Here is a 50129-nt window from a genome sequence, read left to right on the forward strand (position 1 = left end):
TGGAGCCGATGACGGGAATCGAACCCGCGTATTCAGCTTGGGAAGCTGTATATAGGGATATGCTTACGGCAGGTGTCCGCGTCAAACATGCTGGTAGACAAACATTTATGATGCTCTGCTGTAGCGTGGCTGACGCACACATAGGAGTAAGCATAGGAGTAAGTGACATACATGGCCGCGAAGAAGCGCAGCAGCCGCCGGCCGAAAGGCACCGGAGGACTTCACCAACGCGCCGACGGCATGTGGATCGCCCAAGTGTGGCTACCCGACGGCACCCGCTACCAACGCGGCCGACGACGCTACGACGACGCCCGCGCCACCCTCAAAGAGATGCAAGACCAACTCGCCGACGGCATCCTCCCCAACGCCGGCACCATCACAGTCGCCCAGTGGCTCGACCACTGGGTCGACACCATCGCCCGCCCGCGCGTACGGCCCCGCACCCTCGCGTCCTACCGCTCGAGCATCAAGCACCAGATCGTGCCGCACGTCGGCACACGGCAGCTCGGGAAGCTCACCCCCGCCGACGTCCGCCGCATGGTCACCGCAGTGTCCGACGACCACACCACCCGCACCGCACAAGCCGCGTTCGCCGTCCTCGCCAAAGCACTCGGCGACGCCGTGAAGGACGGGAAGATCGGCCACAACCCGTGCGACCGCATGGACCGACCCCAAGCGCGATCCGAGGAACGCCGCCCACTCTCGGTCGACCAGGCCCGCACACTGCTACTGCACGTCGCCCGACAGGACGCGGCGACCGCCTCGCGCTGGTCCCTCGCCCTCCTCACCGGAGCGCGCCAAGCCGAAGTCCTCGGACTCACCTGGGATCGCGTCGACCTCGACGCCGCGGTCATCGACATCGCGTGGCAGCTCGCCAGGCTCAAGCTGAAGACCCGCACCCGGCCCGTCGGTGGCGATCCCGTCTACCCGCGCGACGCTTTCGACGTCCCCGCCACCCTCGACTTCATCCCCATACACTGGACCGCCTGCCTCGTGCCGACGAAGACAGTCGGCTCCCGACGACTCGTCCCCTTGCTCCCGCCGGTAGTGGCTGCACTCCGGGCGCTGCACACCGAGCGCGGCCACCCGACGACGGGGCTGGTGTTCCGCCGCGGCGACGGGGCAGCGATCCAGCCACGCGACGACGGTGCCGCGTGGAAAGCCGTGTGCGTGAAGTCGGGGATCGTCGCCACCGAGGATGACGCACCCGACCAGCACACCGCACGCCACACCGTCGCGACACTGCTACAGGCCGCCGGCGTCGAAGAAGCGACCCGGATGGCGATCGTCGGCCATTCCACGACGACGGCTCACCGCGGGTACGCCCACACATCCACCGACCTCACCAGGGCTGCACTCGGCGAGCTGGAGAAGCTACTCGCCTTGTCCGAATTAGTCCGTTCGGACGGTACTGGCGAGTAGCTTTCCTGTGCCCGTAACGGCATGTCCGGGTGGCCCGATATGTTGCACGTCACAACTGTTGGTCGGGGAAACCCCAGAGTGTTGCGTGGTGTGTGCTGTGAGCGTTGCTGCTATGTCCGATTCATTCGCTGATCTGCTGGGTATCGCGTCCCGGACTGGGGTGTCAGTCGGTCGCTTGCTGCTGGTCACGTGTGCGCGTGACTGCCCGCTCGAACTCTGCGAAATCGACGGCGAACGCGGTCAGTAGCCGCCACAGCACAGGGACGGGGATGGCGCGAGATCCGTCCTCGTAGCGTTGCAATGTCCGTACGGGGACGCCGGCGCGTTCGGCCGTTTCGTCGCGTGACCAGCCGATCCGTGCACGTTCGGCGCGTAACTCTGCGCCTACCGCTTGGTTGAGCGCGTCTTCTGACGTGTCCATGCGGTCCATTATTCGGCCCATTCTGGCATTCGGCAAGTGTGTCATCCAAACAGATGATTGCAATGGACATTGGCACGATCATGCCTTGTAATCGGCCCAAACGGGCCGTAATGTAGCCCGCATGGGCCACCTAGACGCAGTGAACTCCGCGGTCGCGGCACGCGTCATGCAAGTCGCGGCCGAGCGAGGTGTCAGTCACACCACGCTCGCCGACGCCGCTGGCATGACGGAACGCACGCTTCATCGCAGGTTCCTCTCCATCACATCGTTCAAGCTACCCGAGTTGGTCGCCATCGCGGGCGCACTTGGCGTCGGATGGTCCGACCTTATGCCTGACGAGGTGGCGGCATGACCACCACCGAGACCCCCGTCATGCACAAGCTGAGGCGGGCTGCCGAGCTGGTGGACGTGTCCGTCGACACCCTCATCCGCGCAGAGTCTCGCGGCGAGATCGCGTTCAAGTCGTTGGGCGGCTACCGGATGGTGCTGCATTCCGAGCTGGTGCGGTGGGCCGAAGGGTTGCCGTCGACAAGGGATGTCGCATGACCCGCCACCCGGTCGACTCCGGCACCCGCTCCTGCTGTGGCGGTATCGGTGGCCACACGCAGGACTGCAACCCCGTCGCCCGCATGACGCCGGGTGGGCAGGCCACCTACCGCAGGCTGACCCGCCACTACGGGCGCGACGGCATCGTCGCGGCACTCGTCTCGTACGGGCCGCAAGACCCGATCGGCGACTTCACTCGCGCGGTCGGATCACTCACCGATCACTCCCGTCCGGGCTGCTGCCCGGTCGAGAGCGCGCACGCAGGGGATTCTGGGAAGCCTGAGATCGCGGCCGCGCAAACCTACTTCGTCATCAAGACCCGCGAAGCCGAGACCCGCCCCGCGATCAACGGCGGCGACATCACCCGCATGGAACTCATCCAGCTCGCGATGAACGCCGAAACCGAACGACTCGCGCTCGAGGCCAAGAACGCCGAGCTGGAACCGAAAGCCGAGGCGTACGACAACTTCCTCGACGCCACCGGGAAGTACAGCGTCGGCGCGGTCGCGAAGATGCTCGGCACCTCGCAGAACAAGCTGTTCCGTGACCTCCGAAACGCCGGCGTCTTCATCCCGAAGGGATCGATGCGGAACACGCCGTATCAGCAGTACATGCACCATTTCGAGGTGAAAGCGCATGAGTACGAGCGTAACTCGGGGGAGTGGGGCTGCTCGTACACCACCTACGTGCAGCCGTCCGGCATCGACTTCATCCGCCGCAAACTCGGCCTCCCGACGATCGACCCCATCCCCGCACTCGCGACCAACCAGGAGACCGACCGATGAACCGTATCCTTGCCCGCGTCCTCGCGCTCGTGATCGCATCCACCGCGATCGCCGCCGCAGCCGGAACAGCCGACGCCACACCCGGCCACTACACCCGCCATGGTGACGTCCTCGTGACCGTCGCCGCCGTCGGAGGATGCGCCACAGTCACATGGCCCAAGGGCTACACCGAGGAACTGTGCGACGACGTCGACCAGGTGACCCACGAAGACATTGTCCCCGGTGACCGGTTCGGCGCGAAGATCACATCGTGGGGAAACGCCGGCGTCTCATGCCGCGTGCTCGACGTCGAGACGGGCGACCTCGTCCACTCCGCGTCGGGTCTCACCACCGCCGACTGCATCCGAAACGCGGTGTGACATGGGTATCGACTCCGACAACCTCACCGACCGCTACCTGATCCACCTGGAAACCCGGTTGCGTGACGCCGTACACGGCACCGCAACCCAGTTCCGGGAGCTGGCAGACCGACTGGACCGTGAAGCGGACCTGGCACCCCTCGACCGGCTGCCGGTGATCGTCGCCCACGAAGTGGCGTGGGGTGTCGCCAACGCGCGCCTCGACCTACCCGCCCAAGCCTACGCAGACCTCGTGGAAGCACAGAAAGCGGTGGACCAATGACGCATGTCGATATCACGGAGTCGCCGTGGATCCCGGTCGACACCAGCCACGGACCCCACTACCTCCACGTCGGAACCCACACCCGGACAGGCGAACCCGTCTACATCCTCGACGGCAACGGCGACGACACCACCGACCTCCACTTCACCCGGCAGCAACTCGAAACCCTCATCGACGCCGCCATCAACCTACTCGCCCACACACCACGGAGAACACCATGAGAGGCACCATCAACGCACTCATCCTCGCCGCCTGGGTGTGGGCCACCGCCATCATCCTCATCCGGTGGACACCACCAACAGCATCCGACGCACTCGTGTTCATCATCATGGACGCCTTCGCCCTCTGCACCCTCCTCGCGTTGATGCTCCCCCAAACCCGCCACGAAGACACCGAACCCGTTCTGCCACACGCACTCCGCGTGCTCGAACCCATCGACGACACCGACCACTACGACAGCGAGCACTAACCAATGACCCTCGCCGCGCTCTACCAGCACCCGACCGCCCCCACCACCGAAACATCCAGCGTCCGTGAGTGCCCCGTCTGCCGCCGCATGATCGCAGTCTCCGCGACATTCTTCACCCACAAAGACAAGGCCCGCCAACGCTGCCCGATGTCCGGTCAGCCCGCACCCACCAAGTGGCGCAACCGGATGCCCGACTACGGGAGGCGACCATGAGCGGATCGTTTGTCGCCGCGTACGCCGGCCGATGCAAGCACCCCGACTGCGGGCGCTGGTTCGCACAAGGCGAGCTGGTCGCGTACCGGCGTCTCGACCCGCGCGATGAGACGCAAGCCATCATGCACGACGACTGCGCCCAGCAGTGGGACGACGCCAAGAACGGGCTGCACGGTTTGAAGGCTGACGACATTCGACTCCGGCGCGGTGAAACTGTGTGCGGTGACTGTCATCTCGTGCATCGGGGTGAGTGCGCATGAGCAACCATCTGCGGGTCGTGACCGAGACGGAAGCGCTCGGTGTTGCGTGGGCCAGGTTGCAGTCCGAGGTCGACAAGCGTGGCGGAATGACCTCCACCGCGTCATGGATCAAACCGGATGGTGTCGCCCACCACCAGGTGACCGTCCACGGCTTCAACGGCCACGACATGAACACCGGCATTCGCGTGGAGGCCGATGATCTCGCCGAAGCGCTCACCGAAGTCCACAACCGACTCACCCACGACGACTGGGACACCTGATGAGACGGTACCGCCAACCGATCCTCACGTGCGTGAAGTGCGGCGAACGTGTGCACCCGTACCCGCCGCACCACTGCGACAAACCCGACACCAGACCCGACCCATGGGCCGAACCGAACACCGAGGACAACGAATGACACTCACCATCCTGCCCGACGTCATCCAAGGATCAGACGAGTGGCACGACCAGAGACGCGGCATAGTCACCGCGTCAGTCGTCGGCAAACTCGTCACCGCCAAGACACTCAAGCCCGCGAGCAACCCCGAATCACGCGGACTCACAGCGCTACTCGTCGCCGAACGCATCACCGGCTGGACCGAAGCGACCTACATATCCGACGACATGCTGAGAGGCATCGAAGACGAACCCCGAGCCCGCGCCAAGTACGCCGAACACCACGCGCCGGTCGAAGAGGTCGGCTTCATGGTCGAAGACCGGTTCGGCTTCAAGATCGGATACAGCCCTGACGGTTTGGTCGGGGATCACGGCCTCATCGAATGCAAGTCCCGCCGACCCAAGAAGCAGCTCGAGACCATCCTCGCCGGCCACCCACCGATCGAGAACATGGCGCAAATGCAGTGCGGCCTACTGGTATCCGGCCGCGAATGGTGCGACTTCGTGTCGTACTGCGGAGGGATGCCGCTGTGGGTCAAGCGCGTTCACCCCGACCCGAAATGGCAAGAGGCGATCGTTGAGGCCGTCCGCGCATTCGAGGCCAACGCCGCCGAGATGACACGCATCTACGGCGAATCCGTGACCGGACTCCCCAGCACCGAACGAATCATCGAACAGGAAATGGTGATCTGACATGGAGAGATGGAAGGCTGTACCGGGATACGAAGGCAGCTATGAGGTTTCCGACGAGGGCCGAGTTCGGTCGCTGACTCGACGGAAGTTTCACGGTCACCGACACAAGGGGCGGATGCTGCGGCAACCAACGATGCCGCGTGGTTACAAGGTTGTCACCCTATGGCGTGACGCGACTCAGAAGACCGCGCTAGTGCATCGGCTTGTACTCCTAGCGTTCGTGGGTGAAGCGCCCACGGGAGCTGAGGCATTGCACGCAGACGGTGACCCGGCGAACAACTCGCTTGAGAACCTTTCGTGGGGAACGCACTCAGACAACCAGTTCGACCAGGTTGCTCACGGAACGCACCACCATTCATCGAAGACCCATTGTGTCCGTGGCCACGAGTTCACCCCGGAGAACACCTACAACTACCCAGGCCGAAACCATCGCGCGTGCCGAAAGTGCCGGAAGGTCTGGTCGGAGAATCACCAGAAGAGGACGGCCGCCGCATGAGCACAGAGGGATTCGACATCACGCAAACAATCGAGGCCGACTCAACTCAGGTCAACGCGGATGAACTCACCGAGACGCCGCGCGTTGTCACTATCACTGGAGTGGGTAAGGGTACCGCAGACCAGCCGGTGAATATCGAGCTGGCAGAGTTTCCTGGCAAGGCATACCGGCCGTGCAAGTCGATGCGCCGGGTGCTCGTGAATGCTTGGGGTGCAGATGCATCCGCTTATGTCGGCCGGCGCATGGCGATCTTCAACGATCGTTCGGTTCGCTGGGGTGGTCAGGCTGTGGGTGGTGTGCGGATCAAGGCGTTGTCGCACATCGACCAGCCGATCACTCTGGCGCTCACGGTGACTCGCGGGAAGCGTGCGCCGTACAGGGTCGAGCCGCTTCCCGATGAGCCTGCTGTGTCGAAGATTCCGGCGTCGTTCGATGCGAAGATCGCGGCGTCGTCGGCTGAGCAGTGTGTCCAGGCGCGCGAGTATCTGGCGAAGTTCGAGTCGTCGGAGCCGGAGCGTGTGGCCGAGTTGTTGAAGCTGGTGGCTGAGCGTGAGGCTGTCCTGTCGGGTGGTGAGACCGCATGAGCAACCCCCATTTTCGGTTGTATTCAGCCCAGGAGGTCGCTGAGTGGCTTCTCGCTGAGCAGGCTCACCGCTACCGGCAGGATCTCGATCGTCTGGGTGATGAGCGTGATGCGCTTGTGGCGCAGCATGATCGGGACGCGGAAACGATCGGGACGTTGAACGGCCAGATCCTCGAAGCGGCAGACGCTCTGACGAAGGCAATCTCGTTCGAGCACCCAACATTGGTGGGCGGCAAGGGGCTGGTGTCGGCGATCTGCGCGCTTGCTTCCGAGCGTGACGGGTATGTCCACACGGTGCAACGCTATGTCCACACGGTGCAACGCCTCGTCGCTGAGCGTGACGAGGCCCGCTCGATGCTCGCGTTGGCTGAGGGTGTGGCGTCGGCACTGCCCGACCCGGACGCACAGAACGCGGAGCACTGTGAGTTCGCGTCGGAACTGTCCGCGCAACTCCCCCCAACCGGGCCGAATGAAGGGTGGGAGTGGACTGTGGCTCACCGTGGTTTGACAGCGCGGCAATGGGCCGAGCGGGCCAGCCAACTCGAAGCTACCCAGTCTGCCGAGGCGCAACGTGACCGCGAGATCGAAGCGGTGGCAAAGGCGTTCGACCAGGCCGTCGAGTCGGACGTCACTGACCGAGACGCCGCAATTGCGGCCATCGACGCCCTCGATGCTGCACGAGCGGAGGCCGGACAATGAGCGCACGAGAAGAGTTACAGCAGTGGGTGGATCGGCACGCACCGCACGAGATCGAGGGCATGGAGATGTCAGCAACAATGCCCGTCCCCCTCGCACGCCGCGTGCTCGCAGAGGTTGACCGTCTGACCGGGATTGCTGATCAGATCGCTGGTGCCAGAGACGAACTCGTCAGGTTGAAATCGGAGCGAGATGCACGGCTCCAGGGCCTTGTTGCCTCACTGCCTCCGGCGAGCGTGACGATCGAATCCGTGGTCGACAGCCTCACTCGCATCATCGGAGATGGAAATGTCTGATCTGACTGACCGCGCCGAACAGTTGCTCGCGGGGATCACGATTGCCGAGTACCCGAACTACAGGGTCTACACAGACGGCACGGTGTGGAGCGTGGGCACCGATTGGCGTGGCTACGGAATGCGGGAAATGAAACAGATTCCCGATATGTACGGGTACCTGAAGGTGCGTCTAACGAACACCGCAGGCCGGAGGAAAATATCAGTCCACCAAATTGTCGCCGAATCGTTTCTCGGGCCAAGACCAACTCCGGGGCATCAGGTTAGGCACCTGAATGGATGTCGATCGGATAACCGTGCGATCAACTTGGCGTGGGGTACCGCAGCAGACAATGCGCGGGATAGGGATCGGCACGGCATGACTGTTCACGGGGTCGCTCACGTAAACGCGAAACTTTCGCCAATGATCGTCCGCGAATCCAGGGCACGTTTTCGTAGCGGCGAATCCATCAAGGCCATCGCCCGTTCATTTGGGGTTTGCGACAAGACGATGGCCGACGCTATTTCCGGAAGGACTTGGGCTCATGTCTGATAGCGCCGTTCAGAAGGCTAGGGAACTTCTTTCAGAAATCACGCCGGGACCATGGTCCACGGTCCATGGTGCGTGGGGCAACGTCTGGCGTTTCGATGACGACGACTACCCGCAAGGTCCGACTGTCGTTGTCCGGCAGGGACAAATGACCGAGGTTAACGCCCGATTCATCGCCGCCGCACCACAACTGGTCGCGGACCTTATCGCCGAGGTGAAGCGGCTGACACCCCGCGAGATACAACACCAGGAGGTGTCTGTCTACGCCGCGCTCCCCATCGGATCGGTAGTGATGGACGCTCGTCGCGATGTCTACGAACGGTGGACCGATGGCTGGGTTGTCACCGATCTCGCCGAGACCGAATACCAGGACGATGGCGACATGGATTTCCCTCTGGCCGTCCTCTACGTCCCCGAGGTGCAGTCATGAGCGCGGAAGACGTGATCGCCAGGTTGCAGCGAGAGCACTGCGCCACAGTCGACCACTACGGCAGGCGGTGTGCGTGCGGCAACATTCCACGAGGCGACTGCCCGTTTGATTCACCAGAGGCAGAGGGCGAGTGGTATGAAATGCACGCTGACCACGTCGCCGCTGTTGTCCTAGATGCTTTGCGCTCCAACGGATTCGAGGTGGTCGAGTTGCCCGAGCCGATCCACCGCTGCCCACGCGACGCCGCATGGATGACCAAGGACGAAGCGTTGCAGGTGGATTCCGATCGCCGCAGCGGAATCGCGTTGAGCTACCTCGATGTCGACATCCCCGTGTATGGGCCGTGGTCTGCGGTCGAAGCACGCGATCTCGCAGCCGCGCTCCTCGCTGCTGCCCGCCACGCAGAGGAAGGGACACCATGACACTCACACTGACCCGTGAGGTCTCCCGTAGCGACGCAGAAATCGAACCACGGCGTCGGTCACGGTCTCGCCACGTTCGGCCGCTTCCCGTTTCGCCGCTTCCCACACGTCAAACGGCCTGCGCTACCTGGCCGCGTACGTCGCCGCCACCGTCGGCATCCCCCTCGAAAAAGTAACCGAGATAGGCGAATCCGCCGTCAACGCCTGCGACTGGGACGACACCGACCGCTACCTCGCGGCGGCAGGACAGATCGGGAGACAACAGTGACCGACTACAGCAACTTCCTCGCAGCGAAGGTCGACTTCGACTCACGCACCGGATTCGACATCGACCTCGACGACATACACCCGGCACTGTTCGAGCATCAACGCCTGATCGTGCAGTGGGCCGTCCGTGGCGGTCGTCGCGCCATCTTCGCCGCGTTCGGACTCGGCAAGTCGCTGATCCAGCTCGAAACGCTGCGGCAGGTCATGGCGCGCGAGGGCGGGAAGGCCCTGGTTGTGTGCCCACTCGGCGTACGTGGCGAGTTCGCTCGTGACGCCCGAATCCTTGGGCTCGACACCAGGTTCATCCGCCGCGACAGCGAGGTCGACGGGCCTGGCCTGTACATCACCAACTACGAGAGCGTCCGCGACGGAAAACTCAACCCGTCACAGTTTGTGGCCGTGTCCCTCGATGAGGCCGCGATCCTCCGCTCGTACGGATCGAAGACCTACCAGACGTTCCTGCCGATGTTCGCTGACGTCCAGTACCGGTACGTCGCCACCGCCACACCCTCGCCGAATCGGTACAAGGAACTCATCCACTACGCCGGCTACCTCGGCATCATGGACACCGGCTCGGCGCTCACCCGATTCTTCAAGCGGGACAGCACCAAAGCGAACAACCTCACCCTGCACCCGCACCACGAGAAGACGTTCTGGCTGTGGTTGAACTCGTGGTCGATCTTCCTGCAATCCCCGGCCGACATCGGGTGTGATGCCACCGGCTACGACCTGCCCGAGCTTGATGTCATCTGGGATGAGGTGGAAGCCGACCACGCGGCGGTGACGTTCGACCGTGATGGCTCGGCGCCACTCTTCAAGGGCACAGCACTGTCGATGGTTGACGCTGCGAGGGAGAAGCGAGACACCCTCGACGCACGTGTGGCGAAAATGGCCAGGCTCGTTGCCCAACACGATGCTGTCACCGATGGCGACCAGATCATCCTGTGGTGCGACCTCAACGCCGAACAGGACGCCATCGAGGCTGCCATGCGCAATCTCGGATTCAGCTACTCATCCATCTACGGCGCCCTCGACCCCGACGAATCGGAGCGACGCCTACAAGAGTGGCGGGACCGAAAAACCAAGGTGCTCATCGGCAAGCCGATCATGCTCGGCGTCGGCGTCAACCTCCAGCAATGCAACACCGCCATCTACGTCGGCATCACCCACAAGTTCCACGACTTCATCCAATCCGTGCATCGGGTGCAGCGATTCGGGCAGACCCGACGCTGCCGCATCACCATCATCTACGCCGACAGCGAGCGCGAAGTGAAGGCTTCCCTGCTCGAAAAGTGGTCACAGCACAAGGAATTGACAACCAACATGACCCGAGTCATCAACGAACACGGCCTATCCAACACGTCGATCGCCGACGCCCTGAAGCGGTCCATTGGGGTCACCAGATCGGAAGTATCCGGTGAGGGCTGGCTACTGGCGAACAACGACTGCATCCCGGAAACCCGGTCTATGGAAACGGGTTCGGTTGACCTGATCGTCACCTCCATCCCGTTCGGAAACCACTACAGCTACAGCAACACAGTCGAAGACCTCGGATACACCGACGACAACCAGCACTTCTGGCAGCAGATGGACTACCTCACACCGGAGCTGCTGCGCATCCTCGCACCCGGCCGCGTCTACGCCTGCCACGTCAAAGACCGCATCCTGTTCGGCAACGTCACCGGCGCTGGAATCCCTACCGTCGCACCGTTTCACGCAGAGGCGATCTTCCACGCACAAAAGCACGGCTTCGACTACATGGGCATGATCACCGTCGTCACCGACGTCGTGCGAGAGAACAACCAGACGTATCGGCTGGGCTGGTCTGAGCAATGCAAAGACGCCACCAAAATGGGCGTCGGGTCACCGGAATATGTTCTGCTGTTCCACAAGCCGCAGACGAACCGCGAGAAAGGCTACGCCGACACCCCGGTCACAAAAACGAAGGACCTGTACACCCGCGCCCGCTGGCAGGTCGACGCACACGCATTCTGGCGCTCGTCGGGCGACCGGCTGCTGACCACAGACGAGTTGGCCGAACTGGGCCCAGAGAAGCTGTCCAAGCTGTTTACCGAACAGACGCTACGGAAGGTATACGACTACGAATCGCACGTGCGCATCGGGGAAGAGCTCGACGGCCGCGGCTCCCTGCCCGCCACGTTCATGTCACTGGCGCCGGCGTCATGGCGTGACGACGTGTGGCACGACGTCAACCGAATGCTCACCCTCAACGGCGAGCAGTCGAAACGCAATGTGGAACAACACATCTGCCCGTTGCAGTACGACATCGTTGACAGACTGATCACCAGGTTCTCCAACCCTGATGAGTTGGTGTTCGACCCGTTCTGCGGACTCGGCACCGTCCCACTCCGAGCGCTCAAGGCCGGTCGCCGCGGCCGGGGCGTCGAGCTGAACGCAGCCTACTGGCTCGACTCGGTGAAGTACCTCGAAGCAGAGGAACGCAGACACGATCTGCCGACACTGTTCGACCTGAGCGACGAGGCCTCATGACCGCCCTCGCTGAGGTTGTGGGCCGGATCGAACCCGAATGCTCCTGCTCCTGCCACGACATCCAGGACGGCTGGTGGTGCGGGCACTGCTGCAACCCCGACCACGGTTGCCCGTGCGTGCGTGGCGGCGAATGCGCGTGGGAATGGAACGGCACCTGATGGCCCTCGGCGACTACCCCTGCACACGATGCGGCCGGCGACTACCCGCCACCACATGGCGGCCCAGACAGTGCATCGACTGCCAGATGAAGGAGAAGTGATGGGCAGCAAACTTGCACTTGCACCCTGCGGCACAGTGAGCGCATACAACCGCCACCTCCGACACAGCGAAACACCATGCGAGCCATGCTTCGCCGCCAACCGCGAATACCAACAGCAACGCCGCGACCGCACCCGACCAACACGGCAGCCGCGCGAAACCGGCACCCACAGCGACGAACACGCGAAACGGGAAATCCGCGTCGGACAGATGGCAGCCGCAGGAATCCCCGCACGCCACATCGCCACCGAACTCGGATGCACCACACGCCAAGTCATCGCCGACCTCGAAGCCATGGGCGTCCGAATCATCCGCCACCGGCAGCCCAAACCACCCAACGGCGCGCTCGGCATCGGCGAACACTGCGGCAAAGAACGCGGCTACCAAGCACACCGACACCGCAAAGAACCCGCCTGCGAACCATGTATGGCCGCACACCGCAAGGTTGAATCCGATCGCGCCTGGATCAAACGTAACAACTGTCCACCATGCGCCGGCAGCGGACACCCACCCGAACGACCGTCTGATCCCGGACCCAAACGCGGCCCCACCGGCATCTGCGTCGAGTGCGGGTCCATCCAACAAGTCCGGCGCGACGGCACCATCCGACGACACATACCAGCGCGAGCACAACAGGAGGGCGCACCGTGGTGAACAAATGGAAGTACTTCTGCGGATGCTGTTGGACACGCATTCGCCAATCCCAGGAACACGCACAGCGGATCGTCTCCAGGTGGGAGGCAGAGGCGTAGTGGCCGCAACCGGGAAAGATCACGCCAGGGTCAACCTCACGATCTGGGGCGACGACGACTGGCTCGACCTCACGCCGCCAGCTCAGCATCTGTACCTCGTTCTCTGGTCGTCCCCAGGATTGTCGTACTGCGGTGCGGGAGAGTGGAAGCCAGCGAGGATCGCTCAGCGCGCGAATGGCTGGGGTCTCGCTGCGATCGAGAGGGCCGCCGCTGAACTGTCCAGCCGGCTGTTTCTGCTCATCGACACAGACACCGAAGAGTTCCTACTCAGGTCGTGGATCAAGCACGACGGCCTGTGGAAGCAGCCGAACATGTCGGTGTCGATGGCGAACGCCCGTGCCGACCTTGCCTCCCGCGTATTGCGTGGGGCGGTCGTGTGGGAGGTGAAGAAGCTACACCGGGAGTGCCCTGACATGTCCGGCTGGAAGCGGGATGCATTGGTGGATCTGCTCGCGCAGAAGGCGGTCGACCCGGCCACCATCCCCACCTTTAACCCCACGACTAACCCCTCGCCTGACCCTCCTGTTAACCCCACGCCTAACCCCTACGGGCAGGTCGACGTTGACCCCCCGGTTAACCCCGGCCCTACTCCAGCTCCTTCTCCTTTCTCCTCTCTCCTTCTCCATGGGGGTTACGTAAGTACGGAAGGTAACGACGCGCGATCCGCCGCCCCCCCACCCCCAAATTGCCCGAATCACCCCGAAGGCACCGACCGTCCATGCGGTGCGTGCAAGACCGCACGACTCGCCCGCGAGAACTGGGACGCCGACCAGACACGCACCGAAGCTGATCACCGCAAAGCCATCCGACAAGCGATCAACGACTGCCCCCTGTGCGACGACATCGGATGGGTCAACGGCGTCGAACCGGTCCGCAAGTGCACCCACCAGGAGACCGCATGAACTACACCATCACCCTCCCCATCCCGAGACCACTACTCACCACCAACCAGGCCCGATCCCAGCACTGGCGCAAAGCCCACCGCGCAAAAGCCGAAACCGAAATGCTCGTCCGCGCTGCTCTCGTCAAAGCATCTGTGAACCCCATTGACCACCCGATCACCGTCACCGTCACCTGGTACGCGCCGGACCTGAAACGCCGCGACAGCGACGCGCTTGATTTCACGAAGAAAGCAATCCTCGACGCGATGGTGAAGGCGGGGACGATCCGCGACGACAACTGGCGGTGGGTTCGATCCTCGACCACTGCGGTGGAACTCGACCGCGACCACCCGCGCATCGAAATACAGATCACGGAGGCCACCCGATGACATCCATGCACGCCCGACCGCAAGGTGCCACACGCGAAGGCATCCTCTGGTGGTACCGCCAGTTCGCGCGTGTCACCGCACGACTACGGCACCAGCCCACCGTGTGCGGTGACGTCACGCGCTGTGACTGTGGCTGGTACACCCACGGCCGGCCCGCCGTTCGGGCACGACGATTCCGGGCACACCTGAAGCGAGTTGGTGCAGCGTGAGCCACTACCCCGGGGTTGCGCAAGGCCTGCCTGACGTCATCACGACGAGCATCTTCCGGTGGATGACCACCAGCCCACGACACCCCGACCTCGGACACCACATCGCACTCGACCTGTGCGACCACTACCGAATCACGTTGAGACACAAGAGCAGGAGAAACGCAGCATGAGCACGACGTACGAAGCGAGACTTGACTATCGGCTCCCTGGCGGCCCATTCGACCTCTGCGGCTGCCACTTCTGCGCCAACGAGTGGCTACGCGCAATGGACGCCATCGACCCCGACGGCTGGCGGTCGCGGATCAACAGCTACGCGATGATTCTGTGCCGCCAGTGTGGGTGCAAGCGCTGCCCGAAGGCGAGCTACCACGGCCACGACTGCACGGCCAGTAACGAGTCGGGACAGCACGGTTCGGTGTATGGCGACTTCGAGATCGACGAGTCCTGGCGCGACGACGATGGGGACGACGAGTGAACCCGTTCCGAATCCTCCACTGGCTCATCGCCCCCGCCATCACCCAAGCCTGGAACAACGGCTACAGCGCCGGCTGGACCGACGCCCACGACCACATGGCCCATCAACTACACGAGACACCCGAGGAGCAGCAGTGAAAACACAACCCATGCCCGTCACCATCATCCACACCACCAACACGAGCACGCCTGAACCTCCACTCGATCAGGCATGGACACCACTGGACAAACTGCGCTGGCACGCCGGAGTCGTCGAAGCCCGGGTCGGCTGTGACCTCGGCATACGCATCACCGAAAACCCCACCGGCACATTCGGCATTTCGGTCGGCAACCTCAACGGCTGTTGGAACAGTGGCATCAACCCACTCACATACGACGAAGCCTGGACGCATCTGATCGCGGTGCAAGACGGCGCCGGAGCCGCCTTCCTCGCAGTTCAACCCGCCATAGTCTCACTGAGGGATGTCCTCGCCTTCTCTGGCCGCGACTGGGGCAATGGACGTGACCTTGCCTGGCTGTGGGGAATCATCCACGGCTGGGACGACGACTCCCCTGAATACTCAGCCATGGACGAGCAAGCCCGCACCCACGGATGGGACGACAGCGAGGTCGCACGACTCCGACACCTACACGGCCTGTTCCGCCAGATTGGGTAGCTCCACTGATGGCAACCCCTCCACCCGCGCCCCATCTCCTCGCCCGCGCAAAACGGCTCCTCGACGACGGATGCTCCTACGCCGAAGCCGAACGCACAGTGGGTGTATCGCGCAAGACGCTCGCCCGTCGCTTCCCCGGAATGGGAATGCCCAAAGGCACCTGGTGGCCCAACCAACTAAGGACGATCCGATGATCCCCACTCAATCCGAACTCGACGACCGATATGACAACGAGGAGGACCAGTGACCGACTACCCGCCCGACAGCGTTCAAAACCACCCCGACGACTGGGCCGAAGACGACGGCACAATGCCCGCCAACGTCGCCGACCTCGCCGCCCATGTGGTCGGCAGACGCATCGTCAAGGCCGAGAAGTGTGATATCCGATCCGACGACTTCACCGCCACCGAGGGCACCTACTACTTCTCCACCTCAACAGCGTTTGTCCTGACCCTCGACGATGGTCGCCGGGTGGCACTCGCTGACACATACGACTGCTGCGCCCACACCACACTCGAGAAGTTCCTACTCCACCCCGAGCGCGTCGACCATGCCATCACCGGGGTCGCCACCACGGACGGATATACCAGGTGGCACATCTTCGCCGACCTGGGGGACATCCTCGAACTCGAAGTCGAATGGTCGCCGGGCAACCCGTTCTACTACGGGTACGGATTCGACATCGCCGTGTCGAGCACGATCGAGGGCACTGTCGTGCCGCGTGAGATCGAACGCGGGAGCAACCAGTGACCACCGCACCCATCGCGTTCATCGACACCGAAACCACTGGCCTCACACCCGACGACGAAATATGGGAATTCGCGTGCATCCGCCGCGACCCCGATGGCACCGAGCAGCGAACCATCCTGCACATCGAGCACGACCAATACTTGATGGTCGACCTGCCCGAACGGTTTGTGGTCGACCACGACAGGCGTTTCGGCGCCGACCACGAAGTGCACAGCCGGGTCGATGCAGCGAAGATCATCCACCGAATCCTCGACGGCACACACCTCGTCGGCGCGAACCCCGCATTCGACGCCGGGATGCTCACACGGCTCCTACGTGTGGCGAACCTCGATCCGTCGTGGCACTACCACCTCATCGACCTCGAAGCCGTGACGCTCGGCTACCTGATCGCGCGAGGTGAAACCGTCAAGCTGCCATGGCGATCCGACAATCTCGCCGCCCGCGTCGGCGCACCCACCGTCGACCCCGAAACCGGACCACTCTACGACCGGCACACCGCAATGGGTGATGTCCTGTGGTGCCGCGACTGGTGGGACGCGATCACGACGGCAGCAGCAGGGGAAGTCGCATGACCCGCCGCATCGTCAACCGCGTCCCCACACTGCGACCGCCATCCCGAATGCGCCACGACATCCGCATCATGGGTGGCATCGACCGCTGGTTCAACGCGCTCGTCACCCTGTACGGCGACTACACCCAAGCCGCCATGGCCATCGCATACGGGCCAGGAGGCAACGGCATCTTCCACGACCGCACCTTGCAAATCCCCGACTGGGAGCAACTCACACTCACCGCCATTGGCGACCCAAACGCTGACATATTCGCCGGCCAGCGCACCGACTGGAGTCTGGCATGAGGATCGTGAACCGCGTCCCCGCACTGCGGAAACCCCGACCACGGTACGCCACTGGCGGCATCATCCCGCGCGGCACAGGACCGCACCCCGACCCCACACTCCACATCACCGAATGCATCATCACCGCAGACGGAAAATGCTGCCGACGAGACGCACCACACCTCATCGAAGTCCGCCGCCACGCATCGTTCGTCGGCGGCGAATCACTCATCCAACGCATCAACAACGAGACGGAGACCCGACGATGACCAGCCCCACACCACTCGACGGCGACCTCCCCACCGCACGCAAACACCTCGGCGACGCCATCCACGCACTCGCCGGCCGAACCCGCACCACCATCAACCGCGACCCCAACCCCGACATCCGCGAAGAACTCGACCACCAACACGCCGCCAACATCGACAGAATCAACAACCACGCAGACACCGCCATCGAACGCCTCAACCGCATCAACGCCGACCCCAACGGCACCATCACCCAAACCATCAACGACGAACGCACCCACAAACTCCACAACGCCCAACAACGCCACGAAGAACAAGTCGTCGCCCTCACCACCCACATCGACTGGAACGACAGCCTCTACACCCAACTCCACACCATGCTCGGCGGCGCCCAAGGCACACAACTCGGCAACACCGCCCGATCCATGCCACCACTCTGGATCGACGCCACCGACCTCCTCAACACCATCGACCGAGGCATCGCCACCATCGACAACGGACCAGGCGACACCACCACCCGACTCCACCGCATCGCCGACCGCACCTGGCGACCCCAAGACGTCACCACCATCGAAACCCTCACAGCACAACTCTGGCGCTGGACCCACGCCATCCAAGAACTCCTCAACCCCACCCCCCGCAAAGCCCTACCCAACCCATGCCCAAACTGCTCCACCAGCGTCGTCTACCGCAAAGACTCAGCAGGCGACACCATCCGCCAACCCGCACTCCAAATCGGCACCCACGGCTGCGAATGCCAGCACTGCCACACCATCTGGGCGCCCGAATACTTCCGCCACCTCGCCAACGTCCTCGGCTACGCACTCCCCGAAGGCGTCCTCGAATGACACGCCAGACCTGCACAGTCGGCGACAACACAGAAAACGCTGGTATCGTCAACCCCACGGGTGACGTGTCTCCAAAACCATCCCCGAACTACTCACCCAGTCCTCTCGCAAGGGCTGGGTCTTTTTTATGCCTCAGCACCGAATGCGAGGACGCGATGGAACGCTGGATGACAGCCAAGGTCGGATGGGTCTGGTTCCTCGGAACCGCCGCCATCATCGACGCACTCTGGCCCAGCGACCAGCTCCTGTCGAAAGGGTTCGACCGGTTCAGGGAACGCCACCCGATCCTCGCCTGGTGGTTTATCCTCGCGACCGCGGCGCATTTTCTTCGCGTTGTTCCGCCCCGCGTGGATGTCTACGGCCTGGTCTACCTACTTCGCCCAGCGCGGCACTGGATCAAACGCCACACCCAAGACCCCGATGACTGGTTCGCCGTCGACCTCGACGAATGCTGACGATGACCACGCCGCGTGAGAACACCGGCGACCTCTGGGCCGACTACGACAGCACGAGCGCCGAAGGCATCGAACCATCAGCCGTGTGGCGCCTCAACTGCAACGGATGGCCAGACCCAGCCATCTGCACCCTGCTCCACTACACACCCAACCAGCTGCGATCCGAGATCCACATCCAAGCCACCGCACTCCGAGACGTCGACCAACGACACTGGGCCGACCCCAAACTCCGATGAGCACCGGACGCAACACCACCATCCGCGACCGCCACCGCAAGCGAATCGCACGAGACCAACCACCCTGCGGCATCTGCGGCAACGACATCGACTACACCATCACCGACCACCTCAACCCAATGGCCTACGTCGTCGACCACATCGTGCCCATCGACCGCGGCGGACCCGACACCATCGACAACAAGCAGGCTGCACACAGATCCTGCAACCGCACGAAGAGCGACACAATGCCCGACGAGGCACCCGCCGCCGCCATCCGCGTGCACGAAACCGCACGCACCTGGTGACCCCCTGGGAGGGTGCCCCCACCCCCCGGCAGGACCCGCCCCCCAAGGCATTGGCGGTATCTCTCTCCGAGGTTTTCCGCCCCACCCTCCGGGGGTAGGATGAATGAACTGAACAGCCCCAGGTCGGTGCTACCAACACCAACCCGGGGCCTAACCCACTCGCTTGCATCACCAAGGAGGGGCTGCTGTGAAGGCTACCCGCGATATTGAGCACGGAACCCGCAAGGGGTATCGGGAACTCGCATGCCGTTGCGATGAATGTCGACAGTGGAACCGCGACACACAGCGTGCGTATGTTGCCAACGTTCTCGATCGCGACGGAGTCACGCCGACGCAGAAATATCGTCCCGGGCAGAATCGACGAGCTCGAGGGGTGTGCTCTGACTGCGGCAAGGTCTTGAGTGGCACAACATCTGAGCGTCCGTTGTGCAAGTCCTGTCGATACCGCACGAAGCGCGGAATATACCTCGCCAAGCCGGATCGGCTGGCGATCTACCAGCGCGACAACTGGGTGTGTGGCATTTGCCAGGAGCGCGTCGACCCCTCCGCAAAAGGGGCTTGGTCCGCGACGATTGACCACATCGTTCCTCGAATCGCGGGCGGGACTGATGAGCACAGCAACCTAAGACTCGCGCACCATTGGTGCAACTCCGCACGCGGAGATGGAACTAACTACTCAGACGACGACTTCAGGGGGTGAGTCCGACATGGCCGCTCGGAAGACCTCCTTGCGGACGGTGAAGCCCGGCGAGACCGCGCCCGCGAAGCCTGTGCAGCCGAAGTCGGTGGCGCAGGCGGCGAAGGCCGGCACTCACCGCGAGTTACTGGTGGCGATGCGTGATCGCGTGGCGGTCGCGGTGACCTCTCCTGATTGCCCTGCGCGCGAGTTGGCGTCGTTGACGAAGCGGTTGGCTGACATCGCGAAGGAGATCGACTCGATCGACGCCCGTGAGGCCGATGATCCGACGGCGCGACTCCGCGAGGTCGAGGCGGCGCTACGCGAGGTTGCACCAGACCATGAGCTTCTGACGGGTGTGCATGTCGTTGACGACCGTTTCGACGCCTCGGCTCTCTGAGGTTGCGCGGCATCTGATCATCCCCGAGGGGATCGTCACGTCGGCGTTCCCGCGGGTGTATCGGCGCCTGACGGACGTCGGGGTGTCGTTCGATCTCTGGCAGCAGGGTTTCGGTCAGGTCGCGCTCGGCTGTCGAGCTGACGGTAAGTATGCGGCGACGATTGGCGGCGTGGTCGCGCCGTGGCCGCGTCAGGTCGGCAAGACGTACACGGTTGGCAATCTGGTGATCGGCGCGTGCCTCGAGTTCCCTGGGTTGCGGGCGATCTGGACGTCGCATCACAATCGGACGACGACGAATACGTTCCGGTCGATGCAGGCGATGGTGCGCCGCAGGCGGGTTGCGCCGCATATCGCCTACAACGGTATTCGGACGGCCAACGGCGAGCAGGAGATCCGGTTCGCGAACGGGTCGATCATCATGTTCGGCGCTCGCGAACAGGGTTTCGGTCGCGGTATGGATGCGATCGACTGGGAGATCTTCGATGAGGCGCAGATCCTTGGGCTGAAGGCGCTCGAGGATATGGTGCCGGCGACGAACGCCGCGAAGCATCAGCACGGCGGCCTCGTGTTCTTTCTCGGGACGCCGCCGCGGCCGGGTGATGACGGCGAGGCGTTCACCACGAAGCGGGCGAAGGCGCTCGCGGGCAAGACGGCCGATCAGGTGTACTGCGAGATTTCGGCGGACCCGAGCACTGACCCCGACGACCAGTCGATGTACCACACGTTCAATCCGTCGTATCCGCACAGGACTCCGCTCGAGTCGATGCTGCGGATGCGCGAGAACATCCCGGACGCCGAGTCGTGGCGCCGCGAAGCGATGGGTATCTGGCCGGCTGATGGTGTCGCGGTCGTCTCCGCTCAGCGTTGGCGTGAGCTCGCCGACCCCGGTCCCTCCGACGGTACTGCGCCGGATTCGTTCGGTGTCGCGGCGCATGACGGTCAGTTCTCGGTGATTGCTTGCTGGGCCGACGACGAGGATCGGTTCGTCGAGGAAGTCTTCGCTCACGCCCGACTCGATCTGGTCGCCGAGTGGATTGTGCCGCGATCTCGACGGCGGATGCCGGTCCTGGTGCCGAATTACGGTGCAGCTGCGCCGCTCCTGCCGATGCTGCAGGCGAAGCGCCGCAACGCCAAGGCGGCGTCTTCCGTTGATGTCGGCCGTGGCTGCGAACTCATCGTTGCCGGGACGGACGCCGGATGGTTAACACACGCCGACCAGAAGCAGCTTGCTGATTCGTTGGCCGGATCACGCAAGAAGTTCGGCCGCGACGGGGCGGCGTGGACCTTCGACCTGAAGACCTCTACCCACAATGCGCCAGCAATGGCTATGGCGCTCTCTCTCGCTGGTGCGGCAGGAGTCCGGAACGCTGGGGCGACGACGAAGACAAAGCGGAAGGCGGTGTTGGCGTGACGATTGCACTGGCATTGCCGACACTGGAGCTCTCCGACGAAGAGCGGAGCCTGCTGGGTCAACTGCGGAACCAGCTTGGGCTGGCCCGCCACGGCAACAAGGAGAAGTTCGCCCGGTACGACGGACTGTATGTCGCGAAGAACCTCGACATCGCGGTGCCGCCGAACCTCGCAGAGATTGGTGTCCGCGTCGACTTCGGCGAGACGGTCGTCAATGTGCTTGCCGAACGAATCGGCTGGGACGGATGGCTATTCACTGGCTCCGGTGGCATCGGTGACGAGCTCGCCCGGGTTTTCACAGACAACGCGCTCGATGTCGAGCAATCGGCGGTCACGCTCGACGCGCTGATTGCTGGCATGGGGTTCGTTGCTGTCGGCACCGGTACTGACGGCGAACCTGACGTGCTAGTGACGGGCGAGTCGCCAGATTCGTGCACTGGTCTGTGGGACCCGCGGGCACGTCGCGATAGGGCGGCGCTTGCTCAAACCTACGACGGCCGTGTGCTGACCGGGGAGTCGCTGTACTTGCCGAACCAGACCATTGTGCTTGAGTACACCTCCGACGGCCGCGCCACGATCGTTGATCGCGATGTCCACAACCTTGGCCGTGTGCCGGTGGTGCGGTTCGCGAACCAAGAACGCACGTCAAAGAAGCGCGGTCGGTCAGAGATTACTCCACCGATTCGTTACTACTGTGATGCCACGGCTCGCACACTGTTGGGCATGGAGATCAACCGCGAGTTCTACACCGCGCCACAGCGGTACGGGCTCGGTGTGGACCCGGAGCAGTTCGGTATCACGCAGGATATGCCGAAGTCGGAGCGGGTCCGTAAAGGCTGGGAAGCGTCGATGGTGCGGATGAACTTTATCCCCTACGACGACGAAAACGATGTGATGCCGCAAGTTGGTCAGTTCACACCGGCACCACCGACTCCATATCTCGAGCAGATCAAGGGGTATGCGCAGCGGATCGCATCGGCTGCGGGTATCCCTCACACCTACATGGGTTTCACCACCGACAACCCACCATCGGGAGACTCGATCCGCATGCTGGAGTCGCGGTTGACGAGGCGTGCCGCGTTCCGCCAGAGGATGTTTGGGCGGTCGTGGCGTGAGGTCGCTCGACTTGTGCTGATGATGCAGTCTGCCGACGGGTCAATCGACGAAGATGCGTTCGCGCGAATCGCGGTGAACTGGCAGGACCCATCGACACCGACGCCGGCAGCCGACGCAGACCGCACAGTGAAACTCGTTGGTGCGAAAGTGCTACCGGCGAACTCCGACGTCACCTACCGTGAGGCCGGTTTCAGCGAGGTCGACATCAAACAACTCGAGCAGGACCGACGGAGCGCCACAGTGCGATCGGTGGTCAGCAACTTGGCCGCCGCAGCGCAGGCAGCGACACAACCAAGCCCGCAGAGCACGGATACTGTCGATGGCCGTCAGCCCTGACGAGCGGAAACTCATCCTCGGCCAGCTGTCCACGGTCGCTGACGTGGATTTGCATCGCCTGTGGAAGGTCGCTGAACAGCTCCCCAGCGGCGAGTTCGCAGCGTTCGTCGTGCAAGGGTTCGGAGAGGTGGTGACGCCGTACTCTGCTGCGGCGAGCATGCTTTCGGCTGACTGGTATGCCGAGTCGGCACCGGGATCGCAGTACGCGGTTGTCGAGGCGCCGCTCACACCGACTCAGGCGTTGCAGTCGTCGGCGCAGTGGGCGCTGCACACGACGGCCGGACCCGATGCGCTCGCGCTGCTCGCGGGCACGTTGCAGCGGGCGGTTTTCAACGGCGCCCGCGACACCACAGCACTCAACGTGGAACGCGAACAGGGTGCACGGTGGGCGCGGCACGCATCGGCGAATGCGTGCGAGTTCTGCAAGATGCTCGCCACCAGGGGAGCGGTGTACGCGTCGGAATCGTCAGCGAGTCGTGTCGGTGGTCGTGGTGTCGAGATGTCGGCAGCCGATCGACGTGACCGGGCCGCTGGTCGTAGCCGCCGATCGGGATCCGGGAAAGGCCAGTTCCTCGCCGGCGGCACGAAAACCCGTGGGACACGCAAGATCGGCGACAAGTACCACGACAACTGCGTGCCCGCTGGAACGCTAGTCTCCGGGCCGCGTACCGAGGCCGCGTATCGAAGGCTGTACGAGGGCGAAGCTATCGTCCTCAACACGGCCTCCGGCCAACAGCTCACCATTACCCCGAATCACCCGGTACTCACCGATGAGGGCTGGGTCCCGGCGGGATTGATCAACGAGGGAGGCAATGTAGTCCGCTCCCTCGGGGGTAATTCGGGAGCCACGGCAGTCCCACATGAACACCAACGTCCAGCCCTCATTGAGGATGTATGGCGTGCGCTCGCGGTGAATGGGTTTGCTGGCATGCCAGGTGCCGCCGAGGACTTCCACGGCGACGGTTCCGATCGCGAAGTCGAGATTGTATGGGCCGACGGCAACCTGAACACGCGGAGTGATAGCGCGATCGCGGAGGAGATTGAGCAGCGTCTCTTCGCCGGACCCCTGGGGCGCACTCCATGGCCGGAGCTGGCGATCGAGGGCGAGCTTGCAGCGCTGATCCCAGGTTCGGGCGGTTCCGCGAACGGCATCATGCGCGGCTTTGGTAAGTCGTTGTCGCTCATCGGGGGATGTCTTGGACATTCTGATGATGCCGGCGGCCTTCGGATCTCGTGGCTCGATGCCCATCTCGGTCAATCGTCGCCGAATTACCGTCCGGGTTGTTCCGAAGTGTTTGGCGCACTGGAGTTCGGAGATCTGGTCATCGACGTAGAGTCGTCGAAGCTCTTCGGTGTTGATCTCGATGCGGTTGGTGCGAGGTTTGATCCCGCGGGATTTGAGTTCCACGAGAAGGGGGTTGGCGGTTATGCCGACCTCGGTCGCCGCCTCATGGCACGACTTTCCGGTCATGTAGAGGTCGACCGCGTGGTCGAGAAGCGCCGGATCGATTTTTCGGGTCACGTGTACAACCTCCAGACGGAAAACGGCTGGTACTCAGCCGATTCCATCATTGTATCGAACTGCCACTGCGTCGCAATCGAGGTCCGTCCGGGCGGACGGTCGTACCAGCCGGCGCCCTACGCGGAGCGGTGGGAGCAGGAATACCAGGACGCACGCCGCGCCGCCGTGAAAGGCGAATTCGGGGCGGTATCAACGAAGAATCTGCTGGCCGCGTGGCGGCAGCTCGAGACTTCCCAGAGCTGATCTGGGTGGCGCGACGGTCTGCGCTCAAGTGACCGGATGCCGACGGGCTTACGGAGGAAACACCATGGCAGAAATGCCGATTCATCCCATGACGGGACTGTCCGCGATCGGGTTCACACGCCGAGGACCGATCTGGCCAGTGATGGGAGGAGCTCCCGACGACGGGGGCAACGACGGCGGAAACGGCGGCTCCGACAACGGAGGAGCTGGCGGAAACGGTGGCGACGGCGGGGACGACAAGAAGTTCACGCAGGCCGACATCGACAGGATCGTGCAGTCCCGGCTCGGTCAGGAGCGCAATCAGGTCGCCCAGAAGTACGGCAACCTCGACGAACTCCTCACCGCGAAGGGCGAACTCGATCAGATCAAGAACAAGGACAAGCCGGAAGTCGACCAGCTTCGCTCGCAACTGACCGCGGTCACCACCCGGGCCGAGCAGGCCGAATCGCGAGCCACAAGCTCCGATGTCGAGCTGCTGAAGTTTCGAGTCGCGGCCGGCGTCGAGGGATTCCCGATCGGCGCGGTGTCGCGGCTGCAGGGCACTACCGAGGACGAGATCAAGGCCGACGCCGAGAAGTTCCTAGCCGACTTCGGGGGAGTGAACAACCAGCAGCAAGGTCCACGTCCGCCGAAACCGAATCTGCAGCAGGGTAATTCGTCCGGCAACGGTGACGGCGACAAGTCGGTGTCTGCGGGTGCCGATCTGTACTCCCGGATGCATCCGAAGAAGTCCACCACAACCCAGTAACAACGTGCAGGTGTTCACCTGCCGAGTCTCAGAAGGGAGACACCCATGGACCTCAGTCTGAGGACCGAAACCATCGGGGCAGGTGACCAGTCCTGGCTCGGATCGTCCCACGGCACCGATGCGTGCCGCACCGTGACGATCAACCGATCGGCGCTCACCAAGGGCACCCACTACCCGGACAACCGGCTCAAGTCGGGTATGCCGCTGGCGCTCGTGTCGGGCAAGTATGTCCCGTACAACGCGGGCGGTTCCGGCGGCACGGAGATCCTCGCAGGGTTCCTGTTCACCGACCAGTCGGTGCGCGACACCGGCGGCGACATCGTCGCCCCGCTGCTCGACCACGGCCGCGTCAAGCTGGCCAAGCTCCCGTTCACGGTCACCGCCTCGGCGACGACCACCGGCCAGTTCATCTGGGTCTGAGAGGAGATCGACCATGGCACTGTGGACAGATGTCATCGACCCCGCCACCCTCACCGGGTATGTGCGCCAGTCGATGGCCGACTACGAAGCATCCAAGGGATCGCTGTCGGTGTTCCTCCCGAACCGGACCGTCCCGGACATCGTCGCGCGGTTCGTCGCCGGCCAGTCGGGACTCCTCGACGCCGCGGAGTACCGGGCCTACGACACCGAGGTGTCGATCGGCGGGCCGCCTGACGCCAAGCGCATCACGCTCGAGTTGCCGCCCCTGGGTCGCAAGATCCGGGTGTCGGAGTACGACCAGCTGCGTTCACGCAACGTCGATTCCGATGAGCTTGTACTCAACTCGATCCTGCGGGTCGCCGCGACCGTCGGCCGGGCGATCTCCGACCGCATCGAGGTCGCTCGCGGCGGTGTCATCGACACCGGTATCGCGACGATCAATGAGAACGGGTTCATCGCTTCGTCGGACTTCTCCCGCGATGCGTCGCTGACGGTCACCGCCGGCACGCTGTGGTCGGTGTCGGCGACGGCGACGCCGCTCACCAACTTCCGCACCTGGTCGGACGTGATGGTGAACCTCAACGGCGAAAAGCCCGGGGCGGCGCTGATGTCGACCCGCGCCTTCAACGCGATGTGCACGTGTGCGGAGTTCCGGGCGCTTGCGGCGACCACCGCCGGCACCCCGAACATCGTGACCCGCGAGTACGTCCAACAGGTGCTGACGTCGTTCGGGCTACCTCCGGTGATCGTGTTCGACCGCAAGGTGAAGGTGGCCGGCACCGTCCAGCGAGTCATCCCCGACAACAAGGTGTACCTGCTGCCGGCGCCCGTCGACCCGAACGACGCCGAAGGTACCGACCTCGGCGGCACCTGGTGGGGCCAGACACTCGAGTCGATGGAACCCGACTATGGTGTCGCCGCGGCGGACCAGCCGGGGGTCGTCGTCGGCGCGTTCAAGACCCAGGATCCGATCGGTGTGTGGGTGCACGGCGCCGCGATCGGCCTGCCCGTCCTCGCCAACGCGAACCTGTCGCTCGCCGCGACGATTCTCTGAACAGGAGGAGTGACATGGCGAAGATTCGCGACGACCTCGAAGGCGTCGTCTGGGTCGATGTCGACGGCACACCAGTCAAACTGGTTGCCGGCGATACCGTCCCGGACGGTGTCGCCGTCGGAGTGCACGTTCTGGCCGACGTCGACACCGCCGACGAGCACGCAGTTGAGGTGCCGGAGGGCGACCCCAACGAGTCGTGGAAGGTCGACGAGCTCAAGGCGTACGCCGCTGAGCACACCATCGACCTTGGCGACGCCACGAAGAAGGCCGACATCCTCGCGGCCATCGAGTTGGCAGGCGAGAACTGATGGCCGAGCCGCTCGCAACAGTCCCCGACCTGACGGAATCCGGAATTGACGCCGGAGACCAAGCGGAGTGGCTGTTGCGGGCGGCATCGGTCGTCGTCCGAGCCGAATACCCCGACATCGACGCACGGCTGGCTGACACATCCGACCCACTCGACAACGACCTCGTCGTGTTCGTGATCGTGTCGATGATCGCGCGGCGACTCCGATCACCCGCCGACGAAAAGTCACAGATGTCCCGCACCGCAGGGCCGTACATGGACACCGCCACTTTTCAGACGACCGGTGGCATGTACCTGACGAAGCGGGAACGTCGTTGGCTGCGGCCCGGCGGTGCGATCCGTGGCGCGTTCTCGGTAGCACTCGATGTCTGAGTTCCCGCTGGCACACACCGTCGGCCACCGCGTGTGGTCTGAAGGTGTCGAAGACGACTGGGGCAACACGACATCAGGGTGGGCCGACCCCGTGGACAAGCTGGTCTATGGGTGGGGTGCTCCGCAGTCGTCGGAGCCGAAGTTGGCCGGCCATGATCGTGATGTGGTCGAGGTCGAACTACTGGTACCGCCAGGATTCGATTGTTCTCCGCGGGATCGGATCGTGCTCGACGGGATCGAGTACGAGGTGATCGGCCAGCCAGAAATGTACTCACACAATCCGTTCGGCTGGAATCCAGGAGGCGTTGTGAACCTGAAGGCTGTGTCGGGATGATCGAGATCGTCACCGGAGTCAACGATGATGGCGCCGTCCTCGACACGTTCGACGGCCCGCAGGTGTCGTTCATGACCGAGCCGTCCGGAGCGCTGGTTGTATTTCGGTCTCCAGGCCGGGTGTGGTCAGCGTATGCGCCAGGTCACTGGCGCAAGGTTCGGGAGGTGTCCGATGCGGATCGTGTGGAATAACGGTGCTCTGCGTGAGATCCGTTCCGACCCGGCGGTTGTCGGGATGGAAGAGGCCGAAGCGCAACGCAGGTGCGACGAACTGAACGCCCGCGGTAAGGGCACCTACATCACCGGGTCGCGACAGGGCGCGTCGAGACCGCAAGGCCGTTGGCGCACCACTGTGGCGACCGGGGATGCCCGCGCCATGGTGGACAACGCCAAGCACAACACTCTGGTGCGCTCGCTCTGATGGGTTCGATCATCTCAGCGGCGAAGGCGATCCTCACCCCCGCGTATCCATCGCCCGTCAAGATCGCCAACCAGACACCGAACCCGCTGCCCGCAAGGCTCATCCGACTCTCGCGAGTCGGCGGGCCGCGAGAGTGGGCCCTGGATCGGGCCACTCTGCTTGTCGAGTGCTTCGCCTCCACCGCAGCCAAGGCGCCCGACGGTCAGCAAGCCGAGCAGGATGTCTACACCGCGGTGGACGCATTGCGGGCGGCCGCATCTGGCGGGCCCTGGGCAGGCATGCATGTCACCGGGTGGCTGCAGAACAACATCGCCGACTTCCCCGATCCCGATCTGACCACCCACGCGCGGTGGCAGTTCACCGGCACCCTGTTCGTGCTGAACACCTGATTTTCCAACTGAATACGGCACCTTTCGCGGCTCCTGGTCACAACGCCTGAAAGGGGCAACCCATCATGGGAAATGTTGCAAACGCGTTCGTCGCACAGTCGATTAACGGCGGCGTCTACTACCGGGCGCCGCTGGGCACCACCCAGCCGACCGATTCCACCACCACGCTCAACGCGGCATTCAAGGATCAGGGCACCTGCGCCGAGGATGGCCTGTCGGTCGGCATCACCCGCACATCGAAGACCATCAAGGACTTCGACGGGGCCGACTACATCGACATCCAGGAAGAGTACAACGGCACCTTCAAAATCAAGCTCCTCGACGTCGATCTGATCGACGCGAAGAAGACCGCGTTCGGCGACGCGAAGGTCACCGAGATCGCGGCCGACGGCTCCCACGGCAAGCGGTATCACGTCGAGCACAGTGCCGACCAGCTCCCGCTGTCGACGCACGTGTTCCAGGTGAAGTCCGGAGCGAAACGTAAGCGCTACGCCATCGAGGTCGGCCGTGTCACCGAACTCGCAGAGATCAAGGACGTTCACAACGACGCCACCTACCTCGAGCTGACGATCAAGGCGTTCCGCAACTCCGACGGCAACTTCGTCGAAGAGTACGGCGACGACGGCAAACCTACCGTCCCGGCCAACTACACCGTGGCTATCACCGGCTCGCCGACCGGCGGCACCTTCACGCTGACCGTGGGTGGACAGACCACCACCGGTCTGGCGAACAACGCCGCCGCATCGGCGGTCCAGGCCGCGCTCGTCGCACTCTCGACCGTCGGCGCAGGCAACGCGACCGTCACCGGTTCGGCCGGCGGCCCCTACTCGGTCACACTCGCCCTCGGCGGTGCGCTGACCGGATCGGGTGCAGGACTCACCGGCGGCAGCAGCCCCGCGGTCGTCGTGTCCTGACACAAGAAACTCGCCCGGCGGGGTGTCTCAACACCCCGATGTTTCGAACTCGGCCTGGCGGAAAAGGTTGTCCTTTTCCCTTGACCAGGAGCCGCGCCTTTTCGCCAGGCCGGGGCAGGCTCCTGATCGCGCCACCACCCATCACGAAAGGTTCCTGGTCACATGCCTGTACCCGAGGGCTACGCTGTCGCCCCCACATCCACCGACCACCTGGTCAAGATTGCCGTCCCGATCCCCGGCCGCGACCCCATCCTCATCGAGGCACCCAAGCTGTCATGGCTGACGCCCGACGAGGTGGAGAAGTACCAGGAGTGGCTGCAGCCCATCCTGGACGCGGAGAAGGAAGTCACCGACTGGCACATCGCGAACGACGACCTGCCGGAGGAAGTGACTCCGGAGATGGTGTCTGCGTGGCATGAGGCCAACGACGATCTCCCCGAGGATCAGCGCGCACCACTCCCGAGGGAGCGCGCACCCTTCCCGGACGAGGCCAAGGCGAAGGCCGATGCGGTGCAGGTCCGTGAGGTCACCCTGCGGTGGATCAAACCGTACGTCTCGGCTGCTGAATACAAGACGCTGGTGACCTCGAAGAAGATCCCCGAACGCACCATCGAGTGGATCAAGGAACAACTCACCTCGCCGGACATCACAGTGGGGGAATCCGAAGCCTCCACCAGCTCCTGAAAGAGCATGGGGAGGCCGTCGAATACGACCTGATCGACCGCGGGCTACGGCTGCGGGATCTCGGGAAGCCGTGGTTGTCGTGGCCGGACCTGCGGGCGATCGTCAGCCGTGCCAGTTCTGATCCGTCGATGCAACTGCATCGGGCGATGAATCCGGATTGGCGTTTCTCTGACCCGGCGGTGTTCCTTCTGTCCGAGATCGCGACGATTGTGTCGTGGCAGCGGTACGTCACGGTGTCGCCGCGGTACGAGCGCCCAGAGGATGTTCCGCCGGTGTTTCTTCCGGCTACGTACGGGCCGCAGCGGGATTCATTTGATCAAACGACAGAGCCGGACCGGTCGGATAGCGATGACAGGGCGCGCGCCGCGGCGGCCGAGGTGCGCGCCGAGATGGCGCGTTAGAACGATCGGCGGGGCTTCTTTGCAGTGAACGCCGGACCTGCAGCGTCGGTCCTCACTGGAACCGAGTTACGGCCTGGCCGCTTGGATGTTCGGCGCAGAGACTTCCCGGCGGGGGCCAGGAGTTCGACCGCAAAACCAGCAAGTCCGACCAGAACTAGCATGCACGCTGGTGCGAGTACGACCAGCCACCACCACGCCTGATAGGCGATCGTCAAGAACGTCAACACGAACACGACCAGGGCGATGATGGCAACACCCACTGCTTCTAGTGCAGCACTGGGCGACTGGTTGCTGGTTGCAGTCGGGCTGTCCGGTGCCGGCGTATACGGCTGAGCGTCGCCCATCTTGTTGTACTCGCCGCACCCCTGACAGTAGAGGCGCTTCTTTGCGGCCAGGATTCCGGCGGCCGCAAGCGGTGTCAGGGCAACGCCAGCGCCGACGCCGATCACCTTAGATCGACGCGTGCGTTTCTCGGAGAAGTTTTTCCCGCCACAGTTCCAGCAGCGGAAATTGCCGTCTGAGTCGAGCTGAATGTCCTTCATCAGGTGATAGTAAGACCAGGCGGCGGGGTTCCGCGATAAGATGAAGCGACCCCGACAGGTGCTACCAACACCAGGCGGGGCCTAACCCACTCACTTGACGCAACAAGGAGGGGCTGCCGTGAAGGCTACCCGCACCCGCCGACCATGTCCCACCTGTGGACAGCCGATCGATCGTGGACCCGGACAATGGGCCTACTGCTCGGACCAGTGCCGACCGACCTGCATACACCCGACATGCGACAAACCCGCACGAGGCGCTGACGACGTTTGCGCTTCACACCAGATGATGCGGTCCAGGCACGGCGAGCTGCGGCCGGACACGTGGACCAAAGACTGGGTCTGCGCTGTCTGCGGCAAGGACGTCGAGAAGGGGTCTGGACGGCGCAAACACTGCTCGACAAACTGTCAGCAGTTGGATTCGACATCTCGCCGCCGCAGCGATGGGTCAGCGCCCAAGCTTAGACTGCGAAGGTCGGCGACTCTGAAAGCGACGGAGTTGGGAAACCGCCCACGATCGGCTTTGTGCAGATTGTGTGGGGATGAGTTCTCTCTTCTTGTGAAGTCTGGCCGCAGGCTGCAGCGGGTGGATACTCAGTGGTGCCCGAAGTGTGGCCGTGAATCTCCCGAAGCCGTCCGATTCCGTCGCTATGGGATCACCCCCGAAGAGTATTCCGCGGCGCTGGATCGCGGGTGCGAGATTTGTGGCGACAGGCCGGACTCGTTACATGTTGACCACGACCATTCCTGTTGCCCTTCTCGGAAATCCACGACGTGCGGAGGGTGCGTCAGGGGGATGATCTGCGGGCCATGCAATCGCGCACTGGGGATGATGCGTGACGATCCCGAAAGATTGCGGCGCGCGATTCTGTATTTGGAACGCGCCAAGTAGGAACTACCACTACCAAAACCAAAGGCGAGGTTGCGAGACGCAACCTCGCCTTTGTCATGCCATGGAGGTGAAACCCCTTGACGGAGTTGGCTACTGCCTACATTTCAATCGTGGCATCCACGGATGGTATTCCTGCTCAGATCCGGCGTGCTTTGGGTCAGGCCGATGGTGAGGGGCGTCGCGCTGGGCAGTCGGCCGGCAGATCGTTTGGGTCGGCATTCACTTCTTCGATGAAGGGGCTTGCCGGGGCTGTTGGTGTCACGGCGGGTGTCGCGGGTGTGGCGGCGGCGATGAAGTCGGCGATCACGTCGGGGATGGATTTCACGTCTGCGTTGAATACGATGCAGGCGGTGTCGGGGGCGACGTCGCAGCAGCTTGCCGCGGTGTCTGCGGAGGCGCGCAAGCTCGGCACTGACAATAGTTTGTCGGCGACGTCGAGTGTGGATGCGGCGAACGCGATGCTTGAGCTGGCCAAGGGTGGGTTCACGGTTGAGCAGTCGATGGCCGCGGCGCGCGGCACACTGCAGCTCGCGGCGGCCGCACAGATTGATGCGGCGCAGGCGGCGACGATCCAGTCACAAGCGTTGCAGGCGTTCGGCAAGAGCGCTGACTACGCGGGTAAGGCTGCCGACATCTTGGCGAACTCGGCAAACGCGTCGTCGGCCGAGATCACCGATGTGGCGTATGCGCTCCAGGCGTCGGGCACGGTGGCCAACCAGTTTGGCCTGACGATGTCCGACACCGCGGCGACGATCTCCCTGCTTGCAAACGCCGGTATCAAGGGCTCCGACGCGGGCACTCTGCTGAAGTCGGCGCTACTGGCGCTCACTGACCAGGGCAAGCCAGCGCAGGCGGCCATCAAGGAACTCGGCCTTACTGTGTACGACGCGAACGGCAAGTTCGTCGGCATGGAGTCGATGTTTGGCCAGTTGCAGGCGGCGTCGAAGCGGATGACGGCTGAGCAGTATCAGGCGGCGACCGCGACTCTGTTCGGGTCGGATGCTATGCGGCTCAGTGGGATCGCGGCGCAGCAGGGCGCAGGCGGGTTCAATGCGATGCGCGCCGCGATGGAGCGAAACGGTTCGGCTGCCGAGGTGGCCGCCGCGAAGATGCAGGGGCTCCCCGGCGCGTGGGAACGGTTGAAGAATGCCGCCCAGGATGCCGGGCTGGCGTTCTATGACGTCGTGAAGGGACCACTCACGACGGCTGCGAATGCGGCGTCGGATGCGATCGGCCAGATGGTGTCGAAGGCGCAGTCGGCCGGGGACCGGATGGGTGAGGCGTTCAATCAGCCCGGACTGCGTGACACGCTGCGAAAGCTGGCAACTGACACAGGAAGCACGTTCTCCGGCCTGCGGGATGCTGCCGTAGGTCTCATCCAGCCCCTCGCGTCGGTCTCGGGGTCGCTGGCGAAAGCGTCTGCCGCGCTCGGGTTCTCGGGCTGGCAGATCATGCTCACTACTCTGCAGGCGGCGACTACCGTCCTGAATGCGTTGAATCCGCTCCTGGCGACGACCGCTGGTCTCATGCAGAGTCATCAGGGGATCGTGACAGCTGCGGTCGCCGGTTGGCTGCTGTTCAAGACGGTACCCGCGCTCATGGGTCGGGTGACCGGTTCGGTCGCCGCGCTCGGAACCACCACCACAACCACCACGTCCCGAATGATGGCACTGGTGACGGCCAACAACGCCGTTGTGCAAGCAGGACGATTCGGTGCGGTGCAGATGGGCCGATTCGGATCTCAGATCGCGATGATCGGGCAACGAGTGCCGATCATTGCGCAGATGCAGACATCGTTCCTGACCGCAGCGTCTAGTGCGACCCAGTTCGGTCGCACCGCCGGAACCTTGTCGGCCGCGCTGACAGGCCTTCGTCAGGCCGGCTCGAACGTCGCGGGAGTATTCGGTGGCCCGTGGGGATTGGCCATCACCGCCGCAATCGCCTATCTCGGGTTGGCGGCGTCGGCGCACGCGGACAACACGCAGAAGGCGCGTGCGCAGTCGAAGGCTGTGCAGGATCTGGCTCAGTCTGAGGTGGAACTGGGTGCGGCGCTGCAGCAGTCGCGCGGCAACATGACGGACGACACTTGGGCGAAGGCAGGCGAACAGCTCTCCGCCTACCGACAGACCCTCGTGGCCACCGCGGACACCCACAAGTCGACGTGGGAGCAGACCAAAGAGCTGGGCGGCCTGTTCAAGCTGGCGATGCATACCAACGACGGCCAAAACCAGGCCGCGAACCAGGCGATGGCCGCCAACAAGGCGATCTCTGAGCTGAAGCTGACGAATGATCAACTGGCGAGATCGGTCTACGGGTCGGACTCGCAGTTCGGAAGCCTCGCTATGCGTCTGTCACAGACAGGTGAGGGTGGCGCGAAGGCCGCTGGCGATCTGAAAAAGCTGCGGGATGCCTACCAGCAGCAGCGCGATCTTGCAGCGCGCGTGACGCCTGGCGTGACCGAGCTTGGCGAGGCCATGCGGATCATGGGCGACAAATCCGCCACCGCGGCGGACAAATCGAACGCGCTCAAGGCGGCGTTGGATGCGTTGAATCCGGCGCGCACCAAGGGTGATGCGATCGCGCGGCACAACGAGACGCTCCAGCGAATCGCGGAATCGACCCAGCAGGCGATCGACAAGACCAAGGGATTCGGTGTGGCGCTGCTCGATGCGCAACTCGGCATCAACACATCCACGGAGAATGGTCAGAATCTGCGTAAGTCGTTGATGGAGTTGGTGGATGCCACTCAGGAGGCCGCAGCCAAGGGCGCGGACATGGGGGAGCGTAACCGACTCAATCAGCAGGCGCTTGTGCAGCTTGCGACCCAGTACGGCCTGACTGCTGAGCAGATCCGTGCGGCTGCAGCGAAACTCGGGCTCGATGACGTCGAGATTGTGGTGGCACTCAAGGGTGCGCCTGAGGTGATCCAGCAGTTGGCGGCGATCTCGCAGGTGTGGAACGAGACGCCCGACAAGCGTGAGATCACAGTCGAGGAGTCACAGGTGTCCCGCGAGACCCGCGCCCAGTTGGAGCGGTTCGGGGTCAAGGTGTCCCAGCCAGTCAATGGCATGGTGACGATCACCGCGAACGACGATGCGGCGCGCGCCAAGCTGCTGCTCATCACGCAGAACGTGAACGTCCTGAACGCACTCAAGGCGAACCCGAACATCGACCTGAACACAACACAGTTCAATGCAGGTAACGCACAGGTGCGCGCCGAACTGCAGGGGCTCGACAAGACCGCGGTATCTCCGGAGGCTGCGCTGGTCATCGACAAGCTGTTGCAGGGCAAGCAGGTGTCCATCCAAGAGTTGGAAACGCTGTCGAAGAAGACCGCCAATCCCAAGGTGGACATGGCGATTCAGGCGATCATGCAGAAGATCCAGCTCGTCAACAACGCTCTGGATAACGCAGCCAAGCCTCGCTATGCCGAGATTGTCGCGATCAATGGCGCGAATGCGGTTGGTCAGGCCAGGGATTCGAGTGGTCGCCGCCAACCGGGCGGTCGCGCGGATGGTGCGATCGTGCGCTACGCGGCAGGCGGCATCTCCGACCTGGAAGCGTACGCCAACGGCGCCGGTTTGCGGTTCATGCAGAAGCCGACGCGCGCAGACATTTACGCCGGCCGCGGTGACGGCACGGTGTTCGCGGAAGAGTCGACGGGCGGGGAAGCATACATTCCCCTCGCGACGGGTAAGCGTGGCCGATCCACCGACATCCTCGCCGCGGTCGCGTCGATGTTCGGCTACCAGTTGCTTCCACAAGGCGCTCTGCCTGACACGCTGTCCGGGCTGATAGGTGGTGTCGCCGGCGGTGCGCTGTCGAAGCTGCTGAAGGCCAGCAAGATTGACGGTGTCCGGCGGTTCGCCGATGGTGGCATCGTGACCGGGGCGCAACTCCGAGCGCTCGCCGAAGGGCAAGGTGCGTCGCGGCCGCTGACTGGCGCTCCCTACGTGCGCGGTGGCGTCAACTGGGGCGACTGTACGGGTGCCCAATCGGCCTTTGCTCGGTTGGCGGCGGGGCTTCCGCCGTTTGGTGGTCGCTTCTCGACCGCAAACATGGGCGACTACCTTGCGAAGCTGGGCGCGAAGTCGGGCACGAAGACGGGTGCCATGAACTTTGGGTGGTATCACCGCGGCGGCGAGGACGGCCATGCCGCGGGCACTCTGCCGGATGGCGCGAATGTCGAGATGGGTGGCGGTAACGGCGGCGGCATGCTTGGCGGAAGCGTCGGCGCGAACGACTCGCAGTTCACGAACCGTGCCTACATCGACGTGAAGGACGAGGACCGCTACAACGGCGGCGGCAACAACGATTCGCCGGCCGGCGGGAACAACAGCCAGAACAATCCCGACGCCGCCTACGGCGGTGGCTACAACTTCGACCCGATCTCGCAGGACTCCAACAGTTCTGGCGATACCAGCATCTCCGGTCGGGTGGGGTCGGCGGTGGGCGCGTTCATCACCGGCCAGTTGTCTGACGTGTTCAGTGTGCTGTCGCTCAACGACCAGCCAGGCTGGCTGGCGGCGATCACCGAGTACGAGCGGAAGCACAGCGAGGACGCGAAGAAAAACTACGACGCCGAGAAGAAGAAGCTCGACGAGGACTTCAAGGCTGCTGAGCAGCAACGCAAGGCTGACTATGACGCTGCGAAGTCGGCGATCGACCGCGACTACCAGTCTCAGCTGATCTCGTCGGCTGAGAAGGATAATCGGCTGCTGGCGTTGAAGAACCAGTATGAGTCCGACGAGCTCGGCCACCGTCACGACTACGAGAACGCGGTGATCCGGACGGGCCAGAAGTACGGGCAGGTGAACCAGGATTCGGTGTCGAGTCTGTCGGGTAAGCAGCGGTACGAGAATGAGCAGCTGAAGCGTAGCCAGGGGTTGCAGGCTGACCAGTTCGCGCGTGAGGTGCAGTTCGAGCGTGAGAAGCGGTCGCTGGAGAGTTTGCGGGATGCGAAGTCGATCTCGCCTGACGAGTACCAGCGCAGACTTGGTGCGCTGCAGTCGAGGTACGACGCGGACATCAGGGGGATGCGGACCCGCTACAACAACGACGACGCGGTGGCGAAGGCCGAATATGACCGGTCGCAGGCGATCTATTCGCCGCAGGACCGCTACAACCCGTCGACTGTTACGACTGAGCAGTACCACCCCAACGATCCGGGCACGAACTCGGCGGGCCGCCGCGGCGACCCGGACGGCGGTGGGCGAACGGCGAACCTCACAGGCAATTCGATCAAGGATGCGTTCAAGTCTGGGCTGCGGGAAGCATGGCAGCAAGGGCAGCCGTGGACCGATACCGATTGGATCATCACGAAGGAGTCGAACTGGAATCCGACTGCGGTAAACCCGTCGTCGGGGGCGTTCGGTCTACCCCAGTTCCTCGGGGCCACGAAGGACAAGTACCTGCCGGATTCGTCGCCCGATCCGAAGGTTCAGGGCACCGCATACGACCACTATGTGGGTGACCGCTACCAAACCCCGATGGGTGCCCGCGCACACTGGGAAGCGAACAACTGGTACGACTCTGGCGGTGTTGGTGTCGGTACCGGCTTGATGGCCAAGAACGTCCTCACGCCGGAGCGGGTGTTGTCGCCGCGGCAGACTGAAGCGTTCGAGCAAATGGTGCGCAGCAACTTCCAGGGAGCCGGCAGCGACCAGATCGTCGCGAAGCTGGATCAGTTGATGCAAGTACTGGCGCGGTTGCCACGCGGCGCAACCTACAACGTGGGCGACGACCGGAACGTGGAGCGGGCGCAGAAAATCGAGAAGTCGCGGCAACGCGCCGCGATGGCGGGATGGTGACATGGGCTGGAATGGGCGTGCTCGGATCAGTCTGGTGACTGAGGATGAGTCGGTACTTGTGTCCGGTGGTGACCGCTCCGAGTGGGAGGGCATCAAGCTCAACGAAGACCCTGACGGCATGTTCGACACCGAGGTCGAGTTGAAAACGATTGATGTGGCCGGGATGCCGGGCGGGTTCGACGGCGGCGAGGAAACACCCGTCCGTACCCTGACGTTGCCGTTCAACTGCTACGACATGGGCGACGGTATCGAGGCCACCATATCGAGGCTGCGCCGTCTGTTGTGGCGCAGAACATTCGAGTGGCACTACGAAACCGAATACTCTGGTCTGCGGTGGCTGAAGTGTAAGCGGTCCAAGTCGATCAAGGTGAACCCCAAGCGGGACTGGAACATAGACAACTATGCGCTTGCCACAGTTGAGGCGGTCGCACTGAACCCGGACTACGAGTCGGAGCCGCACCAGGTGATCGCCACCAATCCATCTGCGGGTGAAAACACGGTGTGGGTGCCGGCATGGAATCCGACAGACCGGCCTGCGTGGCCGATCTGGTCGATCAAACCGAATGGCGGAGAGTGCCAGGTGTCGTTGCCGGACTTCAGTTTCGGCAACGAGCAGGAGATCGACCAAACGGGGAACTGGCAGCCCGGAGACCACGCTGACCGCATGATCACGTTGGAGCCGACCGAACAGTTTGTGTCGGTAATGGCGCACCCGATGATGGACCCCTACGTTGCCAGCGACCTGTCAAACTTCGACGGACAGATGGGGGCGGTCGAACCTCTGTACTGGATACCGGAATACACCGCGTCAGAAGACGATCCGGTGATGCTACCGGTGATCATCGACGGACCGGCGGGTGCCCAGGTGAAGTTACGGTTGCGCCGATTCTGGTCCGCAGAAATGGGCGGCGAGTAGGTTGGCCGGCGTCATCGTCGCGTTCACTGGTGACGACATAGACGACTTCGACCAGTGGGCGCAGGAGATTCGGGAAACCCGCATCTCACGCATCGCTCGCCCTGCGCGCGTCGAGTTGTATGACGGTGACTGGAATTTTCGTGGTACGGCTCATGCGCGGCTCGCCGGTTCGATGAATCTGAAAGAGAACGATACCGGTTCGATCCAGTTCGAGTTGCCGATAGCGCAGTCGAAACTCACGCCGTTCACTGGTGACGACATCGATGACTTCGACCGGTGGGCTTCCGAGATGGAGGATCACCGCTCAACGTTCCTCGCGCATTGGGCACTCAACAAAGAGGACCGTGACACTTCCAACATCCACGTCATTGTGGAGAAGGATGGGGCACGTGTCGGTGGGCGCACTGACCCGAAAACCGGTGTGCGGCTCCAGCGGTCAACGAAGGACGGCGATCGTGTCGTCCTGGAGTTCCTTGACGACATGCAGGAACTCAAGCATGTGCACATGGCGGCGGCTCCGTTCCTACCGGTGTCGCTGATCCAGTTGCCGAAGGTGCAGTTTTTGGTTGCGCCGGCCGACTGGGGCGGGTTGGCATCTCTTGGAGTGAACGTGCTCCGCAACCAGGGCACCAATTTCAACATGAACTTGGACATCCTCGACTCGTCTACGTGGACTGGCGGGTTGTGGGCTCAGGCGCAGATCATCCCTATCCCGCGGCCACTCACGTCATCGGTCGCACCGCCGACACTCATCACCGGCACGATCAAGCAGTCGTGGCTGGAGGTGATGGCTCCGATCCTTGAGGATGCGGAGCTGATGGTTGTTCCTCGACGATTCAAAACTGGTGACCCTGAACCGTTTCCGGGTGCTGGGACGTCGTGGCGCAACGGAACCCTGTTCGTTGACATTGTGGACAAGTCGGGGTGGAGGTCGGGCACATCGATCGCCGGGAACCTTGCTACGGGTATGGCGCGTGCCATCGCGAACGTCACCTCGGACTACGTTGAGGACTCCTACGACCTGCTGACCGGCGATCCGGTAGACGTCGAGGGCTACCGCCTGCCGGGATTCCTGTCGTCACAGCCACCACGCCCGTATGCGGTGTATCGAGACGGACAGATCACCGGAATGACCGACTTTGACCTGTCGCGCGGTGCGGGCGGGCCGTGTCGAATCACGGCGGGCGGAAAGTCCATGCCGGGCGTCAACGAGCTGTACGAGGCCGTGATCGGATACGCCGGAGATGTGCTGGGGGACAACCTCGGTGCCGTGATCGGCGTCGGCGTCGGCGTGAACATCAACGTGGGCAGCCTGGGCAATATCCTCTGGGCTTTCACTGGCCCAATCCTTCGGGATTCCACACTTGCGCACATGTCAGTCCCCCTACTGTTGCGTGCCGCGGAACAAGGGTGGGGGCACTGGTTGGAAACGGCCGCCTCTGGTGTCACGCAGTCGTATACCCCTGCGGCGCTTGTGGATCTGCGGAAACGTCGCCGAGAGACCGACCCAGATACATCTTTCTCATTCTCGGTGACGTCGGGTGCTCCGTGGCAGATCGGCGACAACGGCCAGGGACACTGGTGGCTAGGTGATCGGGTTGGTGCGACGGCGAAATACCTTGGTGCTCGGGTGTTTGTGTGCCGGTGTCGTGAATTGTCGCTACCGCTTGGTGGGTCAGATTCGGCGGTGTGGAATGCAAAGTTCGGTGACCGCCGCGCGAAACAGGACCCTATGGAGAAGGCTATCGGACTCATCAGCACAGCGATGGGCGCGCTTCAGGAGATCGGAATCGGATGAGTGACAAAGATAAGTCTGATCGGGTGGATGTGTTGGCGAAGGCTGTGGCTTTCGCTATGTACACGCATCAGTATCCGATCTCAATGCCGGCGGTCCGTCAGATTGCCGAGTTGTTGGATGATTGCGGTGTTCGGCAGACCGACGAGAAGGCTACGGAGATCACACTTCCGGGTGTGATGTTGGAGCGGCTGCGGGAGGGGTCGACGGAGGTGCCTGATCCGATTGACCTCTCGACGCCACAGGAGACACCGCGCGTGCGGAAAGCTCCGAAGCGGCCGAAGCGTATCCCGAAGGACCGCATGGGGGTTGTGGGTTAGCAGGTGAAGCGCCACACGCCGGATTCGCGGACCCACTGGTTGGTTTCGGGTTTGCTGTCGGTGCGGGGTGGTGACTGTCCCGGGCTTGTGATGGTGACCGTGGTCGGCGTGGTGTTGTCGCCGTCGTTTGAGCAGCCCGCGACGACGAGGGTGGCGAAGGTAGCGAGCAGGACTATGGCCGCACGTTTCATCTACGCATGATCCCACGCCGCACCCGATCGCGGCTGTCATTCTCTCGACATCAAGGAGGTGCGGTGATGCAAGGTGACGTCACGCTCCCGTATGACGGCAGTTTCCCAGCGGTGTCGCAAGACACCTACTACTGGTGCGGTCCGGCGTCGACCCAGCAGGCGCTCATTGTGCGGGGTATCCGCATGTCGGAGCGCGACATCGCAGCCGCACTCGGCACAACAGAGAACGGCACCAATCATGTCGGGCTGATAGCGAACTACCTGAACCGCCGGCTCGGCGCTCCGGGGTATGTGGTGCGCACGATCGCCGATCCGGCGTCGAAGGCGGCGACGGACCTGTACTTCGACGACATCTGCCGCTCGATCAACGCAGGGTTCGGTGTCGTCGACAACGTGATGGTGCCGCCGTCGAACTATCCGCGCGGGGCACGCGGCGAGAATGTCCGATACTCGGGCGGGGTGGTGTATCACTACCGGTTCATTGCGGGCTACAACCGGGCGCGACGCGAGGTCTTGGTGATCGATTCGGGGTTCTCGCCGAATGTCTACTGGCAGAAGGTCGACAAGTCGGCGACATGTGTGGCGGGTAAGGGGTACACGGCGTGCCCGGTCGGGTCGGTCGAGAAGGACACATTCTTGCCTGGCCTCACCGCCGCGCAGCAGCGCGACGTGTGGTCGGGGTTCGCACAGTTGGCGGGGCCGTCATAATGGACGCGACAACGCTCGGTGATGCAATGGGCTGGACACTCACCCATGCCCGATACGAACAACTCCTGCCCGCGTATCTCAAGGCGATGCAGTGGGCGAACATCACGACGCCAGATCGCGCGGCGATGTTCGCGGCGCAGCTCGGCCACGAGTCCGTGGGGCTCAAGTATCAGAACGAGATCGCGGACGGCAGCGCGTATGAGTGGCGCTCGGACCTCGGCAACACGCAGGCGGGTGACGGGCGTCGGTTCAAGGGTCACGGCTGGATTCAGGTGACTGGTCGTGCGAATCACACGGCGGTGTCGCAGTGGGCCTACCACCAGGGCATCGTCCCGACGCCGCGGTTCTTCGTCGACAATCCGGTGGCGCTCGGCGATGACACGTACTGCTGGGTCGGTCCGGCCTGGTATTGGACGGTCGCACGTCCGCAGCTCAATGCGATGTGCGACGCCCGCGATCTCGTCGGCGTGACGCGGGCCATCAACGGCGGAACCAACGGGCTCGACGACCGCCGAAACCGATACAACCGGTGCCTACAGATGGGTGCCGCTCTACTCCCGGAGGAGTTTCTCATGGCACTGAACGATGTAGAACAGAAGACGGTGTGGTCGGGTGCCGCGCAGGTGAACGGGGCCAGCTCGAGCGTGAGGAAGGCTCCGGCGTGGCTGGCGAAGTTCCTGCCCAAGAGCTTCCGCGACGCGGATGGCCCGTGGGTGCGGGACGAGATCGACGCAATCGTAAACGAGGTCGTCACCGGCACTTTCACGTTCTCGCCCGACGACACGATCGACTTCGGCGCAGGTCCGGTGCGGTTGGTGGATGTGCCGCCGACGCAGCCGGTGAATCTTGTGACGCTGTTGCGGATCAACGCGGCGCACGCGGTCGCGGCGAAGGGGAAGTGACCCATGTTCTCGGTCTCGTTCTGGAAGGATGCCGGCGAACGCGCGGTCAAGAGCGCGGCGCAGGCTGCGATGCTTGCGGTCGGTGGTGACACGATCAACGTGTGGTCGCTCGATTGGGTGACGGTCGCGGGTGTCGGGCTCGGTGGTGGTGTGCTGTCGCTGCTGACGTCGTTGGCGTCGGAACGTATCGGCACCAAGGGCACCGCGTCGGCCGTGAGCGTCGAGCGGTGACATGTCGCTCGCCGCGTTGGGTGGTGATCCGCTGATGGCGCCGTCGATTCGCCGGCTGGTGCGGGCGGCTACCATTCTGCGCCGCGACTTCTGGGACGTCCTCGACTCCGATGCCGTGTTCATCTATCAGTCGACGGTGTATCCGCTGATCTTGGTGGCCGGTATCCAGATGTGGTGCACGCAAGTTCCGCGCGCACTGGATGTGGCGTTGCAGGACAACGTGCAGGATGTGTGGTTGGCGCTGACGATCATCGGGCCACTCACGACGTTGATCGGGGTGTTGTGGCATGAGCGCGACCAGTATGCGTCTGCGCTGATCCAGATGTCGGGGAATGTGATGGCGGGCACGGTGTTTGCGACCTACATCCTTGCGGTGGTTGACCAGAATTGGGCGAAGGGTGTGTTTGCGCCGTTCGTGTTCGCGGGGTTGGCGTTGTGGTCACTTCTGCTCGCTGTCCGGGACTTCCGGAAGACGCTGCGGGTGGAACGTCAGATTGGGAAGCGGTGAACGCGGCGACGGTCACCACGATTGCCGGTGTGGTGGTCGCGGTGACGCCGTTGACGATCTGGTTGTTGACGCGGTTCTCGTCGGCGAAGGAGCAGCGGGCATCGCTGGCGGCGGCGGACTCGAAGCTTGCGATCGACTACCAGCAGCTCGCGGAGACGGAGCGGGCGGCGGCGGCGAAGGTTCGTCGGGCCGCGCACCGTTTGGTGCGGGTTGTTCGGGATGTGCTGCCTACGTTGCGGGTTGCCGATCCGGACCAGGCTGACGCGGTGACTTCGGAGGTTGACGCATTGGATGACCTGATATGAGCCCGCGCATGGAGTTGTGCTGGCTGGACGGGACGTGGTGTGGCCGTGGTGGTTCGATGCCGTCCGAGGCGTTGCGGCGGGCGCTGGACCCCGAGTTGGTGCGCTTCCGGTATGTCGAGTACCCGGCGACGTACGGCCCCGCGACTGGCATCGGTGATCCGTCGTATGCGGAGTCGGTGCGCGCCGGGATGAAGGCTTTGCGTGATGCGGTGCGGGCGTCCGATCTGCCGTGCATCGTCTCGGGCTACTCGCAGGGTGGTTCTGCTGCGGTGCGGTTCGCCCGCGACATCCTGCCCGCCGCACACGACTTGGATGTGCGGGCGGTGGCGACGATGGGTGATCCGCACCAGGAGCGCCATGGCGGTCGGTCGGGGATTGCGGGCCCGCTGTCGACGCCGAGACCGCGCCTGTCGGTCTGGGCGCCGGGTGATCCGATCGCGGACCTGCCCGACGGCTGCCCGCTGCGCAGCATCGCGGACCTGACGGAGTGGATGTCGCTGCGCAGCTTCGAGGACGGGCAGGATTGGGCGCTCGACATCTTCGAGCGTGTGACGCAGATGCGCGCGCAGGCGTGGTGGCAGCCATGGCGTTGGCCGGATTTGTCGGCGGCCGGAGGGTATGCGCTCGGCTACCTGCAGGGCGATGCGCACATGCGCAGATATGTCAGCGGCGGTCACGCGGTTCGGCTGGCCCGGATGATCGAGGGGGTGGCGCTGTGACTTTGCCGATCGGGTCGTACGATCCGGACAATCTTCCGGTCGGTGTGTACAAGCCTGAAGATCTTGGGACTGTGTTGCAGGATCACACGGCGGAGACGGCTCGTGTGTCGATGGCGTCACGGTTCCCGGCGTTCATGTCGGGGGAGTCTTCGGGTGCGGCGTCGGATGTGGATGGCCCGTTGGGGTGGTTGGTGTCGGCTGTGGCGCAGGCGCAGTCGGCTGTGGCGCAGGCTGATCCGGCAGATATCAAGGGTCCGGATGATTTGTTGGATCTCGCGCATGATGTGATTTCGGATCTGCCTGTGGTGGGCAAGTTTGTCGAGTTGTGGGATGCGATGAATGGCGACTATGACGGGGATGATCCTGTGTTGCAGTTCATTTCGTTGTTGTTTGCTCCGTTGCGCCGGTTCATTGAGATCATCACGGGTGCGGGGGGTGGGTTGGGGGCGGCTGTTGAGGATGTGACGGGGTTCTTCGACAATTGGAAGGCATGGTCGCAAGGCGAGTCGATCGGGGCTGACCCGGCAGGATTCTTCACGGGTATAGGGCATGTGGCGCAATCGATTTCGAATGCCATCTTCAATGGCTGGTTCGGGTCTGGCGCTACGGGTGATCCGGCCGAGGTGCAAACCACGATCGAGGCTGTCAAAGATGCTGTGCTCAACGGCTATACGGTCACCACGATCACGTCTACTACTGCGGGATGGTCGGTGCCATCAGGCTTGACGGAACTCTCGGTCTCGATCATTGGCGGCGGCGAGAACGGCGCTGCTAGATCTGGATACAACGGCGGAAACGGTGGCCGTGGAGGTGGGCACACCGTACTCCAGCTCGATCCGACCGCGCACTCGACTTTGGATATTACGGTCGGCACAGCGGGCGGACACACAATCGTGCGTGCAGGCAATGTGTCTCCACATACGGGGGCGGTGCTCGCGGAGGTGGGTGCTGGAATGTCCGGTGGCACACCGTCTGCGGGCGGTATGGCAATGGCTCCAGTGTCGTCCGGCCCGTCTGGTGGTGGTGGTGGTGGAGCGGCGAGTAATAATTTAGCTCCCGACCCTGGTAGTGGTGGCGGATCGGGGCAGCCTGGGGAGTCGTCTGATGATGGCGGCGGCGGTGCTGCTGGCACGCCGTACGAGACAGCGTTGACGGCACCCGCTGCGGGCAATGCTGCCGGTAACGCGCGGTCGGCTGCGAGCTTCCCCAAGGCCGGAGGGTCGGGCGGCGGTGGCGGTGATGGTGGTGGCTTCTACATCACGGGCGGTACCGGCGATAGCGGGAAGGCTGGCGGATATCCCGGCGGCGGTGGCGGCGGTGGTGGCGGTGGTGGCGCGGGTGGCGCGGGTGGCGCGGGTGCTTCCGGTGTCTGCTGGCTGTTCTACAAGTGAGGACGAGATGACCGAAACCGCAACTCTTTTGGCCGAGAATCTTTCCCAGTTCTGTCCGGTCACCAACCACTATCAATGCTCGGATGGGAAGTACCTCCTGGTCACCTATCCACGCCTGGAGGTGCTGGGCGAGCTGGCGAATCTTCAGATCATGGCGGGTGCGCTGGCAGCGCTTGGCCTGGCCCCCGGTCCTGTGTCGATCACCCATCAGCCGAAGAATACTGAGGTTTTCCTGTGCGATGGGGACGCGGTCGTGCTCGACTCCGATGGCGATCCGGCGAATGGTATGACGCCATTGCTGGTGTGTGACGGCCCACTGCCTGTGGCAGATGCTCTCGCATCTCTCGGGTACACCCTGGTCGAACCTCAAGTGTGACAACTGAATAACCCTCCACCCTCGGCAGACGTCGGGGGTGTTCCTCATGCCCGAAAGGGGGCAGGCAATGGCAGAAATCAGCTTCACCATCGACGACGGATTCCTCGGCGCCACAGCCGTACAATCCAAGCGTCTCGGATTCCGGCCACGCACCGAGTTTGTCGGCGCCGACGGATCAGTCATCTACAAGCGCACCGCCTACACCAACTACACGGTCGGCGTCGAGCACACCATCGACCTCGAGCCCGGACCCTGGGAGCTGCACGGCGTCCGCACTCCATCCATCCAGTTCGACGTCCCCGACGAAGGTGGCGCACTCCAAGACCTGATCACCCTCGGCATCCCGAATGGATCCCCGGTCACGTCATTGACTGCCGCGGTGGATGCGTGGCTTGATGCGCAGGGCATCACGCCGACCGACAACGCGACAGTCGCCGGCTACGTCGCGTCGTCGGGTGCGACTCGTGCCGCGGTGGACGCGCGGGTGACAGAGGTCGGCGACGCGCGGTACTCGCAGATCCCCGAAGGGTCTACCGCTCCATCATCCCCAGCCGTCGGGGACCTCTGGCTGGACACGTCCGCATGACCCCAAAAACATGCCCTGAACTGGTAAAATCGACCATGAAAGTATGGACCTCGGCGGGTGCTGGTAACACCCCCGAGGCGCGGCCAAACCTGTATGAGAGGTTCGACATGTCCAATGGTAAGTCCTGGCGTTGCTGCGTGAAATGTGGGGAGACGAAACCCGAGTCCGAGTTCTACGCCGACGGCGTGCAGAAGGGTCGACACCGACCGAAGCGTCGACTGAAGTGCCGCCAGTGCACGCGCGCACAGATGCGCAAGCGTTACGAAGACCGACGCCGCGAGATCGACGAGTACAAGTCGGCGCGTGGATGCGCCGACTGTGGTTGGAACAAACACCCGCGCGCACTCGACTTCGACCATCTCCCCGGCAGCGGCAAGGAGTACATCGTCTCCCAGCTCGTCACCGGGAATTACCCCATGACAAAGGTGTGGGCGGAGATCGCCAAGTGCGAAGTGGTGTGCTCCAACTGCCACCGAATCCGAACCGCCGAACGCGAGTCCGGCAACACCGCGTGGGATCTGAGGTTCAGCAGTAAGACCGCAGATGAGATCGGCCAGGCAGATACACGCCCACCGTTTGAGCAACTAACTCTGGAGGTTTGATCCATGTCCACACTGAAGCGTTGGAACGGCACTGAGTGGCGTCCAGTGGGCTCCGATACGTTCCTCACGCAAGCGGATGCTGCGACCAATTATGCCCCGATCGGATCGGCGGGGACGACCACCGTCGAGGGGCTGACCGATGCAACCACGGTGGGTAAGGCGGTGGTCAAGGCTGCCGACGCGGCAGCGGCGCGTGCCGCCATCGGGGCAGGCACGTCGACCCTCGGGATCGGCACGACCGGCTCCACGGCAGCGGCAGGCAATGATCCCCGGCTCTCGGATCAGCGCACCCCGACAGACAACTCGGTCACTGCCGTCAAGCTGGCGAATGGGTCGGTGCAGAACGCGAAGATAGCCGACAGCGCGGTGACCCCGGCGAAGCTGTACCCGTCCGGCGTAACCCCCACGGCGAAGCACTTCTACCGTGGCGATGGCATCTGGGCGACCCCGAAGCAGCCTCTACTTGGGTCGCTGATGGCGCAGAATCGGGGCATCTATCCAGCCTCGGACATCACGTCGGTCACGCAATCGACCACCACCACCAGCTCCGCAGTGTTCAAGCGGTGGGACGCGGCGAACGCGTACCGTCCGGTGGGATGCACCCTCACGCAATCGGTGGCCGGCGATGCCAATCAAGGCTGCCGCAACTCCATCACCGGAGTATCAACCACCACACTGTCTTCGACGCCGTACGCTATCGAGACGGTCGCCTCGGCGCAGACGGTGCGCATCTGGCTCTATACCACGGTCGCTACATCGGACATGATGATCTTCGTGGACGGGCAGAAGCTACAGCCTGCCGACATTGTGTTCACGACCGCTGGCGTGCAGCAGGTGGAGATTGTGTTTGCGACGGCACGCACACGCACACTCAAGGTAGTGTTCTCGGGCAATCAAAGCTTCGTCGGCCTTGGTGCTCCGTCTGGCATTTTCACCGCACCAGCACCGGCCAAGCGGGTGCGGTGCGCGGTTGTGGGCGACTCCTACGTGCAGGGCGCCTCCCCATCGAATGTTTTTGCTGGCGGTTTCGCGCAGCGGTTCGCGCACCGCACCGGCTGGGATGTCTACAACCTCGGCATCGCATCCAGTGGGTACAAGGCGGTCGCCGCAAGCGATGCCACCACCCCATACAACTCGACCGAGCGGAAGAACGCGCTCGCCGCAATCGGCAATCTGGATGTCATCATCTTCTTCGGCACCGCCAACGACCAAGGCCAGTCACAATCGGACGTGCAGTCTGCCGCGAACGCCGCATGGACAGCAGCCAAGACCGCATACCCGACCGCCACGCTGATCGTCGTCGGTGTCGAATCCGGGCTCGGCTCCACCTACAACACGCTCAATTCGTGGATCATCTCGGCGGCGCAGGCCAATGCCAGCGTGGATGCGGTGCTCGATCTGCGCACCGATGCCGTCACCTACGGCACCGGGTACGCCGGATCGCCCACGGGTGACGGCACAGCCGACCTCTACCTCTCGACCGACAATCTGCATATGACGGTCGCGGGACACGAAGCGCATGAGGCGTGGCTGACGCGTCGGGTCGCGGCGGTCGCGATGGCCGCATGACCCGCCCATAACGCGAAGATTCCAGGGTGTTATATGGCGGGAATCCCGTTTGGGCACGGTAGAATTGGAGACGCAATACGACGGCGACCCCTGTCGAAGCTGGCACTTCGGCAGGGGTCTAAGCCGTCGGGGCTCTTTTCGTCGTTGCGGGGGCTGGTGTCAGCGCACCCCGTCGCGGATTTGGTAGGTGCGGCGCTTGGAGACGCCGGTGAGGCCGGCGATCTGTGGGCCGGTCAGCCCCGCGTCGAATGCGGCCCGTACGAGTGTCTCCATCTCGGTGGCGGCGTCGAGGGTCTCGGTGTGTGCGGCAGCTCGGCGAGCACGGTTGGCGGTGAGTTGGTATTCAATGCCCATGCGTCGAGTGTAGCAAGTTTCCCCAGCTACGTGTTGCATCCAGCAGGGGAAGCGTGCTACACTTGAGACACAAGCAAGGAACACCGACCGAAAGGCCCGACATGAACGCCAACCAGATCACCAAAGCCCAGCAGGAACTCGTGGCCGAGTTCAACGCCGGCCGGATCGACGCCCGCACCGCCAACGCCGAGATGGAAATCCTGATGGAGCTCGCCGAGTACGCAGCCACGGACGCAGCCTGACCACCTTCACGCGCCCCACACCAACCCAGGTGTGGGGCGATTCTTTCATCTGAGGGCTGATCGGACCGTTAGGAGTAAGCGTAAGAGTAAGTCGGAATCCAAAAATAGGCTCTGACC

73 protein-coding genes and 1 tRNA gene are annotated in these 50129 nt (G+C 63.4%); 68 read left to right on the forward strand and 6 right to left on the reverse strand.

The window, feature by feature from the left end; genetic code table 11:
• A tRNA-Ser gene (locus MKW15_RS21020) sits at positions 1–70 on the reverse strand.
• Between the two features lie 101 nt (positions 71–171).
• Here MKW15_RS21020 and MKW15_RS21025 point away from each other — a divergent pair.
• A complete protein-coding gene (locus MKW15_RS21025; RefSeq protein WP_240861737.1) occupies positions 172–1422 on the forward strand; it encodes a tyrosine-type recombinase/integrase in 1251 nt (416 codons plus the stop codon).
• Between the two features lie 163 nt (positions 1423–1585).
• On the opposite strand, the gene MKW15_RS21030 is transcribed toward MKW15_RS21025, so the two are convergent.
• Complete coding sequence (locus MKW15_RS21030; RefSeq protein ID WP_240861740.1) at positions 1586–1843, reverse strand: helix-turn-helix domain-containing protein; 258 nt, start codon at positions 1841–1843, stop codon at positions 1586–1588.
• Between the two features lie 121 nt (positions 1844–1964).
• Here MKW15_RS21030 and MKW15_RS21035 point away from each other — a divergent pair, with 121 nt between their 5' ends.
• From MKW15_RS21035 to MKW15_RS21275, 50 genes are all read left to right on the forward strand, one after another.
• On the forward strand, positions 1965–2195 hold the full coding sequence (locus MKW15_RS21035) for a helix-turn-helix domain-containing protein (RefSeq protein ID WP_240861742.1): 231 nt from the start codon (positions 1965–1967) through the stop codon (positions 2193–2195).
• Positions 2192–2389, forward strand: a complete 198-nt coding sequence (locus MKW15_RS21040; protein ID WP_240861744.1) for a helix-turn-helix domain-containing protein — start codon at positions 2192–2194, stop codon at positions 2387–2389. Before MKW15_RS21035 ends, MKW15_RS21040 begins: the two co-directional genes overlap by 4 nt.
• A complete protein-coding gene (locus MKW15_RS21045; RefSeq protein WP_240861746.1) occupies positions 2386–3174 on the forward strand; it encodes a phage antirepressor KilAC domain-containing protein in 789 nt (262 codons plus the stop codon). Before MKW15_RS21040 ends, MKW15_RS21045 begins: the two co-directional genes overlap by 4 nt.
• Positions 3171–3533, forward strand: a complete 363-nt coding sequence (locus tag MKW15_RS21050) for a hypothetical protein (RefSeq protein ID WP_240861748.1) — start codon at positions 3171–3173, stop codon at positions 3531–3533. Before MKW15_RS21045 ends, MKW15_RS21050 begins: the two co-directional genes overlap by 4 nt.
• A gap of 1 nt (position 3534) precedes the next feature.
• A complete protein-coding gene (locus MKW15_RS21055) occupies positions 3535–3795 on the forward strand; it encodes a hypothetical protein (protein WP_240861750.1) in 261 nt (86 codons plus the stop codon).
• A complete protein-coding gene (locus MKW15_RS21060; protein WP_240861752.1) occupies positions 3792–4016 on the forward strand; it encodes a hypothetical protein in 225 nt (74 codons plus the stop codon). Before MKW15_RS21055 ends, MKW15_RS21060 begins: the two co-directional genes overlap by 4 nt.
• Positions 4013–4264, forward strand: coding sequence for a hypothetical protein (locus tag MKW15_RS21065; protein WP_240861755.1), 252 nt, complete (start codon positions 4013–4015; stop codon positions 4262–4264). Before MKW15_RS21060 ends, MKW15_RS21065 begins: the two co-directional genes overlap by 4 nt.
• A gap of 209 nt (positions 4265–4473) precedes the next feature.
• Positions 4474–4737 (forward strand): hypothetical protein, encoded by a 264-nt coding sequence (locus MKW15_RS21070; protein WP_240861757.1) that lies wholly within the window; start codon positions 4474–4476, stop codon positions 4735–4737.
• Positions 4734–4997: a hypothetical protein gene (locus MKW15_RS21075; RefSeq protein ID WP_240861759.1), complete on the forward strand. Its 264-nt coding sequence runs from the start codon at positions 4734–4736 to the stop codon at positions 4995–4997. Before MKW15_RS21070 ends, MKW15_RS21075 begins: the two co-directional genes overlap by 4 nt.
• Before the next feature lie 133 nt (positions 4998–5130).
• Positions 5131–5805 (forward strand): lambda exonuclease family protein, encoded by a 675-nt coding sequence (locus MKW15_RS21080; RefSeq protein WP_240861761.1) that lies wholly within the window; start codon positions 5131–5133, stop codon positions 5803–5805.
• Position 5806: 1 nt separating this feature from the next.
• Positions 5807–6301, forward strand: coding sequence for an NUMOD4 motif-containing HNH endonuclease (locus MKW15_RS24700; protein ID WP_374247753.1), 495 nt, complete (start codon positions 5807–5809; stop codon positions 6299–6301).
• Positions 6298–6885 (forward strand): hypothetical protein, encoded by a 588-nt coding sequence (locus tag MKW15_RS21085; protein ID WP_240861763.1) that lies wholly within the window; start codon positions 6298–6300, stop codon positions 6883–6885. Before MKW15_RS24700 ends, MKW15_RS21085 begins: the two co-directional genes overlap by 4 nt.
• On the forward strand, positions 6882–7583 hold the full coding sequence (locus tag MKW15_RS21090; RefSeq protein WP_240861766.1) for a hypothetical protein: 702 nt from the start codon (positions 6882–6884) through the stop codon (positions 7581–7583). Before MKW15_RS21085 ends, MKW15_RS21090 begins: the two co-directional genes overlap by 4 nt.
• The gene (locus tag MKW15_RS21095) at positions 7580–7876 is read left to right on the forward strand and encodes a hypothetical protein (protein WP_240861768.1); all 297 of its coding nucleotides are present in this window, start codon (positions 7580–7582) and stop codon (positions 7874–7876) included. The genes MKW15_RS21090 and MKW15_RS21095 overlap by 4 nt, the downstream gene beginning before the upstream one ends.
• Positions 7869–8405 (forward strand): HNH endonuclease, encoded by a 537-nt coding sequence (locus MKW15_RS21100; RefSeq protein ID WP_240861770.1) that lies wholly within the window; start codon positions 7869–7871, stop codon positions 8403–8405. The genes MKW15_RS21095 and MKW15_RS21100 overlap by 8 nt, the downstream gene beginning before the upstream one ends.
• Positions 8398–8832, forward strand: a complete 435-nt coding sequence (locus MKW15_RS21105) for a hypothetical protein (protein WP_240861772.1) — start codon at positions 8398–8400, stop codon at positions 8830–8832. The genes MKW15_RS21100 and MKW15_RS21105 overlap by 8 nt, the downstream gene beginning before the upstream one ends.
• Positions 8829–9254: a hypothetical protein gene (locus MKW15_RS21110; protein WP_240861775.1), complete on the forward strand. Its 426-nt coding sequence runs from the start codon at positions 8829–8831 to the stop codon at positions 9252–9254. The genes MKW15_RS21105 and MKW15_RS21110 overlap by 4 nt, the downstream gene beginning before the upstream one ends.
• Before the next feature lie 264 nt (positions 9255–9518).
• On the forward strand, positions 9519–12032 hold the full coding sequence (locus MKW15_RS21115) for a DNA methyltransferase (protein ID WP_240861777.1): 2514 nt from the start codon (positions 9519–9521) through the stop codon (positions 12030–12032).
• On the forward strand, positions 12029–12190 hold the full coding sequence (locus tag MKW15_RS21120; RefSeq protein WP_240861779.1) for a hypothetical protein: 162 nt from the start codon (positions 12029–12031) through the stop codon (positions 12188–12190). Before MKW15_RS21115 ends, MKW15_RS21120 begins: the two co-directional genes overlap by 4 nt.
• A 100-nt stretch (positions 12191–12290) precedes the next feature.
• Entirely contained in the window at positions 12291–12944 is a 654-nt protein-coding gene (locus MKW15_RS21125; RefSeq protein WP_240861781.1) for a hypothetical protein, read from the forward strand.
• 97 nt (positions 12945–13041) lie between these two features.
• The gene (locus MKW15_RS21130) at positions 13042–13944 is read left to right on the forward strand and encodes a hypothetical protein (RefSeq protein ID WP_240861783.1); all 903 of its coding nucleotides are present in this window, start codon (positions 13042–13044) and stop codon (positions 13942–13944) included.
• Entirely contained in the window at positions 13941–14312 is a 372-nt protein-coding gene (locus MKW15_RS21135) for a RusA family crossover junction endodeoxyribonuclease (RefSeq protein WP_240861785.1), read from the forward strand. The genes MKW15_RS21130 and MKW15_RS21135 overlap by 4 nt, the downstream gene beginning before the upstream one ends.
• A 375-nt stretch (positions 14313–14687) precedes the next feature.
• Positions 14688–14996, forward strand: a complete 309-nt coding sequence (locus tag MKW15_RS21140) for a hypothetical protein (protein WP_240861787.1) — start codon at positions 14688–14690, stop codon at positions 14994–14996.
• Positions 14993–15133, forward strand: coding sequence for a hypothetical protein (locus MKW15_RS21145; RefSeq protein WP_240861789.1), 141 nt, complete (start codon positions 14993–14995; stop codon positions 15131–15133). Before MKW15_RS21140 ends, MKW15_RS21145 begins: the two co-directional genes overlap by 4 nt.
• A complete protein-coding gene (locus MKW15_RS21150) occupies positions 15130–15651 on the forward strand; it encodes a hypothetical protein (RefSeq protein ID WP_240861791.1) in 522 nt (173 codons plus the stop codon). The genes MKW15_RS21145 and MKW15_RS21150 overlap by 4 nt, the downstream gene beginning before the upstream one ends.
• A 243-nt stretch (positions 15652–15894) precedes the next feature.
• Positions 15895–16401 (forward strand): DUF7448 domain-containing protein, encoded by a 507-nt coding sequence (locus MKW15_RS21155; protein WP_240861793.1) that lies wholly within the window; start codon positions 15895–15897, stop codon positions 16399–16401.
• Positions 16398–16973 carry a 3'-5' exonuclease gene (locus tag MKW15_RS21160; RefSeq protein WP_240861795.1) on the forward strand — a complete coding sequence of 192 codons (576 nt, stop codon included), beginning with the start codon at positions 16398–16400 and terminating at the stop codon, positions 16971–16973. The genes MKW15_RS21155 and MKW15_RS21160 overlap by 4 nt, the downstream gene beginning before the upstream one ends.
• Positions 16970–17257, forward strand: a complete 288-nt coding sequence (locus MKW15_RS21165; RefSeq protein WP_240861798.1) for a hypothetical protein — start codon at positions 16970–16972, stop codon at positions 17255–17257. Before MKW15_RS21160 ends, MKW15_RS21165 begins: the two co-directional genes overlap by 4 nt.
• On the forward strand, positions 17254–17505 hold the full coding sequence (locus MKW15_RS21170) for a hypothetical protein (protein ID WP_240861801.1): 252 nt from the start codon (positions 17254–17256) through the stop codon (positions 17503–17505). The genes MKW15_RS21165 and MKW15_RS21170 overlap by 4 nt, the downstream gene beginning before the upstream one ends.
• Positions 17502–18332, forward strand: a complete 831-nt coding sequence (locus MKW15_RS21175) for a DUF7340 domain-containing protein (protein WP_240861803.1) — start codon at positions 17502–17504, stop codon at positions 18330–18332. Before MKW15_RS21170 ends, MKW15_RS21175 begins: the two co-directional genes overlap by 4 nt.
• Entirely contained in the window at positions 18329–18787 is a 459-nt protein-coding gene (locus MKW15_RS21180; RefSeq protein WP_240861804.1) for a DUF7427 family protein, read from the forward strand. Before MKW15_RS21175 ends, MKW15_RS21180 begins: the two co-directional genes overlap by 4 nt.
• 2 nt (positions 18788–18789) lie before the next feature.
• Entirely contained in the window at positions 18790–19023 is a 234-nt protein-coding gene (locus MKW15_RS21185) for a hypothetical protein (RefSeq protein ID WP_240861806.1), read from the forward strand.
• Positions 19020–19310: an HNH endonuclease gene (locus tag MKW15_RS21190; RefSeq protein WP_240861807.1), complete on the forward strand. Its 291-nt coding sequence runs from the start codon at positions 19020–19022 to the stop codon at positions 19308–19310. Before MKW15_RS21185 ends, MKW15_RS21190 begins: the two co-directional genes overlap by 4 nt.
• Before the next feature lie 511 nt (positions 19311–19821).
• Positions 19822–20010 carry an HNH endonuclease gene (locus MKW15_RS21195; protein WP_240861871.1) on the forward strand — a complete coding sequence of 63 codons (189 nt, stop codon included), beginning with the start codon at positions 19822–19824 and terminating at the stop codon, positions 20008–20010.
• Positions 20011–20017: 7 nt separating this feature from the next.
• Positions 20018–20386, forward strand: coding sequence for a hypothetical protein (locus MKW15_RS21200; RefSeq protein WP_240861810.1), 369 nt, complete (start codon positions 20018–20020; stop codon positions 20384–20386).
• Positions 20349–21797: a terminase gene (locus tag MKW15_RS21205; protein ID WP_240861812.1), complete on the forward strand. Its 1449-nt coding sequence runs from the start codon at positions 20349–20351 to the stop codon at positions 21795–21797. The genes MKW15_RS21200 and MKW15_RS21205 overlap by 38 nt, the downstream gene beginning before the upstream one ends.
• Entirely contained in the window at positions 21794–23248 is a 1455-nt protein-coding gene (locus MKW15_RS21210; RefSeq protein WP_374247782.1) for a phage portal protein, read from the forward strand. Before MKW15_RS21205 ends, MKW15_RS21210 begins: the two co-directional genes overlap by 4 nt.
• Complete coding sequence (locus MKW15_RS21215; protein ID WP_240861814.1) at positions 23232–25013, forward strand: Hint domain-containing protein; 1782 nt, start codon at positions 23232–23234, stop codon at positions 25011–25013. The genes MKW15_RS21210 and MKW15_RS21215 overlap by 17 nt, the downstream gene beginning before the upstream one ends.
• Positions 25014–25077: 64 nt before the next feature.
• Positions 25078–25761, forward strand: a complete 684-nt coding sequence (locus tag MKW15_RS21220) for a hypothetical protein (protein ID WP_240861816.1) — start codon at positions 25078–25080, stop codon at positions 25759–25761.
• Positions 25762–25806: 45 nt separating this feature from the next.
• Positions 25807–26181, forward strand: coding sequence for a potassium transporter (locus MKW15_RS21225; RefSeq protein ID WP_240861818.1), 375 nt, complete (start codon positions 25807–25809; stop codon positions 26179–26181).
• Between the two features lie 13 nt (positions 26182–26194).
• A complete protein-coding gene (locus MKW15_RS21230; protein ID WP_240861820.1) occupies positions 26195–27235 on the forward strand; it encodes a major capsid protein in 1041 nt (346 codons plus the stop codon).
• A gap of 14 nt (positions 27236–27249) precedes the next feature.
• Complete coding sequence (locus tag MKW15_RS21235) at positions 27250–27543, forward strand: hypothetical protein (RefSeq protein ID WP_240861822.1); 294 nt, start codon at positions 27250–27252, stop codon at positions 27541–27543.
• Positions 27543–27914, forward strand: coding sequence for a hypothetical protein (locus MKW15_RS21240; RefSeq protein ID WP_240861823.1), 372 nt, complete (start codon positions 27543–27545; stop codon positions 27912–27914). Before MKW15_RS21235 ends, MKW15_RS21240 begins: the two co-directional genes overlap by 1 nt.
• The gene (locus MKW15_RS21245) at positions 27907–28248 is read left to right on the forward strand and encodes a hypothetical protein (RefSeq protein WP_240861825.1); all 342 of its coding nucleotides are present in this window, start codon (positions 27907–27909) and stop codon (positions 28246–28248) included. The genes MKW15_RS21240 and MKW15_RS21245 overlap by 8 nt, the downstream gene beginning before the upstream one ends.
• Positions 28245–28439: a hypothetical protein gene (locus MKW15_RS21250; RefSeq protein ID WP_240861827.1), complete on the forward strand. Its 195-nt coding sequence runs from the start codon at positions 28245–28247 to the stop codon at positions 28437–28439. The genes MKW15_RS21245 and MKW15_RS21250 overlap by 4 nt, the downstream gene beginning before the upstream one ends.
• Positions 28420–28668 (forward strand): hypothetical protein, encoded by a 249-nt coding sequence (locus MKW15_RS21255; protein ID WP_240861828.1) that lies wholly within the window; start codon positions 28420–28422, stop codon positions 28666–28668. Before MKW15_RS21250 ends, MKW15_RS21255 begins: the two co-directional genes overlap by 20 nt.
• Complete coding sequence (locus MKW15_RS21260; RefSeq protein ID WP_240861830.1) at positions 28668–29057, forward strand: hypothetical protein; 390 nt, start codon at positions 28668–28670, stop codon at positions 29055–29057. Before MKW15_RS21255 ends, MKW15_RS21260 begins: the two co-directional genes overlap by 1 nt.
• A gap of 65 nt (positions 29058–29122) precedes the next feature.
• Entirely contained in the window at positions 29123–29971 is an 849-nt protein-coding gene (locus tag MKW15_RS21265) for a hypothetical protein (RefSeq protein ID WP_240861832.1), read from the forward strand.
• Positions 29972–30133: 162 nt separating this feature from the next.
• Positions 30134–30655 carry a hypothetical protein gene (locus tag MKW15_RS21270; protein WP_240861834.1) on the forward strand — a complete coding sequence of 174 codons (522 nt, stop codon included), beginning with the start codon at positions 30134–30136 and terminating at the stop codon, positions 30653–30655.
• 128 nt (positions 30656–30783) lie between these two features.
• Positions 30784–31056, forward strand: coding sequence for a hypothetical protein (locus tag MKW15_RS21275; protein ID WP_240861836.1), 273 nt, complete (start codon positions 30784–30786; stop codon positions 31054–31056).
• On the opposite strand, the gene MKW15_RS21280 is transcribed toward MKW15_RS21275, so the two are convergent.
• Positions 31053–31598, reverse strand: coding sequence for a hypothetical protein (locus tag MKW15_RS21280; RefSeq protein ID WP_240861837.1), 546 nt, complete (start codon positions 31596–31598; stop codon positions 31053–31055). The two genes, MKW15_RS21275 and MKW15_RS21280, sit on opposite strands and share 4 nt — an antisense overlap.
• 286 nt (positions 31599–31884) lie before the next feature.
• Here MKW15_RS21280 and MKW15_RS21285 point away from each other — a divergent pair, with 286 nt between their 5' ends.
• From MKW15_RS21285 to MKW15_RS21305, 5 genes are all read left to right on the forward strand, one after another.
• Entirely contained in the window at positions 31885–32487 is a 603-nt protein-coding gene (locus MKW15_RS21285; protein WP_240861875.1) for an endonuclease VII domain-containing protein, read from the forward strand.
• Positions 32488–32597: 110 nt separating this feature from the next.
• On the forward strand, positions 32598–38297 hold the full coding sequence (locus MKW15_RS21290) for a phage tail tape measure protein (protein WP_240861838.1): 5700 nt from the start codon (positions 32598–32600) through the stop codon (positions 38295–38297).
• A 1-nt stretch (position 38298) separates the two neighbouring features.
• Positions 38299–39213, forward strand: coding sequence for a hypothetical protein (locus tag MKW15_RS21295; protein WP_240861839.1), 915 nt, complete (start codon positions 38299–38301; stop codon positions 39211–39213).
• A gap of 1 nt (position 39214) precedes the next feature.
• The gene (locus MKW15_RS21300) at positions 39215–41011 is read left to right on the forward strand and encodes a Gp37-like protein (RefSeq protein ID WP_240861840.1); all 1797 of its coding nucleotides are present in this window, start codon (positions 39215–39217) and stop codon (positions 41009–41011) included.
• On the forward strand, positions 41008–41328 hold the full coding sequence (locus MKW15_RS21305) for a hypothetical protein (RefSeq protein WP_240861842.1): 321 nt from the start codon (positions 41008–41010) through the stop codon (positions 41326–41328). Before MKW15_RS21300 ends, MKW15_RS21305 begins: the two co-directional genes overlap by 4 nt.
• On the opposite strand, the gene MKW15_RS21310 is transcribed toward MKW15_RS21305, so the two are convergent.
• Complete coding sequence (locus MKW15_RS21310; RefSeq protein WP_240861844.1) at positions 41325–41519, reverse strand: hypothetical protein; 195 nt, start codon at positions 41517–41519, stop codon at positions 41325–41327. The genes MKW15_RS21305 and MKW15_RS21310 overlap by 4 nt on opposite strands.
• Positions 41520–41585: 66 nt before the next feature.
• Here MKW15_RS21310 and MKW15_RS21315 point away from each other — a divergent pair, with 66 nt between their 5' ends.
• From MKW15_RS21315 to MKW15_RS21360, 10 genes are all read left to right on the forward strand, one after another.
• A complete protein-coding gene (locus tag MKW15_RS21315) occupies positions 41586–42227 on the forward strand; it encodes a C39 family peptidase (protein WP_240861877.1) in 642 nt (213 codons plus the stop codon).
• 26 nt (positions 42228–42253) lie between these two features.
• Entirely contained in the window at positions 42254–43129 is an 876-nt protein-coding gene (locus tag MKW15_RS21320; RefSeq protein WP_240861846.1) for a glycoside hydrolase family 19 protein, read from the forward strand.
• Between the two features lie 3 nt (positions 43130–43132).
• The gene (locus tag MKW15_RS21325; protein WP_240861848.1) at positions 43133–43360 is read left to right on the forward strand and encodes a holin; all 228 of its coding nucleotides are present in this window, start codon (positions 43133–43135) and stop codon (positions 43358–43360) included.
• Position 43361: 1 nt separating this feature from the next.
• Positions 43362–43868 carry a hypothetical protein gene (locus MKW15_RS21330; protein WP_240861850.1) on the forward strand — a complete coding sequence of 169 codons (507 nt, stop codon included), beginning with the start codon at positions 43362–43364 and terminating at the stop codon, positions 43866–43868.
• The gene (locus MKW15_RS21335) at positions 43865–44173 is read left to right on the forward strand and encodes a hypothetical protein (protein ID WP_240861852.1); all 309 of its coding nucleotides are present in this window, start codon (positions 43865–43867) and stop codon (positions 44171–44173) included. Before MKW15_RS21330 ends, MKW15_RS21335 begins: the two co-directional genes overlap by 4 nt.
• Positions 44170–44892, forward strand: a complete 723-nt coding sequence (locus MKW15_RS21340) for a cutinase family protein (RefSeq protein ID WP_240861854.1) — start codon at positions 44170–44172, stop codon at positions 44890–44892. Before MKW15_RS21335 ends, MKW15_RS21340 begins: the two co-directional genes overlap by 4 nt.
• Positions 44889–46283 (forward strand): glycine-rich domain-containing protein, encoded by a 1395-nt coding sequence (locus MKW15_RS21345; RefSeq protein ID WP_240861879.1) that lies wholly within the window; start codon positions 44889–44891, stop codon positions 46281–46283. The genes MKW15_RS21340 and MKW15_RS21345 overlap by 4 nt, the downstream gene beginning before the upstream one ends.
• Positions 46284–46290: 7 nt before the next feature.
• A complete protein-coding gene (locus tag MKW15_RS21350) occupies positions 46291–46659 on the forward strand; it encodes a DUF7572 family protein (RefSeq protein WP_240861856.1) in 369 nt (122 codons plus the stop codon).
• 67 nt (positions 46660–46726) lie between these two features.
• Positions 46727–47245 carry a hypothetical protein gene (locus MKW15_RS21355; RefSeq protein WP_240861858.1) on the forward strand — a complete coding sequence of 173 codons (519 nt, stop codon included), beginning with the start codon at positions 46727–46729 and terminating at the stop codon, positions 47243–47245.
• Between the two features lie 107 nt (positions 47246–47352).
• Positions 47353–47847 (forward strand): hypothetical protein, encoded by a 495-nt coding sequence (locus MKW15_RS21360; protein WP_240861860.1) that lies wholly within the window; start codon positions 47353–47355, stop codon positions 47845–47847.
• A gap of 89 nt (positions 47848–47936) precedes the next feature.
• On the opposite strand, the gene MKW15_RS21365 is transcribed toward MKW15_RS21360, so the two are convergent.
• Entirely contained in the window at positions 47937–48083 is a 147-nt protein-coding gene (locus tag MKW15_RS21365) for a hypothetical protein (RefSeq protein WP_240861862.1), read from the reverse strand.
• Between the two features lie 100 nt (positions 48084–48183).
• Here MKW15_RS21365 and MKW15_RS21370 point away from each other — a divergent pair, with 100 nt between their 5' ends.
• The gene (locus tag MKW15_RS21370; protein ID WP_240861864.1) at positions 48184–49416 is read left to right on the forward strand and encodes an SGNH/GDSL hydrolase family protein; all 1233 of its coding nucleotides are present in this window, start codon (positions 48184–48186) and stop codon (positions 49414–49416) included.
• A gap of 159 nt (positions 49417–49575) precedes the next feature.
• Here MKW15_RS21370 and MKW15_RS21375 read toward each other — a convergent pair whose 3' ends face one another.
• Positions 49576–49770, reverse strand: coding sequence for a hypothetical protein (locus MKW15_RS21375; RefSeq protein WP_240861867.1), 195 nt, complete (start codon positions 49768–49770; stop codon positions 49576–49578).
• A 101-nt stretch (positions 49771–49871) separates the two neighbouring features.
• Between MKW15_RS21375 and MKW15_RS21380 the strand changes: the two genes are divergently transcribed.
• Positions 49872–50012: a hypothetical protein gene (locus MKW15_RS21380; protein WP_240861869.1), complete on the forward strand. Its 141-nt coding sequence runs from the start codon at positions 49872–49874 to the stop codon at positions 50010–50012.
• The last annotated feature ends 117 nt before the right edge of the window (positions 50013–50129 follow it).

The organism is Gordonia gummivorans, from assembly GCF_022513585.1.
Lineage (GTDB): Bacteria > Actinomycetota > Actinomycetes > Mycobacteriales > Mycobacteriaceae > Gordonia.

Excerpts from the sequence above, each read along its gene's own strand:
- MKW15_RS21165 (WP_240861798.1), top strand. The coding sequence starts at position 16,970 with ATGACCCGCCGCATCGTCAACCGCGTCCCCACACTGCGACCGCCATCC.
- MKW15_RS21275 (WP_240861836.1), top strand. The coding sequence starts at position 30,784 with ATGCAACTGCATCGGGCGATGAATCCGGATTGGCGTTTCTCTGACCCG.
- MKW15_RS21090 (WP_240861766.1), top strand. The coding sequence starts at position 6,882 with ATGAGCAACCCCCATTTTCGGTTGTATTCAGCCCAGGAGGTCGCTGAG.
- MKW15_RS21190 (WP_240861807.1), top strand. The coding sequence starts at position 19,020 with ATGAGCACCGGACGCAACACCACCATCCGCGACCGCCACCGCAAGCGA.
- MKW15_RS21200 (WP_240861810.1), top strand. The coding sequence starts at position 20,018 with ATGGCCGCTCGGAAGACCTCCTTGCGGACGGTGAAGCCCGGCGAGACC.
- MKW15_RS21125 (WP_240861781.1), top strand. The coding sequence starts at position 12,291 with ATGGGCAGCAAACTTGCACTTGCACCCTGCGGCACAGTGAGCGCATAC.
- MKW15_RS21380 (WP_240861869.1), top strand. The coding sequence starts at position 49,872 with ATGAACGCCAACCAGATCACCAAAGCCCAGCAGGAACTCGTGGCCGAG.
- MKW15_RS21100 (WP_240861770.1), top strand. The coding sequence starts at position 7,869 with ATGTCTGATCTGACTGACCGCGCCGAACAGTTGCTCGCGGGGATCACG.
- MKW15_RS21080 (WP_240861761.1), top strand. The coding sequence starts at position 5,131 with ATGACACTCACCATCCTGCCCGACGTCATCCAAGGATCAGACGAGTGG.
- MKW15_RS21240 (WP_240861823.1), top strand. The coding sequence starts at position 27,543 with ATGGCCGAGCCGCTCGCAACAGTCCCCGACCTGACGGAATCCGGAATT.
- MKW15_RS21305 (WP_240861842.1), top strand. The coding sequence starts at position 41,008 with ATGAGTGACAAAGATAAGTCTGATCGGGTGGATGTGTTGGCGAAGGCT.
- MKW15_RS21185 (WP_240861806.1), top strand. The coding sequence starts at position 18,790 with ATGACCACGCCGCGTGAGAACACCGGCGACCTCTGGGCCGACTACGAC.
- MKW15_RS21225 (WP_240861818.1), top strand. The coding sequence starts at position 25,807 with ATGGACCTCAGTCTGAGGACCGAAACCATCGGGGCAGGTGACCAGTCC.
- MKW15_RS21045 (WP_240861746.1), top strand. The coding sequence starts at position 2,386 with ATGACCCGCCACCCGGTCGACTCCGGCACCCGCTCCTGCTGTGGCGGT.
- MKW15_RS21245 (WP_240861825.1), top strand. The coding sequence starts at position 27,907 with ATGTCTGAGTTCCCGCTGGCACACACCGTCGGCCACCGCGTGTGGTCT.
- MKW15_RS21065 (WP_240861755.1), top strand. The coding sequence starts at position 4,013 with ATGAGAGGCACCATCAACGCACTCATCCTCGCCGCCTGGGTGTGGGCC.
- MKW15_RS21095 (WP_240861768.1), top strand. The coding sequence starts at position 7,580 with ATGAGCGCACGAGAAGAGTTACAGCAGTGGGTGGATCGGCACGCACCG.
- MKW15_RS21280 (WP_240861837.1), bottom strand. The coding sequence starts at position 31,598 with ATGAAGGACATTCAGCTCGACTCAGACGGCAATTTCCGCTGCTGGAAC.
- MKW15_RS21070 (WP_240861757.1), top strand. The coding sequence starts at position 4,474 with ATGAGCGGATCGTTTGTCGCCGCGTACGCCGGCCGATGCAAGCACCCC.
- MKW15_RS21230 (WP_240861820.1), top strand. The coding sequence starts at position 26,195 with ATGGCACTGTGGACAGATGTCATCGACCCCGCCACCCTCACCGGGTAT.
- MKW15_RS21340 (WP_240861854.1), top strand. The coding sequence starts at position 44,170 with ATGAGCCCGCGCATGGAGTTGTGCTGGCTGGACGGGACGTGGTGTGGC.
- MKW15_RS21175 (WP_240861803.1), top strand. The coding sequence starts at position 17,502 with ATGACCAGCCCCACACCACTCGACGGCGACCTCCCCACCGCACGCAAA.
- MKW15_RS21375 (WP_240861867.1), bottom strand. The coding sequence starts at position 49,770 with ATGGGCATTGAATACCAACTCACCGCCAACCGTGCTCGCCGAGCTGCC.
- MKW15_RS21040 (WP_240861744.1), top strand. The coding sequence starts at position 2,192 with ATGACCACCACCGAGACCCCCGTCATGCACAAGCTGAGGCGGGCTGCC.
- MKW15_RS21325 (WP_240861848.1), top strand. The coding sequence starts at position 43,133 with ATGTTCTCGGTCTCGTTCTGGAAGGATGCCGGCGAACGCGCGGTCAAG.
- MKW15_RS21060 (WP_240861752.1), top strand. The coding sequence starts at position 3,792 with ATGACGCATGTCGATATCACGGAGTCGCCGTGGATCCCGGTCGACACC.
- MKW15_RS21220 (WP_240861816.1), top strand. The coding sequence starts at position 25,078 with ATGGCAGAAATGCCGATTCATCCCATGACGGGACTGTCCGCGATCGGG.
- MKW15_RS21055 (WP_240861750.1), top strand. The coding sequence starts at position 3,535 with ATGGGTATCGACTCCGACAACCTCACCGACCGCTACCTGATCCACCTG.
- MKW15_RS21315 (WP_240861877.1), top strand. The coding sequence starts at position 41,586 with ATGCAAGGTGACGTCACGCTCCCGTATGACGGCAGTTTCCCAGCGGTG.
- MKW15_RS21235 (WP_240861822.1), top strand. The coding sequence starts at position 27,250 with ATGGCGAAGATTCGCGACGACCTCGAAGGCGTCGTCTGGGTCGATGTC.
- MKW15_RS21355 (WP_240861858.1), top strand. The coding sequence starts at position 46,727 with ATGGCAGAAATCAGCTTCACCATCGACGACGGATTCCTCGGCGCCACA.
- MKW15_RS21265 (WP_240861832.1), top strand. The coding sequence starts at position 29,123 with ATGGGAAATGTTGCAAACGCGTTCGTCGCACAGTCGATTAACGGCGGC.
- MKW15_RS21105 (WP_240861772.1), top strand. The coding sequence starts at position 8,398 with ATGTCTGATAGCGCCGTTCAGAAGGCTAGGGAACTTCTTTCAGAAATC.
- MKW15_RS21250 (WP_240861827.1), top strand. The coding sequence starts at position 28,245 with ATGATCGAGATCGTCACCGGAGTCAACGATGATGGCGCCGTCCTCGAC.
- MKW15_RS21030 (WP_240861740.1), bottom strand. The coding sequence starts at position 1,843 with ATGGACACGTCAGAAGACGCGCTCAACCAAGCGGTAGGCGCAGAGTTA.
- MKW15_RS21215 (WP_240861814.1), top strand. The coding sequence starts at position 23,232 with ATGGCCGTCAGCCCTGACGAGCGGAAACTCATCCTCGGCCAGCTGTCC.
- MKW15_RS21075 (WP_240861759.1), top strand. The coding sequence starts at position 4,734 with ATGAGCAACCATCTGCGGGTCGTGACCGAGACGGAAGCGCTCGGTGTT.
- MKW15_RS21255 (WP_240861828.1), top strand. The coding sequence starts at position 28,420 with ATGCGGATCGTGTGGAATAACGGTGCTCTGCGTGAGATCCGTTCCGAC.
- MKW15_RS21310 (WP_240861844.1), bottom strand. The coding sequence starts at position 41,519 with ATGAAACGTGCGGCCATAGTCCTGCTCGCTACCTTCGCCACCCTCGTC.
- MKW15_RS21110 (WP_240861775.1), top strand. The coding sequence starts at position 8,829 with ATGAGCGCGGAAGACGTGATCGCCAGGTTGCAGCGAGAGCACTGCGCC.
- MKW15_RS21140 (WP_240861787.1), top strand. The coding sequence starts at position 14,688 with ATGAGCACGACGTACGAAGCGAGACTTGACTATCGGCTCCCTGGCGGC.
- MKW15_RS21085 (WP_240861763.1), top strand. The coding sequence starts at position 6,298 with ATGAGCACAGAGGGATTCGACATCACGCAAACAATCGAGGCCGACTCA.
- MKW15_RS21205 (WP_240861812.1), top strand. The coding sequence starts at position 20,349 with ATGTCGTTGACGACCGTTTCGACGCCTCGGCTCTCTGAGGTTGCGCGG.
- MKW15_RS21260 (WP_240861830.1), top strand. The coding sequence starts at position 28,668 with ATGGGTTCGATCATCTCAGCGGCGAAGGCGATCCTCACCCCCGCGTAT.
- MKW15_RS21035 (WP_240861742.1), top strand. The coding sequence starts at position 1,965 with ATGGGCCACCTAGACGCAGTGAACTCCGCGGTCGCGGCACGCGTCATG.
- MKW15_RS24700 (WP_374247753.1), top strand. The coding sequence starts at position 5,807 with ATGGAGAGATGGAAGGCTGTACCGGGATACGAAGGCAGCTATGAGGTT.
- MKW15_RS21360 (WP_240861860.1), top strand. The coding sequence starts at position 47,353 with ATGTCCAATGGTAAGTCCTGGCGTTGCTGCGTGAAATGTGGGGAGACG.
- MKW15_RS21025 (WP_240861737.1), top strand. The coding sequence starts at position 172 with ATGGCCGCGAAGAAGCGCAGCAGCCGCCGGCCGAAAGGCACCGGAGGA.
- MKW15_RS21120 (WP_240861779.1), top strand. The coding sequence starts at position 12,029 with ATGACCGCCCTCGCTGAGGTTGTGGGCCGGATCGAACCCGAATGCTCC.
- MKW15_RS21330 (WP_240861850.1), top strand. The coding sequence starts at position 43,362 with ATGTCGCTCGCCGCGTTGGGTGGTGATCCGCTGATGGCGCCGTCGATT.
- MKW15_RS21270 (WP_240861834.1), top strand. The coding sequence starts at position 30,134 with ATGCCTGTACCCGAGGGCTACGCTGTCGCCCCCACATCCACCGACCAC.
- MKW15_RS21285 (WP_240861875.1), top strand. The coding sequence starts at position 31,885 with ATGCGGTCCAGGCACGGCGAGCTGCGGCCGGACACGTGGACCAAAGAC.
- MKW15_RS21350 (WP_240861856.1), top strand. The coding sequence starts at position 46,291 with ATGACCGAAACCGCAACTCTTTTGGCCGAGAATCTTTCCCAGTTCTGT.
- MKW15_RS21050 (WP_240861748.1), top strand. The coding sequence starts at position 3,171 with ATGAACCGTATCCTTGCCCGCGTCCTCGCGCTCGTGATCGCATCCACC.
- MKW15_RS21180 (WP_240861804.1), top strand. The coding sequence starts at position 18,329 with ATGACACGCCAGACCTGCACAGTCGGCGACAACACAGAAAACGCTGGT.
- MKW15_RS21135 (WP_240861785.1), top strand. The coding sequence starts at position 13,941 with ATGAACTACACCATCACCCTCCCCATCCCGAGACCACTACTCACCACC.
- MKW15_RS21320 (WP_240861846.1), top strand. The coding sequence starts at position 42,254 with ATGGGCTGGACACTCACCCATGCCCGATACGAACAACTCCTGCCCGCG.
- MKW15_RS21295 (WP_240861839.1), top strand. The coding sequence starts at position 38,299 with ATGGGCTGGAATGGGCGTGCTCGGATCAGTCTGGTGACTGAGGATGAG.
- MKW15_RS21170 (WP_240861801.1), top strand. The coding sequence starts at position 17,254 with ATGAGGATCGTGAACCGCGTCCCCGCACTGCGGAAACCCCGACCACGG.